The sequence below is a fragment of the Bacillus sp. JJ1532 genome (genome assembly GCF_036965085.1).
Taxonomy (GTDB): Bacteria; Bacillota; Bacilli; order Bacillales; family Cytobacillaceae; genus Cytobacillus.
On record NZ_JBALOW010000043.1, the window covers coordinates 1 to 57,671 of the forward strand.

Annotated in this window: 51 protein-coding genes and 2 pseudogenes (1 of these 53 running past the window's edge); 39 read left to right on the top strand and 14 right to left on the bottom strand. The window is 37.6% G+C overall.

Going from position 1 to position 57,671, the window contains the following annotated elements:
* The first annotated feature begins 308 nt into the window (after positions 1 to 308).
* The 15 genes from V7122_RS14450 to V7122_RS14520 all read left to right on the top strand — a co-directional run bounded on the left by V7122_RS14450 (position 309) and on the right by V7122_RS14520 (position 19,191).
* On the top strand, positions 309 to 1,394 hold the full coding sequence (locus tag V7122_RS14450) for a CotH kinase family protein (protein WP_335347158.1): 1,086 nt from the start codon (positions 309 to 311) through the stop codon (positions 1,392 to 1,394).
* Between the two features lie 11 nt (positions 1,395 to 1,405).
* The gene (locus tag V7122_RS14455; protein WP_335347159.1) at positions 1,406 to 1,774 is read left to right on the top strand and encodes an SET domain-containing protein; all 369 of its coding nucleotides are present in this window, start codon (positions 1,406 to 1,408) and stop codon (positions 1,772 to 1,774) included.
* 297 nt (positions 1,775 to 2,071) lie between these two features.
* Positions 2,072 to 3,517, top strand: coding sequence for an HD-GYP domain-containing protein (locus tag V7122_RS14460; RefSeq protein WP_335347160.1), 1,446 nt, complete (start codon positions 2,072 to 2,074; stop codon positions 3,515 to 3,517).
* A gap of 421 nt (positions 3,518 to 3,938) precedes the next feature.
* The gene (locus V7122_RS14465) at positions 3,939 to 4,076 is read left to right on the top strand and encodes a hypothetical protein (RefSeq protein WP_335347161.1); all 138 of its coding nucleotides are present in this window, start codon (positions 3,939 to 3,941) and stop codon (positions 4,074 to 4,076) included.
* A gap of 87 nt (positions 4,077 to 4,163) precedes the next feature.
* A complete protein-coding gene (locus V7122_RS14470; RefSeq protein ID WP_335347162.1) occupies positions 4,164 to 4,979 on the top strand; it encodes an alpha/beta fold hydrolase in 816 nt (271 codons plus the stop codon).
* Between the two features lie 113 nt (positions 4,980 to 5,092).
* Positions 5,093 to 6,229, top strand: coding sequence for an MGDG synthase family glycosyltransferase (locus tag V7122_RS14475; protein ID WP_335347163.1), 1,137 nt, complete (start codon positions 5,093 to 5,095; stop codon positions 6,227 to 6,229).
* A gap of 243 nt (positions 6,230 to 6,472) precedes the next feature.
* Positions 6,473 to 7,000 (top strand): phosphatase PAP2 family protein, encoded by a 528-nt coding sequence (locus V7122_RS14480; protein ID WP_335354109.1) that lies wholly within the window; start codon positions 6,473 to 6,475, stop codon positions 6,998 to 7,000.
* 388 nt (positions 7,001 to 7,388) lie between these two features.
* On the top strand, positions 7,389 to 9,533 hold the full coding sequence (locus V7122_RS14485; RefSeq protein WP_335347165.1) for a bifunctional metallophosphatase/5'-nucleotidase: 2,145 nt from the start codon (positions 7,389 to 7,391) through the stop codon (positions 9,531 to 9,533).
* A gap of 379 nt (positions 9,534 to 9,912) precedes the next feature.
* The gene (locus V7122_RS14490; protein WP_335527344.1) at positions 9,913 to 11,877 is read left to right on the top strand and encodes a helix-turn-helix domain-containing protein; all 1,965 of its coding nucleotides are present in this window, start codon (positions 9,913 to 9,915) and stop codon (positions 11,875 to 11,877) included.
* Positions 11,878 to 11,976: 99 nt separating this feature from the next.
* Positions 11,977 to 13,197, top strand: coding sequence for an MFS transporter (locus V7122_RS14495; protein WP_335345739.1), 1,221 nt, complete (start codon positions 11,977 to 11,979; stop codon positions 13,195 to 13,197).
* Between the two features lie 16 nt (positions 13,198 to 13,213).
* Positions 13,214 to 14,653, top strand: a complete 1,440-nt coding sequence (locus V7122_RS14500) for a M20 family metallopeptidase (RefSeq protein WP_335345738.1) — start codon at positions 13,214 to 13,216, stop codon at positions 14,651 to 14,653.
* Between the two features lie 118 nt (positions 14,654 to 14,771).
* Positions 14,772 to 15,779 carry an asparaginase gene (locus V7122_RS14505; protein ID WP_335345737.1) on the top strand — a complete coding sequence of 336 codons (1,008 nt, stop codon included), beginning with the start codon at positions 14,772 to 14,774 and terminating at the stop codon, positions 15,777 to 15,779.
* A gap of 299 nt (positions 15,780 to 16,078) precedes the next feature.
* Positions 16,079 to 16,957 carry a radical SAM/SPASM domain-containing protein gene (locus tag V7122_RS14510; protein ID WP_335345741.1) on the top strand — a complete coding sequence of 293 codons (879 nt, stop codon included), beginning with the start codon at positions 16,079 to 16,081 and terminating at the stop codon, positions 16,955 to 16,957.
* Positions 16,958 to 17,404: 447 nt separating this feature from the next.
* Positions 17,405 to 17,950: a histidine phosphatase family protein gene (locus V7122_RS14515; protein WP_335527346.1), complete on the top strand. Its 546-nt coding sequence runs from the start codon at positions 17,405 to 17,407 to the stop codon at positions 17,948 to 17,950.
* A 452-nt stretch (positions 17,951 to 18,402) separates the two neighbouring features.
* On the top strand, positions 18,403 to 19,191 hold the full coding sequence (locus V7122_RS14520) for a nitroreductase family protein (protein WP_335527349.1): 789 nt from the start codon (positions 18,403 to 18,405) through the stop codon (positions 19,189 to 19,191).
* 291 nt (positions 19,192 to 19,482) lie between these two features.
* Here V7122_RS14520 and V7122_RS14525 read toward each other — a convergent pair whose 3' ends face one another.
* Both V7122_RS14525 and V7122_RS14530 read right to left on the bottom strand, forming a co-directional pair.
* Positions 19,483 to 19,947, bottom strand: coding sequence for a hypothetical protein (locus V7122_RS14525; protein WP_335345813.1), 465 nt, complete (start codon positions 19,945 to 19,947; stop codon positions 19,483 to 19,485).
* Between the two features lie 213 nt (positions 19,948 to 20,160).
* Positions 20,161 to 20,520, bottom strand: coding sequence for a winged helix-turn-helix transcriptional regulator (locus V7122_RS14530; protein ID WP_335527350.1), 360 nt, complete (start codon positions 20,518 to 20,520; stop codon positions 20,161 to 20,163).
* A 126-nt stretch (positions 20,521 to 20,646) separates the two neighbouring features.
* On the opposite strand from V7122_RS14530, the gene V7122_RS14535 reads away from it, so the two are divergent.
* From V7122_RS14535 to V7122_RS14550, 4 genes and pseudogenes are all read left to right on the top strand, one after another.
* Positions 20,647 to 21,027 carry a DoxX family protein gene (locus V7122_RS14535; protein WP_335345811.1) on the top strand — a complete coding sequence of 127 codons (381 nt, stop codon included), beginning with the start codon at positions 20,647 to 20,649 and terminating at the stop codon, positions 21,025 to 21,027.
* Positions 21,024 to 21,377 carry a DoxX family protein gene (locus V7122_RS14540; protein ID WP_335345810.1) on the top strand — a complete coding sequence of 118 codons (354 nt, stop codon included), beginning with the start codon at positions 21,024 to 21,026 and terminating at the stop codon, positions 21,375 to 21,377. The genes V7122_RS14535 and V7122_RS14540 overlap by 4 nt, the downstream gene beginning before the upstream one ends.
* 14 nt (positions 21,378 to 21,391) lie before the next feature.
* The gene (locus tag V7122_RS14545) at positions 21,392 to 22,159 is read left to right on the top strand and encodes a DODA-type extradiol aromatic ring-opening family dioxygenase (RefSeq protein ID WP_335354118.1); all 768 of its coding nucleotides are present in this window, start codon (positions 21,392 to 21,394) and stop codon (positions 22,157 to 22,159) included.
* A 206-nt stretch (positions 22,160 to 22,365) separates the two neighbouring features.
* Positions 22,366 to 22,440, top strand: a pseudogene (locus V7122_RS14550) (23S rRNA (pseudouridine(1915)-N(3))-methyltransferase RlmH); the annotation flags it as partial.
* 125 nt (positions 22,441 to 22,565) lie between these two features.
* Here V7122_RS14550 and V7122_RS14555 read toward each other — a convergent pair.
* Positions 22,566 to 23,204 carry a hypothetical protein gene (locus tag V7122_RS14555; protein ID WP_335483515.1) on the bottom strand — a complete coding sequence of 213 codons (639 nt, stop codon included), beginning with the start codon at positions 23,202 to 23,204 and terminating at the stop codon, positions 22,566 to 22,568.
* A 482-nt stretch (positions 23,205 to 23,686) separates the two neighbouring features.
* Here V7122_RS14555 and V7122_RS14560 point away from each other — a divergent pair, with 482 nt between their 5' ends.
* Positions 23,687 to 24,505, top strand: coding sequence for a chemotaxis protein (locus tag V7122_RS14560; RefSeq protein ID WP_335527353.1), 819 nt, complete (start codon positions 23,687 to 23,689; stop codon positions 24,503 to 24,505).
* 584 nt (positions 24,506 to 25,089) lie between these two features.
* On the opposite strand, the gene V7122_RS14565 is transcribed toward V7122_RS14560, so the two are convergent.
* Positions 25,090 to 25,887, bottom strand: a complete 798-nt coding sequence (locus V7122_RS14565) for an SDR family NAD(P)-dependent oxidoreductase (RefSeq protein WP_335354120.1) — start codon at positions 25,885 to 25,887, stop codon at positions 25,090 to 25,092.
* 427 nt (positions 25,888 to 26,314) lie between these two features.
* Between V7122_RS14565 and V7122_RS25790 the strand changes: the two are divergent.
* The 4 genes and pseudogenes from V7122_RS25790 to V7122_RS14580 form a co-directional block, all read left to right on the top strand.
* Positions 26,315 to 26,683: pseudogene (locus V7122_RS25790) on the top strand (ATP-binding protein); the annotation flags it as partial.
* A gap of 291 nt (positions 26,684 to 26,974) precedes the next feature.
* Positions 26,975 to 28,306 (top strand): hypothetical protein, encoded by a 1,332-nt coding sequence (locus V7122_RS14570; protein ID WP_335344734.1) that lies wholly within the window; start codon positions 26,975 to 26,977, stop codon positions 28,304 to 28,306.
* A 305-nt stretch (positions 28,307 to 28,611) separates the two neighbouring features.
* The gene (locus V7122_RS14575) at positions 28,612 to 30,852 is read left to right on the top strand and encodes a patatin-like phospholipase family protein (protein ID WP_335527354.1); all 2,241 of its coding nucleotides are present in this window, start codon (positions 28,612 to 28,614) and stop codon (positions 30,850 to 30,852) included.
* 287 nt (positions 30,853 to 31,139) lie between these two features.
* A complete protein-coding gene (locus V7122_RS14580; protein WP_310196776.1) occupies positions 31,140 to 31,553 on the top strand; it encodes an ester cyclase in 414 nt (137 codons plus the stop codon).
* Between the two features lie 520 nt (positions 31,554 to 32,073).
* On the opposite strand, the gene V7122_RS14585 is transcribed toward V7122_RS14580, so the two are convergent.
* Positions 32,074 to 34,002, bottom strand: a complete 1,929-nt coding sequence (locus V7122_RS14585) for an electron transport protein (protein ID WP_438824790.1) — start codon at positions 34,000 to 34,002, stop codon at positions 32,074 to 32,076.
* 220 nt (positions 34,003 to 34,222) lie between these two features.
* On the opposite strand from V7122_RS14585, the gene V7122_RS14590 reads away from it, so the two are divergent.
* From V7122_RS14590 to V7122_RS14605, 4 genes are all read left to right on the top strand, one after another.
* Positions 34,223 to 35,113 (top strand): SDR family oxidoreductase, encoded by an 891-nt coding sequence (locus V7122_RS14590; protein ID WP_335344738.1) that lies wholly within the window; start codon positions 34,223 to 34,225, stop codon positions 35,111 to 35,113.
* Positions 35,114 to 35,361: 248 nt separating this feature from the next.
* Positions 35,362 to 35,676 carry a helix-turn-helix transcriptional regulator gene (locus tag V7122_RS14595; RefSeq protein WP_335527395.1) on the top strand — a complete coding sequence of 105 codons (315 nt, stop codon included), beginning with the start codon at positions 35,362 to 35,364 and terminating at the stop codon, positions 35,674 to 35,676.
* 77 nt (positions 35,677 to 35,753) lie between these two features.
* Positions 35,754 to 36,380: a hypothetical protein gene (locus V7122_RS14600; RefSeq protein WP_335344739.1), complete on the top strand. Its 627-nt coding sequence runs from the start codon at positions 35,754 to 35,756 to the stop codon at positions 36,378 to 36,380.
* Positions 36,381 to 36,405: 25 nt separating this feature from the next.
* A complete protein-coding gene (locus V7122_RS14605; protein WP_335344740.1) occupies positions 36,406 to 36,660 on the top strand; it encodes a zinc ribbon domain-containing protein in 255 nt (84 codons plus the stop codon).
* Between the two features lie 232 nt (positions 36,661 to 36,892).
* Here V7122_RS14605 and rluF read toward each other — a convergent pair whose 3' ends face one another.
* Both rluF and V7122_RS14615 read right to left on the bottom strand, forming a co-directional pair.
* The gene (gene rluF / locus V7122_RS14610; protein WP_335344741.1) at positions 36,893 to 37,600 is read right to left on the bottom strand and encodes a 23S rRNA pseudouridine(2604) synthase RluF; all 708 of its coding nucleotides are present in this window, start codon (positions 37,598 to 37,600) and stop codon (positions 36,893 to 36,895) included.
* Between the two features lie 510 nt (positions 37,601 to 38,110).
* Positions 38,111 to 38,548, bottom strand: coding sequence for an Rrf2 family transcriptional regulator (locus V7122_RS14615; protein ID WP_335344742.1), 438 nt, complete (start codon positions 38,546 to 38,548; stop codon positions 38,111 to 38,113).
* A gap of 260 nt (positions 38,549 to 38,808) precedes the next feature.
* Here V7122_RS14615 and V7122_RS14620 point away from each other — a divergent pair, with 260 nt between their 5' ends.
* The 8 genes from V7122_RS14620 (at position 38,809) to V7122_RS14655 (ending at position 49,353) form a co-directional block, all read left to right on the top strand.
* A complete protein-coding gene (locus tag V7122_RS14620) occupies positions 38,809 to 39,765 on the top strand; it encodes a VOC family protein (RefSeq protein ID WP_335527359.1) in 957 nt (318 codons plus the stop codon).
* A gap of 580 nt (positions 39,766 to 40,345) precedes the next feature.
* The gene (locus tag V7122_RS14625) at positions 40,346 to 41,533 is read left to right on the top strand and encodes a M20 family metallopeptidase (protein ID WP_335527361.1); all 1,188 of its coding nucleotides are present in this window, start codon (positions 40,346 to 40,348) and stop codon (positions 41,531 to 41,533) included.
* A gap of 432 nt (positions 41,534 to 41,965) precedes the next feature.
* Positions 41,966 to 42,118, top strand: a complete 153-nt coding sequence (locus V7122_RS14630; RefSeq protein WP_335527362.1) for a hypothetical protein — start codon at positions 41,966 to 41,968, stop codon at positions 42,116 to 42,118.
* Between the two features lie 131 nt (positions 42,119 to 42,249).
* Positions 42,250 to 42,636, top strand: a complete 387-nt coding sequence (locus tag V7122_RS14635) for a nuclear transport factor 2 family protein (protein ID WP_438824789.1) — start codon at positions 42,250 to 42,252, stop codon at positions 42,634 to 42,636.
* Between the two features lie 108 nt (positions 42,637 to 42,744).
* Positions 42,745 to 43,629, top strand: coding sequence for a VOC family protein (locus tag V7122_RS14640; RefSeq protein ID WP_335483533.1), 885 nt, complete (start codon positions 42,745 to 42,747; stop codon positions 43,627 to 43,629).
* 328 nt (positions 43,630 to 43,957) lie between these two features.
* The gene (locus tag V7122_RS14645) at positions 43,958 to 44,794 is read left to right on the top strand and encodes an EamA family transporter (RefSeq protein WP_335344747.1); all 837 of its coding nucleotides are present in this window, start codon (positions 43,958 to 43,960) and stop codon (positions 44,792 to 44,794) included.
* 458 nt (positions 44,795 to 45,252) lie between these two features.
* On the top strand, positions 45,253 to 47,589 hold the full coding sequence (locus V7122_RS14650) for a helix-turn-helix domain-containing protein (protein WP_335527363.1): 2,337 nt from the start codon (positions 45,253 to 45,255) through the stop codon (positions 47,587 to 47,589).
* Between the two features lie 336 nt (positions 47,590 to 47,925).
* A complete protein-coding gene (locus V7122_RS14655) occupies positions 47,926 to 49,353 on the top strand; it encodes an MFS transporter (protein WP_335527365.1) in 1,428 nt (475 codons plus the stop codon).
* On the opposite strand, the gene V7122_RS14660 is transcribed toward V7122_RS14655, so the two are convergent.
* Entirely contained in the window at positions 49,350 to 49,508 is a 159-nt protein-coding gene (locus V7122_RS14660) for a hypothetical protein (protein ID WP_335527368.1), read from the bottom strand. The two genes, V7122_RS14655 and V7122_RS14660, sit on opposite strands and share 4 nt — an antisense overlap.
* A 140-nt stretch (positions 49,509 to 49,648) precedes the next feature.
* Between V7122_RS14660 and V7122_RS14665 the strand changes: the two genes are divergently transcribed.
* Positions 49,649 to 50,836: an amidohydrolase gene (locus V7122_RS14665; RefSeq protein WP_335527370.1), complete on the top strand. Its 1,188-nt coding sequence runs from the start codon at positions 49,649 to 49,651 to the stop codon at positions 50,834 to 50,836.
* Between the two features lie 226 nt (positions 50,837 to 51,062).
* Here V7122_RS14665 and V7122_RS14670 read toward each other — a convergent pair whose 3' ends face one another.
* The 3 genes from V7122_RS14670 to V7122_RS14680 form a co-directional block, all read right to left on the bottom strand.
* Entirely contained in the window at positions 51,063 to 51,926 is an 864-nt protein-coding gene (locus V7122_RS14670) for an RNA polymerase sigma-70 factor (protein ID WP_335527371.1), read from the bottom strand.
* A 273-nt stretch (positions 51,927 to 52,199) separates the two neighbouring features.
* Complete coding sequence (locus V7122_RS14675; protein ID WP_335527372.1) at positions 52,200 to 52,643, bottom strand: carboxymuconolactone decarboxylase family protein; 444 nt, start codon at positions 52,641 to 52,643, stop codon at positions 52,200 to 52,202.
* Positions 52,644 to 52,671: 28 nt separating this feature from the next.
* Entirely contained in the window at positions 52,672 to 53,325 is a 654-nt protein-coding gene (locus V7122_RS14680; RefSeq protein WP_335527374.1) for an FMN-dependent NADH-azoreductase, read from the bottom strand.
* A gap of 200 nt (positions 53,326 to 53,525) precedes the next feature.
* On the opposite strand from V7122_RS14680, the gene V7122_RS14685 reads away from it, so the two are divergent.
* Both V7122_RS14685 and V7122_RS14690 read left to right on the top strand, forming a co-directional pair.
* Positions 53,526 to 54,014: an RrF2 family transcriptional regulator gene (locus V7122_RS14685; protein ID WP_335354133.1), complete on the top strand. Its 489-nt coding sequence runs from the start codon at positions 53,526 to 53,528 to the stop codon at positions 54,012 to 54,014.
* Between the two features lie 168 nt (positions 54,015 to 54,182).
* The gene (locus tag V7122_RS14690; protein ID WP_335348384.1) at positions 54,183 to 55,523 is read left to right on the top strand and encodes a cyclic 2,3-diphosphoglycerate synthase; all 1,341 of its coding nucleotides are present in this window, start codon (positions 54,183 to 54,185) and stop codon (positions 55,521 to 55,523) included.
* 151 nt (positions 55,524 to 55,674) lie between these two features.
* On the opposite strand, the gene V7122_RS14695 is transcribed toward V7122_RS14690, so the two are convergent.
* The 3 genes from V7122_RS14695 to V7122_RS14705 all read right to left on the bottom strand — a co-directional run.
* Positions 55,675 to 56,817 carry a glycosyltransferase family 4 protein gene (locus tag V7122_RS14695; protein ID WP_335354134.1) on the bottom strand — a complete coding sequence of 381 codons (1,143 nt, stop codon included), beginning with the start codon at positions 56,815 to 56,817 and terminating at the stop codon, positions 55,675 to 55,677.
* A gap of 11 nt (positions 56,818 to 56,828) precedes the next feature.
* Positions 56,829 to 57,026: a phosphatase PAP2 family protein gene (locus V7122_RS14700; RefSeq protein WP_438824714.1), complete on the bottom strand. Its 198-nt coding sequence runs from the start codon at positions 57,024 to 57,026 to the stop codon at positions 56,829 to 56,831.
* Between the two features lie 62 nt (positions 57,027 to 57,088).
* A protein-coding gene (locus tag V7122_RS14705) for a UDP-glucose dehydrogenase family protein (RefSeq protein WP_335527375.1) crosses the window boundary here: on the bottom strand, positions 57,089 to 57,671 show its 3' end. 755 nt of this gene lie beyond the right edge of the window; only the last 583 of its 1,338 coding nucleotides appear in the window; its start codon lies beyond the right edge, outside the window — the gene reads right to left on this strand; it ends in the stop codon at positions 57,089 to 57,091.

Here is a 57,671-nt window from a genome sequence, read left to right on the forward strand (position 1 = left end):
CTTTCTTACCAGTCCCTTTCTTACCAGTCCCTTTCTTGCCAGTTCCTTCACCAGTTCCTGCAGCAAAAGGGTTTTGCATTAAAAAATCCTCAAGTCCATTAGATTCCGCTTGGTTAATTAAATCTAAAACATCGATTCTCTCCAATTAGAGAACCTCCTTTCTAATAAAGTTCCTTTAATGTAAGGTACTGTATTGTATGAAACTTTATTGAAGTTGTCCTAGATTCCTGTCCAATTCTAATCCCTTTATGATCAAATATTTTCTTACCCTCATAAGATGGAATATCAAATCATAGAGGAATGATTGAATGACACAAAATATACCTGTCATCGGTATTATGATTAAGCCTCGGCATTATAAAAAACTGATGAACGATGTATGGAACGAAAGGCTGTTACCTTCCAAACTGGTGATAGACGGTAATGAGTATGAAAGCGGTATTGCCTATCGGGGAGATCACGTACGTACATTTCCTAAAAAATCGTATCGAATTAACTTTGAAACATATAATCAAGAGTTTAGCGGGAATGAAATTCATCTTAATGCAGAATATCGTGATCCGTCATTGATTCGCAACAAACTATCATTTGATTTTTTCCAAACGATTGGCTGTCTTGCTCCAAATTCTAGACATGTTTTCCTTGAGCTCAATGGAAAGCCTGAAGGTATCTATTTGCAGCTTGAATCCGTAGATCAATGTTTTCTACAAAAAAGACAGCTTCCAAATGGGCCAATTTTTTATGCAACTACCTATCACGCAAATTTTTCATTATTAACGCCGGAAAATGGACCAAAATCTTCCCTTTTCTCTGGATATGATCAGAAGGATGGTAGTGAAAAGGATATTCATGACTTAGAAACATTCATAGCCAAAATAAATACGATTCCTCGGGAAAATTTCAGTGAAGAAATAACGAAGTACCTGGATGTGAAAAAGTATCTGATATGGCTTTGCGGGGCAGTTTGTACACAGAACTTTGATGGTTTCATTCATAATTATGCCTTGTATCGTAATAGCGAAACGGGATTGTTCGAAATGATTCCTTGGGATTATGATGCAACCTGGGGGAGAGACTGGGATGGAGAAATAATGGAATACGATTACGTCCCCGTCCGAGGCTATAATACGCTTACAGCACGCCTGCTTGATCATAAGGAATTCCGTGATCAATATCGCCTTATGCTTGAAGAAATTCTGAATACGTCATTTACTATCAGTGCATTGGAACTGAAAGTGACAAATATGTATAACCAATTGCGAACGTATATAACTTTAGATCGGTATAAAAGCAGAAAATCTATCAATCTATTTGAAAGTGAGCCAGAACTGATCCTTCAATTTATTTCAAATCGGAATCGTTATCTTCTAGAACAGCTTAAGAATTTGAAATAGGAGGCCATAAAGTGGGACCAATTATAGTAAAAAATGCAGGAAAGTATGGCAGGGGGATATTTGCGGATCGTTATATTAAGAAAGGGGAATTGCTGGAGAAAGCCCCGGTAATTATTATTCCTGACCAAGAATGGAAGCAAATGAGAAAAAGTGTGCTACAAAACTATGTATTTCGTTGGGGAGAAGATAAAGCCATCGCTTTAGGATATGGTTCTTTATATAATCACTCCTATACTCCTAACGCAAAGTATATTACCAATATTGAAAACCAAACTTTAGACTTTTATGCCAGGAAAGATATTCAAAGAGGAGAGCAAATTTTTGTAAATTATAATGGAGATCCAAGTGATCAGTCGCTATTATGGTTTGACGTTTTCTAGGGTGCCTTTCATCACCTTGGTCAGTCCTTGCTGTATTCACGCAGTGATGGACTGACCCTAATACTTGGCTTTTTTATTCTTTGCTTTCGGCAATTTGGGCATTTTCCGATATATCCTCGAATGGGATCGATAAAAAGGACGAGCCAGTTAAAAGTTTAATTAGTTACATATATAGAACCCTAAGGAGGTCTATCCGTTTTTAATAAAGTTGATAGAATATACGAGTTATCTAAAAATTTAGTATAATATGATAGTATAGAAGTACTACAAACTCATATAAAACTTGGAGGAAATAAATTGAAAAACTATAGTTTTATTGGACCTTTAGTAGCAGTTGCCCTACCGTTTGCCATATTTGAATTTTTAAGAGGTGGGCTTTGGGATGATCCTTTATTTATAATGCCCAGAGGACACTTTTATATTGTAAGTGCAGTTTCTATATTATCTACCATACTTGCTATAGCTGTTGGGGTTGTTGGGAAAAGACTAAGGAATATTAAGGTTAGCTTTTTAGCTTTATCCTTCATTTCTCTAGCTCTTGTGTTTGCTTTACATGGTTTATCTACACCACACTTTTTGCTCCCTGAAACACATTTACCAGGTGTTGCATCACAGTTAAGTATGTTATTAGCCACTATATGGTTATGGTTATCTTCTTTACCCTCTGATCATAAACTTGTTGAAAAACTATCACAGCGACAAAGTATGCTTGTTCCAGGTTGGATATTAGCCTTAAGTATTTTTGGCATAGTATCAATGAGTTTTCCAAACATAATGCATTTCATTCCATTAAATGTAAAGCCTCTTAATTGGTTTGTTACTGCTATCGTCTTACTGCTAAATATAATTACTATTATTCGATATTATCAAACTTATAGATTTTCACGGTTCCCCCTCCAGATATCGATTGTCTATAGTGCAGGCTGGTTTATTGTATCCCAGCTTATCATGATTTTGGGAGAGATATGGAGGCTAAGTTGGTGGATGTATCATTTTCTATTATTAGCATCAATGATTGTTATGCTTATTGGATTAATTAAGCAGTATGTAGTGAGGGGGAGTTTTGTAGGTGCTATCCGTGCATTATTTACTAACGATCCATTTGAAAGAATTACAAATAGTGCTTCGCCAAGTGTTAAAGCTCTAGTAGTTACTACAGAAAAAAAAGATACATATACAATGGGCCATACTTTTAGAGTAACCATGTATGCATTGAAACTAGGAGAAGAACTCAAGTTAAAACCAGAACAATTAAGGGCAATAGCTCAAGGAACTCTAGTTCATGATGTAGGGAAAATAAGTATCCCAGATTCGATTATCAACAAGCCTGGTAAACTATCTAGTGAGGAAAGAGAAATTATAGAGACGCATCCAGTGAATGGTTACGAAATGTGTAGAGACCTTGGTTTTATGAAAGAAGAGCTCAGTATCATACGTTCTCATCATGAAAAATGGGATGGCAGCGGTTATCCTGACAAGCTTCAAGGGGGAGAAATAGCGCTTTTAGCTAGAATAGTAGCTGTTGCGGATGTTTACGATGCTCTTACTTCTGAAAGATCCTATCGAAAAGCATGGACCCATAACGAAGCCGTAAAGTATTTAATTGAGCAAAAAGGCATTCACTTTGACCCTAAATGTGTAGATGCATGGGTTAACTTGTGTGAACGAAACCCGACAGTTTATCAATATCCATCTAGTACAATAAATAATGATACTACTGGTACATTGATTTCTTCATTTTAGATTTTTTGTGCTATTTGCAAAAAAAATCTAGAATAAATTGTTCCAAAATCCGCATGTAATATTAATATAGAACATAAGCCAAATACCGATAAATGTTTTACTTTTTAACACCTTATTCTTGAAAAGACACAATCCTATGACATGGTGTTATATGTCATTAGGGCTTTCTTCACGATTGCGACTTTAATTAGAATATTCGTTGTTAAACCTGATAAAGTATACTAGGAAAGTGAAGAATCAAATAGGAAAGAATAAATGGCAGCAGGTTAATCATTTAAAAACAAAAGTAAAAAAGGATGCCTTGATATTGAAGGCATCCTTTTTTGTGCCCTAATAAATGTGATTTTTATGTAAAGCCAAATTCTTTGCTTTATTACAAAACCATTTCTCCATTTATATTTATTTAGAGGATGACACATTATTGCAAGCAGATGATATGGAGTTGTCTAACCTTCAAGATCTTGTTGGTACAACCTATTTGCATACAGATTTTATTTTAATCGCAGGGAAAGAGGTTTTGGATATGAAGGATCTTTTTAAGCAAGTGAAGTATATTTAAAGGGAGCAGAGTCTCATACCATTAATACATGTTGGAACAGTGATATGTACAAAATATCTCTAACAAACAATGTTGGAGATGTGAAGTATGCAATTAAATCAAACGTATATCAAACTTTGTAATGTGAAAATCTATTGTGAATACTGGTTAGATGAAAAGCCTCCACTTCTTTTAATTCATGGATTTGCTTCTTCTATTTATACATTTAATCTTCTGATCCCTTTATTAAAAGAATATTTCTCAATCATCGCCATTGATTTACCTGGATTTGGCCGCAGTGAAAAATCGGCCTCCTTTGTGTATTCCTTTCAAAATTATGCCCAGATCGTTGCCGATTGTATCGATTACTTTAAATTAAAAGAGGTGAATATTGCAGGACACTCGATGGGTGGCCAAATTGCATTATATACAGCGAAAATCATTCCTGAAAAAATAAAGAACTTGGTGTTATTATCGAGTTCCGGCTATTTAAAAAGAGCAAACAAAGCGTTAATTTTATGTACCTATCTCCCTTTTTTTCACTATTACATAAGAAGAAAGGTCCAAAGTAAGGAAGTGCGGGAACATTTGAAAAACGTATTTTATAAGCAATCTCTCATAACGGAAGACTATATTGAGGAATATGGAAAACCGTTGCAGGAAGATGGGTTTTACATATCCCTGATGAGATTATTAAGATACCGTGAAGGTGATTTACCAAGTAAGGAATTAAAAAATATTACGATCCCAACATTATTACTTTGGGGAGAAGAGGATCAAGTCGTTCCAGTTCATATTGGTCATCAATTAGCTAATGACTTGCCTAACGCAAAGCTCATTACATATGAAAAAACGGGCCATTTAATTACGGAAGAACGTTCAAATGAAGTTTTTAAACAAATTTTAGCACATACATCAATATAAAAAAATTCAGTCATCTTAACTTTATCTTAACAGAAACCTAATAAACTCTTGGTAAAATGATTGTGGTAATTAATGATTTCCAGTTTCGGTGATAGAGGAGTGAGTTCCGCATAATGAAAAAGCCAAAAGTATTAATTTTGACAACAAGTTATGGCAATGGACACATACAAGTAGCTAGAGCGCTCGAAGAACAATTTACTCTTAAAAAAACCGCTGAAGTTGTTATTAGGGATATCTATCAAGATACAAATCCACGTTTACATGAATTTACGAAAAAACTATATTTGAAAAGCTACACAAAGGGGGGCGGGCAACTATATCGCTTATTTTATTATGGCAGTCAAAAGATTTCTAAACGAAAATTAACTCCTCATTTTCCATATGGTTATTCGGAATTAAGTAAAATCATTACGGAGGAGCAACCTGATGCCATAATTAATACATTCCCTACTCAAACGGTTCCATATTTTCTATTAAAGACAAAAAAGACGATCCCCACATACAACGTTGTCACAGATTATTGTCTTCATTATTCATGGATTCATCCTAGAATTGATAAATATTATGTAGCGACTCCACAGTTAAAATTACAGCTCATAGAAAATGAAATGAACGAAGGAAAAATTGTTGTTTCAGGGATACCTGTACTAGATCAATTTCAACAAACATGTTCCCTACCCTATCTTTTTAAAAAATATCAAATCACCCCCAATTTAAAAACAATCTTATTGATTGCAGGGGCCCATGGAGTATCAAAAGAAATCAAATATATTTGTGAGAATTTAATAAGAGACAAAAAAACTCAGATCCTAATTGTTTGCGGAAAAAACAAAAAACTGTATGAACAGTTGCAAAATAAAGTTCAACGAGAAAAGTATATTCGCGTGTTTGGCTATGTTTCTGAAATGGCTGAATTGCTGCAGCTAGCAACATGTGTAGTAACAAAACCTGGGGGAATAACGTTAACAGAGGCGATGGTAAAAAACGTCCCAATCGTTTTATTACCAGCAACACCAGGTCAAGAAAACGAAAATGCTATGTTTTTTCAAAAAAACAGTGCAGCGGTCTCATTTGACAAGTTGGAACATTTGGTTAAAGGAATTCACAAGCTAACTTTAGACAAAGTGAAATTACAACAAATGAAATCATCATTAGGAAAGATTCATATGCCTCATGCAGCCGAAACGATTGTCAACGATGTTCTGCAAGAGTATTGGCAGCAAGCAAAAAACATCAAAAGTGCGAACTGAGACAGGAATTGGCTCGGAGATGTTCGGGTTATTCGGAGTGCGTGTCACAACTGAAAGAACGGCATCTCGTCCTTTTCTTTTGGATTGAGATGCCTTTTTTGTTTTTCATTAATTTCTTATTAAGATTTTTGTGAAAATTAAGCTATTTATTAAAAATGATCAACACTAAATTTATACTCCGTTCATATTTCCCTTACATCCCTCGGGTACAATCAAAGTAATTCATAGGAGGGGGGATAACAAATGATAACGAAATGGGTTCATCATTTACATCAATTTGAATGTAATGTCTTTTCACTTATTAACAATCGTTTCGACCAAAAAGGCCTAAATTTATTCTTCCGTCAAATCACTCATTTCGGTGGAGCAACGGCAACCATTAGTCTTACCATCTTCCTCATTTTATACCTTGATTTTCCAACTAAAAAATGGGGCTTTGAAAGTGCCATCTCTCTTCTGATAAGTCATCTCTTCGTGGTTTTCATGAAAAAAATATACCCTCGAACACGTCCATATCTATCTCTAACCAATGCTCGAGTGGGCGAAAATCCGCTGATGGACCATTCCTTCCCATCAGGCCATACGACAGCTATTTTCTCAATAATTACTCCTTTAATCTATCATTTACCAATACTTGGATTTTTTCTTTATCCACTTGCATGTTGCGTGGGAATATCGCGAGTTTTTTTAGGCTTACATTATCCCTCAGATGTACTTGCTGGTGCCATTGTAGGAACAGCTTTTGGGTTACTCGCCATTTATATCATTTAATGGAAGAGGGGGGAATCAAGTTTGCATTAGGTCGATCATGGGATGCGATCTTCTCTGATTTATTGTTTCAATATGATGAGGTGATTGCACGAAATAGGCACAGGAAGGTAGCTAATCTATAAAACTACTGTAAAGGGTATGATAGATGAGGAAGTTAACGTCATTGGAATAGGATATGTTTGGTTAGTTTCTGGTGTATGTCTTGCTGAAGCATGAAACCGTGTCATCTCTTTTGATTGAATCTGAAACGGGACTATGAGACTAATCGTAAATCATGGAAATAGGAAAAAATGATTATTTTCCGTGGATTTACATGAAATTAACATGGAATTAACCTCCTATATAAATAACCAGATTATTATGGGGTCATATTAGGAGGAGTAAAATTATGAGAAAACTATTTTGTAAAAGATTTATTAATTTACTAGTTATTGCTCTACTAGTTCTACCAATCTTCTCAAGTCTCGCCATTCGTGCGCATGCAGAAGATACAATGTCGGTTAAATTACTTTCTGTGAACGATTTACATGGCAAGATTGATGTTACAGGAACTATTAATAATGTGAATTATGGACGTGCAGACTATTTGGCCACTTATTTAAAAGCCCATAAAGCAACCAATCCAAATAACACGCTAATTATCCATTCTGGAGATATGATTGGTGGCAGTTCTCCGGTTTCAGCCTTACTTCGAGATGAGCCTACAGTTGAAATCATGGAAGCTATCGGATTTGATGTAGGAACTGTAGGTAACCACGAATTTGATAAAGGTACACAAGAATTCCTTCGGATGGTATATGGCGGTGATCATCCAAACGGCACAAAAGGATATAAAGGGATGAACTTTCCGGTTGTTGCCGCTAATGTGGAATACAAAGATACTGGAAAGCTCATATTAGATCCCTACGCCATTAAAGAAGTAGATGGTGTAAAAATTGGATTTATTGGTGTAGCTACGGTTGAAACACCTAATATGGTGATGGCCTCTGGTATACAGGATATTCGTTTCACGGACGAAGCAGCAGCTGTTAATAAATATACGGAGGAGCTAAAAGCACAAGGAATTAAGGCAATTGTCGTTTTAGCTCACGTTCCTGGAAATCAAAGCGATGAAACGGCCACTGGTCAAATTGCAAATTTAGCGAAGAACGTAGATGACGAGGTAGATGTCATTATTGCTGCTCATAACCATGTGAAACTTAATGCGATTGTAGACAACAAACTTATTGTCCAAGCTTGGGAATATGGAAAATCCTTTGCGGATATTGATTTGAAAATTGATCGTGTTACAGGTGACATTGTTGAAAAACATGCGGAAATCGTTGATGTTATTCAAGAAGGTGTAACTCCTGATCCAGAGGTTAGTGCAATTTTAGCCAAATATAAAGAAATGGTTGGACCAAAATTGAAAGAAGTAGTGGGTTTTGCTGCTACTCCAATGAATGGCGGATACCCTATCAAAGGCATCATTGGTGACAATGCTCTTGGAAACTTGATTGCAGACGGAATGAATTATGAAATGAAGTCTGATTTTGCCTTAATGAACGGCGGGGGAATCCGTGACGTTTTGGCCCAAGGCGAAATGACTTGGGAGAATCTTTTCAATATCCAGCCATTTAATAACACACTGGTTACGGTCACCATTCCAGGATCAGCATTGGAACCTATATTAAATGCTCAGTTTTCATCCTATGGACCGGATGTCTCTATTGGTGGATTCTCATATACGTGGGATAGTGCGACAAGGAAAGTAGTAAATATCTATCTTCCTGATGGATCACCAATTGATAATTATGGGACCTATACGCTTACTGTCAACAATTATATGTATGAACATGGGACTGATAAATATAAAATTCGCCAATATGGCAATGACCCAGTTCAAGGGCCTGAAGATATACAAGCCACTGTAAATTTCGTGAAAAGCTTTAATAGACCAGTCCATTATGTAGCGGAAGGAAGAATCTCGGAAGACTTCAAGGCACCCGAACTGGCGGATGCAGTATTACATGGGGCTGACTGTAGAGATGGATCGTATCTTCATGAAGTCAAAGTATCCTTGGCAGCAACAGATGCAGGTATCGGGGTTTCGCATATTGAGTATAGCTTAGATAACGGTGTCACTTGGCAACGTTATGATGAGGGGTTAACGATCAATAAAGAAGGTAAAAACTCTATTCAATACCGTGCGATCGATAAAGTGCATAATGTTTCAGAGACGAAAACTCTTGAGGTATTCATTACATCTGCATCAATCGAAAATACGATTTCTTTAGTGAAACAAGCAGATGGGAATAATGGAATTAAAACATCGCTTATTGCTCAGTTGGAAAATGCAATCAAAACTTTTGAAAAAGATAAAGAAGATGAAGCTTATCTATCTTTAGAAAAAACTTACTTGCATATTAGCAAGCTTCCAAATAAGCATTTAGGGGAAATGGATAAAAACGAAATCATGTTCATGCTTCAATACATCATTGAACATCGAACAGAAATTAGCTGGAATGAGTTACCAGCCTTGTTAGCGAGTTAATTTTTGATTCGAGTCTTTTAAAATAAACAAGGTGGAGCGATACCAGAATATAGGGATTGAAAAAAACAGATAGAGGGCTAAACTGCACCCCAATTGTTAGATACACACATCTAACAGTTGGAGGTGCAGTTTTTTGTTTCGGTGAATCGTATCATAAGTAAATGAGGTTTTTTAATTCAAAATGACTTTAATAATAAAAATCATCCATTATATAATAAAAAGGGATAGACTAAATAATAGATCCTGTTCTCTGACATTGTGCAAGATCCTTATGGGATCTTGATTTTTTTCGTACAAGTTAAGAGATATTCCACAATTTGATGAGATTCTACTTGAATATATTAGAAAATTTACACTTTAAAAATGGGGGGTGAAGATGATGGATTTACAACTATTTTTTCGTAGGACGCTAAAGAAGTTTCAGATTTCATTGTTTTCACTTGGTTTCAAGGAAGAGTGGCAGCCGTCCATTGAGTGGATTGTTCAGGAGGAAATACAAGGAAAACGCTATTCATTTTACTATGCCGATACATTGACAGTATTGTTTGAAGTGAATAAATCTCTAACGGAAGAGGAACTTGCCTATTTTCAGGATTTATTTGAAATTATATTTATCCAAAAGAGTATTTATTATAAAGAAAATGAAATTCAAAAACTTCAAGAAGGGCTACAAGCCATTGTGACAAATGTGCAAGTGGAGTCGTTGCTTGAGAATATTCTACAAAATGCAGTTGATGCTATTCCGGCAGCTTCCACAGGCATTTTAACGCTCTATAATGAGCAAACCAAGATACTCGAAAATATCGCAACAGTCGGTTTGAATAAAGAGATTCGTCATGCTAAATTTCAAATTGGTGAAGCCATTGTGGGAAAGATCTTTGCTGAAGGAAAATCGAAGTTATTTACGAACCGTGCAGAAATCGATACATACTTTCATGATGTTTCTGAAAAAAACTTAGCATTGCTGGCACCGGAAAAAAAACTTAACCAGTCTAGTGGACTCATTGCTGTACCGATTAAGTTGTCTGAAAAAACGGTTGGTGTTATTTTACTCCACCAGCAAAAAAATCAATGGTCCTTTTCCGAGTTAGATGTGAAAACAATGGAGCACTTTGCCTCGCAAATGGCACTGGCCATTTTTAATGCACGTATATACTATCAACTCCAGGAACGCGAAAATTATTTATCCATTCGCAATCAAATTCACGATACGTTAATTTCTCTTTCTTTATCGAACAAAGGCATCCCAGCCATTGTAAAAGAAATTCAGTCGATCCTTCAAATGACTCTGATCTATTATGATTTCATATATAAAGAGGAAATTCAGACCCATCCTAATAAAAGGGCAGCTGCATTTCTCGATGAGCTGTTAAAGAAATTTCAAGTTTGTCCAGAAGGAAATTATGTTGAAATGGAAGGGGAAGCTTTTTACGCACAACCAATTATCCTTGATCATTTAATTGTAGCAGTCCTAGTTGTCGATTCAAAGCAGGAGATTTCCGAGACAGATCGTATGGTGCTTGAACAATGTGCAATGATGATTTCCAACGAGATTCTGAAAAAACAGTCGTTGATGGATCGCTATTTGGAACATAATCAAGAACTCTTTCATCGTATTTCCTCTGTTTCAAGCACTGAGGCCATTCAGCTATTAAATCAAAAAATAGACTATCATTTTAATCAATCCTTCTGTATGATCGTTGTCAGGATCATCCAGGCTAAACATTCTATTTCTTCTGAGTTGGAGCTTCATAAGCTCATTGTTGCTATCGAAAAGCAGCTAAAGGATTATGGAATATTTTTATTCGGGACAAATAATCAAATTACCATTTTTGTACCATATCATGATCAGGTGGATTATAAAACGATTAAAAAGGAAATATCAATCCTGATTAACAACTTTTCGACATTTTCCCATGTACCTCTATATGCTGGTATTAGCACTGGTCAACAGGATTTGGCGTATATAAAAAAACTAACAGATGAAGCACAAAAGGCATGTGATTATGGAGCCCGTAATCAAAATACTCGTGTGATTTCTTATGATAGTCTCGGAATCAATACATTATTTTTGACACAATCAAAGGAATATATGGAGGGCTTTGTGAATGAAATATTTGATCCTCTTCGTCAGGAAAGAAACGATTTGGCAAATACGCTAAGGGCATATGTTGCCTGTAATGCCTCTCCAAAGAAAACAGCGGATCAATTATTTATTCATATTAATACGCTTTATCAGCGACTAGATAAAATGGAAAAAATTTTAAACCTTTCATTTGATAATCGCGAGCATTTATTAAGAATACAACTGGCATGCTATTTATATGATAATTATCTTAATTGATATAGAAGAAGCTCCATAGTTTTTTTATAAACTGTGGAGCTTCTTCTATATTTATATCTTTTATACTAAATTAAATATTCGAAATATTGGAGGGATTGGATGAAGAACAAGTCCGTAATTTTAGCACTTTTATTTTTTGGATGGGCCTTAGGTAATTTCGATCGTTTTGTTATTAACTATGCGATTGTTGATATTTCTAAAGATTTATCACTTAATGCAACACATACAGGAATTGTATTGAGCACATTTTTCTTAGGGTATGCCATTATGCAAATACCAGGAGGCTTGTTGGCAGATAAATTTGGCTCACGTAAAATAGTTACAATTTCGGTTCTGTTACTTTCACTATTTACAGGGTTAACAGGGGTTGCCAATTCTTTATTTATGCTTTTAGCCATACGTTTCCTATTTGGCTTAGGTGAAGGAGGCTTTATGCCCGCTTCTACGAAAGCGATTTCAGAAACCTTCCCACGTAAAGAACGTGGTCGTGCACAGTCCATATTATTGTCAAGCGGTGGTGTTATGGCGATATTAACACCCGTTATTTCAGCCTATTTATTGACCTCTATTGGATGGCGGCCGCTATTTATAGGCGTTGCCTTTATCGGTGCCCTAATTGTAGCACTCTATCTCTTTTTCTTAAAAATACCACATGCAACAACAAGTCAAGATTCATCCAGTGTGCAAGTACAACAAGGTAAAAGTCCCTTAAAGACAGTATTAAAAATGCCATTGCTTTGGAGTATTTTTGTCTCCTTCTTTGCCATTTATACGATTCAGTGGGGGCTTACAAGCTGGATCCCTAGCTATTTGTCAAAAGTGCGCGGACTAGACTTAGTATCGATTGGCTGGGCTCAAACCATTCCAGGTGTTGCTATGCTTATAGGAATGTTACTGGCTGGCGTTATTATGGATAAAATTCCGCAGGGAAAAGAAAAGTTGCCTGGTATTATCGGTACGGTTCTAATCGCTGTTTTAATGTACTTTATGTTTACAGCGACATCTATTACAAGCTTTATTATTTTCCAAACAATCGTCACTTTTTTTATTGCTGTCGTCATTATTCTACTAAACGCCTTCCTTCTTAAAAATACACCAACTTCAGTGGCAGGATCTGCAATGGGATTTGTAAATGTAGGAGGACAGCTAGCTGGCTTTTTTGCACCTACAATAATCGGCTTTATTGTTGATGCATCAGGAAGCTTTGACATGGCATTTTGGATGCTGATTGGTTTTGCTATTGTCTGCTTGATTGCAATCTGCACATTCCGTACAACAGAGCAGCCTGAGCAAGAGAAACCATTATCAAGCGTATCTTAATAAGGAGGTTTTTCATATGTCAACTTCAACTTCACTATCATTTTCTCAATTTGTTAAAAATGAGATTAATAAAAAAAGACAACAATTTATTGAGGTCAGTGATTTTATTTGGGCACATCCTGAAATCCGCTTCGAGGAGAAGCAATCCTCTAATGCCATGAAAGAAGCGTTAATGAAGGAAGGGTTCGAAGTTCAATCACCTGTTGCCGGGCTTGATACAGGTTTTGTTGCCACGTACGGTTCAGGACACCCGATTGTTGCCATTTTAGGTGAGTTCGATGCACTAGAAGCGTTAAGCCAGCAAAAAGGGGCTTCAAAGCACGCTCCAATTGTCGAAGGCGGGCATGGTCATGGATGTGGTCATAATTTATTAGGAACAGGATCACTTGCTGCTGTCGTGGCCATTAAAGAATATTTACATCAGCACAAAATGAGTGGAACGGTTCGTTATTATGGATGTCCGGCAGAGGAAAGCGGCGGAGGCAAAGTATTTATGGTACGAGAAGGATTATTTAATGATGTAGACTTCGCTCTTAGCTGGCATCCTGGCAATTATGCTGCCCCTTTAAATATGTCCTTTCTTGCTACTTATACAGTTAAATTTTCCTTTGAAGGTCGAAGTGCTCATGCAGCAGCTGCGCCTCATCTTGGACGAAGCGCATTAGATGCTGTTGAATTAATGAATGTTGGTGTTAACTTTTTGCGCGAGCATATAATCCCGGAAGCACGTATCCATTATGCCATTACCAATGCAGGCGGCGATGCACCAAATGTTGTACAAGCTCATGCTGATGTTGTGTACTCCATTCGTGCACCAAAACGGGCGCAGCTTGATGAGATTTTTGAACGAGTCATTGATGTTGCAAAAGGCGCTGCGTTAATGACTAGTGTAAGCATGAGCTATAAATTGGAAGGAGGCTATTCAGAAGTCATTCCAAACTCAACTATGGCTAATGTCATGTATGAGAAAATACAGGAAATTGGACTGCCGGCGTATACACAGGATGAAATGGATTTTGCACGGGAAATTCAGCAGACTTTAAGTGATAAGGATATTCAACAAAATGTGATGCAGTTTGACTTTGAAACAAAGGAAAAACTTCTTGCGTCACCGATTGCTACGGTGATCCCGCCTCTGTCTAAAACTGAAGAGCTTATGGCTGCTTCGACTGATGTAGGAGATGTTAGTTGGATTGTTCCAACCATGCAATGTAATACAGCGACATGGGCGATTGGAACCGCGCCGCATACTTGGCAGGTTGTATCACAAGGTGCAGTTTCCTATGCACAAAAGGCCATGCTCCAAGCCGGAGAAATTATGGCAGCAACGGCACTTGAGATCATGCAATCCTCCGATATACTTGCTGCGGCCAAGGCTGAGCATAACAAACGGCTTGGGGGTCAAACCTATTCAGCACCAATCCCAGCAGATCTCCAACCACCAAAGCTAAAATAATTCATTGTGCGAGTGGCTTTTACATAAGCCGTTCATATTTTTAAGTAAAAGCGATTGTTTTTGGAACCTTTAAACGGTTCATAAATACACCTTTCGGACTACTTTGGAGATGTTGCTTATGAAAAAAATCTTAATGCTTGCTACCGGTGGAACCATTGCATGTGTGGAAGGAAATGAGGGGCTTACTCCGGAATTATCCGTTGAAGATTTGCTGCATTTCCTTCCTGAAACATTCGATAACATAAAAATCGACGGTAAAATCTTAATGAATATAGACAGTACAAATTTGCAGCCTGAGCATTGGGTGAAAATTGCGGAATCAGTTTATAAAAATTATGATGAATACGATGGATTTGTCATTACACACGGAACTGATACGTTAGCCTATACATCCTCAGCACTGTCATATATGCTTCAGGGTCTGGACAAACCAGTTGTGCTAACCGGATCTCAAGTTCCAATTAGTTTTAAAAAAACCGATGCCAAGAAAAATGTAGCAGACGCCTTACGATTTGCCTGCGAGGATATTGGCGGCGTATTTATCGTTTTTGATGGCAGAGTGATTCTAGGAACTCGTGCGGTTAAAATGCGGACAAAAAGCTATGATGCGTTTGAAAGTATCAATCATCCATATGTTGCTTCTATAAATAAAAGTGATGTGGACTATCACTGGAAACCCGCACCCAGTGAAAATAAGGTTGTATTCAATGCGAATTTATGTACGGACGTCTTTTTAATGAAATTATATCCTGGCGCTAAGCCTGAGATTTTTGATTGCTTAAAAGACTTATATAAAGGAATTATTATTGAAAGTTTCGGAAACGGCGGGCTTCCTTTTGAAGGAAGAAACCTGCTTGCGAAAGTCGAGGAGCTAACGGATAAAGGAATCGCTGTAGTCATTACGACTCAGTGCCTGGAAGAAGGGGAGGACTTGCTCCTGTATGAAGTGGGACGCAAGGCAGCACAGCATCAAGTTATATTTTCCGGAGATATGAACACGGAGGCAATCGTTGCCAAATTAATGTGGGCGCTTGGGCAAGCTGATTCTTTAGCTAAGGTTAAGGAAATCATTGAGACGCCATTGGCAGGAGATTTAACCGTAAAATCAGAAAAAGTGGAACAATAATATGGTTAATTCTCCATTTATATGTTAGTTACCTAATCGTTCGCAAAATGTGAAGACCATTGGAGATAATTCTCTGATGGTTTTTTATTTTTATATAAAAAGTACAAGTGAAGGAGATCTTGTGCAGATAGTAGTAGAATCAATAATAGGTAAAAGACAAGTGCATTTTTTAAAGCTAAAAATCGGTAACGGTAGTTTCCTTAAATAAGCAATGATCCAATAATGAAAAATATGCTGTAATAGTGATAGAATAATAGTTCATCCTGTTCTAAGTAGTCAAAAAAAGTGAGGAATTGATGGTGAAAAAATTTAAAAAGTTTTACTTAGAGATTACAAGTGTATGTAATCTTGCATGCAGCTTTTGTCCGCCAACAGAACGACAGAAGCAATTCATTTCCGTGGACGATTTTTCTAAGAGATTAGACCAAATTAAGCCACACACAGATTACATTTATTTACATGTTAAAGGTGAGCCACTGCTCCATCCTAAAATAGACGAATTGTTAGACTTAAGTCATGAGAAAGGATTTAAAGTCAATATCACAACCAATGGAACATTAATTAATAAAAAGAGGGAAAAATTATTAAATAAACCTGCGTTAAGACAAATGAATTTTTCACTCCATAGCTTTGATGGCCATATTGGTTCTAAAGATAAGGAAGGGTATGTGAGAAGTATCCTTTCTTTTATTAAAGAAGCAACGAGCCAATCAGAAATGATTGTTTCCCTGAGGTTATGGAACCTTACACAAGACAATACAACGAATTTGGAAAGAAAACGAAACAGAGAGTTATTAGAGATAATTGAGAAAGAATTTGATTTAGACTACAAAATTGAAGAGAAGGTCGAACCAGGAAGCGGCGTGAAAATTGCGGAACGTATCTTCATCAATCAAGATTACGAGTTTCAGTGGCCTGCTTTACATGAAGAAGAAGATGATGGGAAGGGCTTCTGCTATGGCCTGCGAAATCAAGCAGGTATTTTAGCAAACGGAACGGTTATTCCTTGTTGTCTAGATGGTGAGGGAGTGATCAACCTTGGAAATATTAATGATCATTCATTTTCTGATATTATCGAGATGGATAGAGCAAAAAACCTTGTAGATGGTTTTTCACGAAGAGTGGCAGTGGAGGAACTATGTAGAAAATGCGGATATCGCAAAAGGTTTGGAAAATAGATTTGCAAATCGCTTGGTTAGTAAGTTAGGTAGGGTCATTTCCACTTATTATCTCATTTAGATATAACGAGGTGAACCGTATCACAAATAATGGTAAAGCAGAGAGTGGAAATTCAAATAAATAAAGAAACTTTATCAAGACTGGCTTTTTAATAAAATGAATCTGGTGGAAGAGTTAGTTTTCCAATTACACGTGGCTTTGCACAGTGTGTTTAGTATTATTTTTGGGATTACTCATTCTTCTTCCAGACTAAGATAAGTTACTTCCATTCATTTGATTGCTATGACAATCAGTTAATTATTTAAAATAATTTTATGGTAAAAACAAACGGGAAAAGGTATTTATTATTCCTGTTTGTTTTTTTTTAACTGATTAATTACCCATGTTAAATAATATACATACATTAGCAGTAAACCAGGATGTATACATGAGAGGAGAAGATTGCTTTGAATGGATCGTTACTTAATTCCTTTAGAAAAGGTGGATATATTTTCTATGCAAGGCATGGGGAAGCGACCATTGGAAGTGATTTACCCTATTTAAACTTTCAAGACTGTTTAACCCAAAGAAATCTTTCTGAAAAGGGACGTAGGCAGGCTATTTATTATGGAGAAATTCTTCGATACTTACAAATACCAATTAAATACCCTGTTTCCGCAAGTCCTTTTTGCAGGACAATAGAAACAGCACAGTTAGCATTTGGAAGTGGCAATGTTCAAGTTAATCCTTTTTGGTTTGAGATATATAGGTTGGGTGGAAATTTACCTAGTAGTGATAGACAAAGAATTTTAAATAATTTTAAGTCTGTTTTGGAAATAGTTCCAGAAGAGGGAAGGAATAAGGTTATTGTTGCTCACAGTTTCCCAGAAGGGGTAGGTTTAGGTCAAATACCTAATATGGGGACAGTTATTATAAAGCCTAAAGGGGAAGGTAATGGTTATGAAGTTGTTGGTCAATTATCTTTAGAAGATTTGAGTAAATTAGATAGTTAGAAGAAGGTTCTTTACCAGAAAAGCATAGGTGAAAGTAACTCTAGATAAGAAGTGTTAAAGAGGCTAACTTAAAATAGAGAAGACCGTCCATGTTGTTTAGACGGTCTCCTTTTGGTTTTCTTAAACTTGAACTTCACTCATTAATGCATGAGTGTTATCTTCTGTATCTTTAAAAAGTGCCTGGTGTACACCAGAATTCTTTCGGACTTTTCGACATTATTCGGGGTGTGCCATTTTCAAGACCACTTTATATAACACTTCCAAATACAATCTGTATTTACCCTTTCTCAGATAATTTCGAATATCTGTTATAATAGTAGTTAAAGTCTATTCATATCTCTATATCAAGAGTAGGAGAAAAGACGCCTATCTTACGGTATTAACCAAATGAATAGATTGAACTTTATATATGCAAATGATTCTTCAAACTCTTATATAGAGATAAATAAGGAGTGATTGCTTTGGAATTAAATGATGTTATATTCGGTCATAGATCCATACGGGAATATGAAGATAGGGAAGTAAGCCAAGAACTTTTAGAGCAAATAATAGATGCTGGCATTCGTGCTTCATCAAGTGGCAATATGCAAACTTATTCGATTATCGTCACAAAAGACAAAGAGCTTAAGCAGAAACTTTACACTGCACATATGGAACAATCGATGGTTGTTGATGCACCTATACTATTAACCTTTTGTGCTGATTTTAATAGAATGAGAAAATGGCTTTCGCTCAATGATGCACCTGTCCATTTTGATAATTTTATGAGCTTTATGATTGGGGCTATTGATGCTAGTTTAGTAGCACAGAACTGTGCTTTAGCAGCAGAGAATGCTGGGCTGGGCATTTGTTATATGGGCTCAACGCTAGCAAATTGTGATCAAATTGGTGAACTGCTAAACTTACCGCCCAATGTCGTACCAGTTGTTGGTTATTCATTAGGATATCCCGCAGAAAACCCTGCCCCGCTTGATCGATTGCCAAGGCATGGAATTGTACACTATGACCAGTATCGTGATTATTCAGATGAGGAAATTCTAGAAATCTACAAAGAAAGAAATGAAAAAGGATGGAAACGCTACATGGACATTCCTAGGCTAAAAGAAATGACGGAACGACTGGGATTAAAGAATCTAGCTCAAGTCTATACCATTGCCAAATATACGCAAGAATCTCATATCGAGTTTTCGCAGACAGTGCTGAATTACTTGGAGAAGCAGAACTTTATGAAAAATGATTGAGGTTTTTTAAGTTGATGCTAATTCAAAGGAGGCATAGTTGTGAAACACCTTTATATAAAACAAAAGGTATTCAGTCTCGGTGGCAAATTTACGGTAAAGGATCAGCAGCAACGGATTAACACAGGGACGTACATAAAAAATGCTGACGGATTTTTTTAGAAATTCAATAAAAAAGCTAGACAAGATATTATTACATGGTGTTATTTCATGTCTAGCTTACCTTACTCAATTATCCCTAAAATCTCATCAATTGAAAAAATATCTTGGATAAGATGATCCTTTGCTTATTCTTTAATTTCTCTCGCAGCCGAAGAAGGTCAAGTCTGGTTGGAGATCTGCAGCTCCCAGAACGGGGCCGGAAGCAAAATCAGCGATACTAAGATTAAACAAAGTATCACTAGAAGAAGGTGGGCCAGTTGTAAAAGAAACCTCAAATTCTCTTGGAGTTGTTTCACCAGTTACAAGTCCCTCACCTTTTATGTCTACTATACATACATCGGCATCCAAAAAACCGCAACTAACGGATTCAGTACTTGCTGGGGTTGCAGAAAACGTAAAACTCCTATCATCGCCTCCATTGCTTTGGTCGAAAAATGTTGCGGTGAAGGTAGTTGATTCTAGTCTATCTGCACAGGCATTAACAGAAAGAGTTATTGATCCAGGCCTAGTAGAACGATCTTCAAAGAAAAACATGTCAAGATTTTCTGTTGCTGCATCAGGGTTTGTACGCACCCCACACGAACATCTTAGTCCCATGATTACACATCCTTTCTTCGTAAATTACTACCAAAATATGTCCAAATGGACAAGCCGGTCTGTATGATACACCTGTGTCTCTTAAAAAAGGTGCTTGTCCGAGTGAACGAGCCTAGGTCGTAAATTTCATCCCATTTACATAGCAGTGGATTCGCAATCGAAATCACACTGCTTTTTAATGATTGTACAGGTGGAAATTATTTTTTATTTTTGTTACTCCTTTTCTTCTTCCCCATAAAGTTCATTTAAATGTGTTATATGTCCTAATCCCCATTCATGCATTGACACCAATAGAGGTATTAGTCCTTTTCCATATTCGGTTATTGAATATTCAACTTTTGGAGGAATTTGTGCATAAATCTTACGGTTTAGAATATCATGATATTCCAATTCCCTTAGTTGAGTAGTAAGCATTTTTTTCGTTACATCTGGAATTAAGCGGTGAAGTTCACTAAAGCGTAGTGTTCCGTTTTGAATTAAATGAAAAAGAATAACAGGCTTCCATTTTCCAACAAGAATATCAAGAGCTGTTTCAATCGTTCCAGCTCCATTTCCTTTACATTCGTCAGCCATTTAGCTTCCTCCCTCTAAGGTATCTTTTTGTATACTATGGCACATTAATGTACCTACTTCCAGAAATTTCCCTTAGGTATTATTCTAACCTTAGAAGTTAAATTGAAACAAGGGGGGATTGTTTCAATGAAGTTGACAGTTCGTATTATACAAGGCTTATTAGCTATCGGATTCTTATTATTTGGTTATATAAAATTAAGGGCAGATCCCATGCAGGTTGATGCATTTAACAATGTGTATGGATATGGCACAGGTTTTATGTATGTAGTAGGGGCAATCGAAGTTGTTTTAGGAATTGGATTAATCGTTGGTTATTGGAAGGAAAATTTAGTTCTTATTTTTAGTGGGTTATTAGCAATGGTTATGACTGGAGCAGTTTTTACCCATTTACAAGCAGGCCAAGGATTTGGAGTTGCCATGATGCCGTTTATTCTTCTTATTTTAGCCGTTATCGTGTTTTGGGGTCAGAGAAAAATAAATTCAATTAAAGAGGAGATTATTGTATGAATATAGCACTATGGGCTGTTCAAGTTTTATTAGGGCTAATGTTTTTAATGGCAGGGTCTACGAAAGCTTTGACTTATGAAAAAGCAAAAGCTAGCATGCCTTGGGTAAAGGATTCTTCAAAAGGATTGGTGATATTTATCGGGGTAGCAGAGCTGCTTGGAGCTATTGGTTTAATTGTACCTTATGCAACTGGAATCGTACCTGTATTGACACCGATTGCAGCTTTAGCACTTGGAGTCGTTATGATTCTTGCGGCCGGATTTCATATTAAAAGGAATGAAAATAAGGCTATTGGGATGAATCTTATTTTATTAGCGTTAGCCATATTTGTGGCAATTGGACGTTGGTAGAAGGAGTAAAAAAGATGATGCCTTCATTATTTATCGGTCATGGCTCCCCATATTTAGCTGTTCAACAAAATGAATATTCCCAGTTTTTATCTGAATTAGGAAAACAATATAAACCAAAAGCCATTGCCATATTTAGTGCTCACTGGGAAAGTGAGATTGTCTCATTAACCTATACAGATGATATTCTTGATACTGTCTATGACTATTACGGTTTTCCCGATGTAATGTATCAAATCAAATATCCGGTCAAGGGTTCTACTAAAGTCGCCCAAATTCTTGAGAAACGGTTTAAGAATGCAGGAATCAAAACCCAAAGGGAAGAAAGACGCGGATTGGACCACGGTTCATGGGTAGCACTTCGCCACATGTATCCAGACGCAGACATCCCAGTAATACAATTATCTGTTCATCCTTTCTTATCTCCTAAAGAACAATATAACATTGGGAAGGCGTTACAAGGGATAGGAGAGGAAGATATTTTGGTTATTGGAAGCGGTACAACGGTCCACAATTTTCAATGGTTTTTCCCTGACGCAACCGAACCGACTAAAGAAGCAGTTGAATTTGATAATTGGGTCATTGAAATGGTCCAAAAAAGGGATCTAAACGCCTTGGATCATTATCTTCAATTAGCTCCCCATGCACGTTTAGCCGTACCGAGACCTGAGCACTTTGTTCCCCTCTTTATTGCAATGGGGAGCGGAGACGAAAGGAAGACTCCAAAAGTTATCAATCAAACTTATGAATTTGGAGCAATGAGTAATTTGTGTATGGAATTTTAAAGAATGCATGATGGTAAAAGTTTTAATTTTCGAATTAAATATTGGAGAAACTAGCACAGTTTTTGACTGTGCTTTTTCTACGTTGTCATTTAAAAACTAAGCTAGATGAGATATTTCATTGATAACGTATCTTGTTTAGCTTACTTTTTTTTGTTTGGATTGATTACCATTAATAATATAGCATCAATAGCTGTGAAGAACAGTGCCTGTCACTGTTGGTTTTGGTGGAGCAGGTTCATCGGGCTTTTAGGATAAATCGAGGTGAACCTTACCATAAATAGAGGCGGTTTTTTGATAGTTAACCGAATATGAAAAGGGGGCGATTCTGTACAAAAGTAAGAATTGCCCCCTGTAATATTGAATAATAGAATGTCCGTAAAAGTACCCAAATTCCTATTCGCTTACATTATTTCTTTAAATAGAACCCTGTTATGATCCAAGCTAACCCATACAATCCTCCGGATAATAATCCACTAACAAGGGCATTTATGCTGTATATAAAAATCAAGGAGACGGCAACCATGGGTACAGTTAGAAGGAACAAAATAGCTGCGGTTTGAGGAAGTTCTTTCCGGCGGTGTAGCACTAGGCCAAGTGGAAGTGCGCCAAGATACATTACTATAATGCTAATACCGGCGACTAAATGGACCAAATCCATGAAAGATTTAAAGTCAAAGAAGCCGTGTAAAATAAAAGCTAATGCCACAATTGCAAAAATCCCCTGTCCGAGTCCTGAAAGAAAGACCCCTGTTCGCCACATAAAACCTGCTTTTGTAACTGTAACTCGATTATTGAGTCCATGCAGACCAAGTAGTAAACCACACATTGCCACAAACAGCATGGTATCATTAAGGTAATAGACATAATGAGTAACATCTTGCGGAATTCCGTCATTTCCGGGTGTCACCTCAAGGTACCCTTGCCAAATGTTACTGATGGCCAAAAGTGAACCGCCTGTTATTGCGCCTAAGGCAGCCAGACCAAGCCGTCCATTACTTGGGCCCCCTAATGTGGAAGAAATCTCCCCATGTTTGCCATTTTCCATCCTCGCATCCCCCTCTAGAGTGTTCTGAGTTGCAGTATTAAGATATTCTTGTTCTCTGGTTTTGAGTACGTAAAAATGAATTTGGTGACAAATCATTTTTAAATGCGAATTTTGGAAAATGAAGTTATTTTACCCTATCCAACGTTACAGTGAATCGTATGGCAAGTTTACAAAAGCCAAATAAAAAGGGATACAGTCTTAAAAATAGTTTCCGAGAGAAAACTTCTCCCGATTGTTAGACACAACTAGCAATTGGGGGGTGTTTTTTAATGGTGCATCCTTGGATAATTTCCCTTTTGTTACTTAGAGCTCATCTCTTCCTCTGTACTTTTATGCTCGGCAGAGGGGAAATTTTACAAGAGTAGTGAAAGTGTCCTTTCGAATCTACCAATTTTGAATATATTGTCATATAACGAATAGCATATTTTATAATAGAGGAAGATGACAATGTAAAAAAAAAAGCTGTAGCAATTATTCATGGAATGGGAAATCAAACAGAGGGTTTTGCTAAGGAAACAATAGCCAAGATTCATAAAAAATTCACTGAAAAAATGAAGCATCTAGTTGAAGATCCTGCTTCCCAGCTAGTCATCCAACCGGTCCTATGGGCAACTGTTTTTAAAGACAGAAAGGAAAATCTGTTTAAAAAATTGGTTCTGGACAATAAATTAAATTATCAAGGACTAAGGAATTTCCTTATCAATTATTTAGGCGATGCCGTTGCCTATCAACCGGTGGAGACTGCAAGGCAAAATTATGAGAAAGTACATGAGAAAATACGGGAAGGTCTTAACTTACTTTCTGAAAAGGCTGGAGATGATGCACCTTTATGTATCATTTCACATAGTCTGGGTTCTGTAATGGCGAGTAATTACTTTTATGATTTACAATTTAAACAAGATGATGTCACTTCGATTATCAACGAATCCTCTCCTTTGGAAACAGGCGATACGTTAACCTTATTTTATACAATGGGTACAACTCTCCCACTATGGAGTTTACGTTATTTTAATTTTAACCGTCCAATTAATATTCCTTCTAAAAACCTCCAAAGCTACTATTCTGGATTACAAGGTGAATGGATCAACTTTTACTACAAAAATGATGTTTTAGGTTTTCCATTAAAGCCTGTAGATGAAAATTATGATATCGCTGTTAACGAAGATAGGGAAGTAAATGTAGGTAATATACTAACAAGTTGGAATCCATTAAGCCATTTAAGCTATGATACCGATAAGCTTGTTATTGAACCAATTGTGGATGGATTGGTCCGTACGTGGAGACAGATTAATCATATTTAATTGTTTAATTTTTTTTAGCCTGAAGAAAGAACGACTAAAAAGAGCGAAATAAAATAAAAAAAACCGCACTTAAAATAGATACGGTGAACCGTATCATAAGTAAATGAGGTTTTTGTATTGACTGAACAAATTCCCTTGAGATGGGGATGTTAGAATTTTTTTTATTCAAGTTCTTTCCGATACGAACGACAAGAGAGGGGCCGGAGGTAGACCTAGCATCGACGACAGCAAGAGGTGCCCAAACCGGCGAGGTGGAAGGTATAACGGGTGAGAATGTTCGACTGGCTTTGTTAAGCCAGTATTTTAACTGATCAATGGAGCATTAGGGAGCGGAGCACCAAGCAGCCATCGTCATTCCGCTGGCGCGAAACTCGACAATACGCTCGGCCCATAGTTGGCGGGGTTGTTCTTTCGTTGACATAGAGGCAACCTCCTCAATTCGATTACCTCTACGTTCTCATGGTGAAGGTGCCGTTGACGGTGGGTTGGATTTGACGCTTACCTATTAATCAGAAAAAAAATTAGGTTCTCAAAGGTTTTCACCAAAAATTTACACACTCTATTTGACAAGCCTAGCTGGAGGGTCATTCTTTTTTCTCAAGTATTTTTATCTTTTTAGCAATGATGTCCACAGCTTTTTTTGGATTTAAACGATATAAAAAGTCCATTATTTTTGCATCATTTCCGGCTAATACTCGGAATTTTTTACTTTCCATGCCTTTAATAATGATTGCAGCTGCTTTATTTGGGCTGAGCAACTTATATGAATGGTTGCCAGCACTTTCTATTTGAATTCCAGCATTTTGGACGATGTTAGTGTCGACTCCACCAGGAAAGACGACTGTTACGCCTACATTGGTATCTCTTAGTTCTAAATGAAGACCTTCTGTTAACATTTTGACAGCTGCTTTTGAAGCTGTGTAAATCGATTGATGTGGCACAGGAAGAAATCCACCCATGCTCGAAACATTTGTAATGTGAGCCTCTGGTCGTTTTAAAAGGTGTGGTAAGAACGATTTACACATAAAGAGCGTACCGTAAAAGTTTACATCCATAACCCTTTGAATTTGTTCATAGTCAAGATCATTCACACTATGGAATTGCTGAATTATTCCCGCATTATTAATAATCCCATCTATGCATCCGTGAACGGCGATGATTTCCTCTGGAAGCCTTTCCACATCATCTCTGTTGGTTAAATTAGCAATGTGTATTGAAATCTTGCCATCATAGACTGTAGCTAATGATTTTATTTCCTCTAGCCCGGATTTGTTGAGGATGGCCGCGACTTTAGCTCCCCTTTCCAAGAGTTGGAAAACAAGCTCTCTCCCAATCCCTCCACCAGCCCCTGTTACGACCATGACTTTATTTAATACTTTCATACCATTCCTCCATACTTTTAATTAATAATGAACCCATCAAATATACATATGTAAGGGTATATGAAATTCTACTTATTTAGATTTCTAGGGTAGTAAAAACCTCAATTTAATACATGTTGGAGAACCGTATCATAAGTGAAACGCCCCCCAAAAGTTAGACCCAAAACTCTTACTCTCGGGGGTGTTTTCTATAGCTACATATGATGATGAATGTAAAATAGGAATTGTTAGAGCTTACCTAAATAATGAAGGTGTTTATAATAGAATTGCGTCTCAACATACTCTCAATCTACTCTCAATAATATGATGAGATTTCAGACTAGATTGTATATACTGAAAATAATTAGTAGTCTATAGGGGGGATCAAATGTCATATGGGGAAACATTTCAATTGGGGTGGGCATGTTTTGTCGGCCGTGTACATGAAATGGATCTGTTGCGGCAACACGTGAAAGGAGATTGGTTGTGGCGCTGGCTTCATATATATGGACAAAGCGGCATTGGAAAATCTACGCTTCTTCGGCGATTCATGACGGAAACAGAAGGATATCATTTCTATTACGTAGACGGAAGTAAAGTGATCCAACAGAAGGAGGATGTTCTGGTACAGTTAGCTGCACAACTTCGTAACGCTGGCGAATCCTACTTTACTGAGGATTCGGAAGGGATTGCCCGCTGTATGAACCGGCGTTCGCGTTCTTTAGGCAACCACGCAGTTATCGTTATTGATGAATTCGACCATTGTCATTCTATCTCCTATTGGTTTTTGAATTGGCTTAACTCGTTGGATGCGTCGTTTCAGATCGTTACGGCTGGCCGTAATTTGCTCACTGGTAGCTGGCTGCGTTCTGAATGGACCGGCCGAATTCATATGACTCAGCTTCAAGCGCTAACCCTTACCGAGGTGGGGTCATACGCAAAGGAGTGTGGACTTACCGATATTGACAGTCACACTGAGCTTTTTCGTTTTTCCAGGGGCGTACCGCTCGCAATGGTTCTTGCCGCAGAAACGATACTAATGGGCAATGACCTCAGGCGGTTGGAACGCGACAAACAATTCCAACTCATATCCGTCCTGATGAGTGAAATGCTACTTGGGCAACCTCCCTTTGTGCATCGGATGCTCGAGGCTGCATCTGTTTATTGGAGATTCAATGAAGAAAGACTTGAAGCGATCATGGACACGGGGCTGGAGGCAGATGCGTTTCGTCAGTTCGTCGGAATGCCATTCGTAATCATGAAGGAAGATGGCTGGATGCTTCATGACGCTGTCAGAGCATGGACGCTGGAAGATTTCATGCTTCGTAAGCCAAATACCTACGAACAAATGCGATCCAAAGCGCTGCAGTATATTCGTATGGAAGAAAGTTTGAATCCGCTTCTGGGTCAGAGGCCGCCTTTGGATAAACTAAATTTACACGAGCACCCGCTCGTTCGTACGCTTTGTTTTTATGGACATATGGACGATATGGAAGTTCGCCAATGTCGAGAATGCGACCTACCGGTTATCCGAGATTTATACATCAAATCACACCAATTTACTTCTACTTCTCGTGTCGACTTGCTGCCGCTAGTAAATCGGATAAGCAAACTATGGGAAGTTGCACCTTCCGCCTTTATTACGATATGGAGAAACGATAACATTGTAGCTTTTTTCGGCAAAATCCCCCTACACGATGAACAAGTCATAAAGGAAATAAAAAGTGACCCCCTGTTACAACCGTTCATCAACGGATGGGAGCCCATCCCGAATGCCTATTTAATAGCGTTAGTAGGAATCGATCCCCAGCTTGAGTGGCGGTATCGATCTTATTTCATCCACACTTTACTCAATCATTACTGCAGCCCCGAGTGGATCTTGGCCTTAACTTCCTGGAGAGAGTGGTTTCCCGTATTTGAGCTTTGCGGATTTGAACGTGCAGCCTGGGCGGATACAACCATTGAACTCGGTACTGATTATCAGGCTTACGTGCTCGATTTAAGAAAAGAGGACTTCATCACAAAGCTGGATAGATCCGTTAACCAGCGTTCTACGGCAGTAGCTTCCACTTTAATGAAAGCGGAGCCATACATTCAGGAGCTCAAAGACATCTTGAAGCATTGGGCTGTTCTTCCCAGCAAACCTTTATTAATCCAGACTTACGGTAGATTGTTTCCGCATCGATTGGCACCAGACATTTCAGGCGAGAAAGCAGGTTATAATGCAAAGAATGATTTAGGTGAAGCGATCCGTTGCTTAACCGAAGGCAACGAGCAAGAAGAAATGTTGGGTAAGTTGTTAACCACTACTTATATAGAAGGAGTTCGACCGCTTGAACGAGCAGCTAAAAGCTTAAATTTATCAACGGCCACTTATTATCGGCATTTGAATAAAGCATTAGAGCTCCTATATCAAGTATTAGTCCGTGAAGGATCGTGATTAAGTAACTAAATGTGCAGCACACCAACATGTTTCTTTCTTGGAAAAAGTGAAACCGCTAATCCATCCAGTATGGAAACATCTGGATTGTTTGGTGAGCTTATTTAAATACCTACTGACTTTTATCTCTCGCCAGAATGACAGGCTATGGCTTAATGAAGTGTCGCTTCTCAATTTGATAACGTATATTTCGTTAGTTCATTAAATACCTTTTGTATAAGCCTTGTCATAAGGCTCAAGAAAATCTTGTTCGATCTACCTCGGCCAATGCCAGGAGGCTAATAAATTGATATGGAGGAGAGATTATGACTGTTGGAATTGTGTTTAGTGGTGGAGGGGCACGAGGTAACTTCCAGGTTGGCGCAGTCCGTTATCTTTACGAGGAAAAAAAAATTAAGCCTGCTATCTTAGCTGGATGTTCAGTTGGTTCAATCAACGCGATTAAGCTGGCTGAGGGGGAAGAATACTCCGCTCGAGAAGGGGAGCCCATTCTAAAAGGGGGCACCCCTCGAAAAGAGTACTTCGCTCCAATAGGGGACCCCAATCGAGGTCTTAATGGGCTGATCAAACTCTGGCGTGATATGCAAAACAACTCTGATATGTGGAGAGAGGCAGACTGGTTGGCGAATATCCAGAACTCGAAGCTCGCCGCTTTTTTGAAAAAGAAACCGAACAACTTCTTCGATCATATTGTATACACCTGGGAAATGCTAGAGGCTATCGGAGATATAGGATATGTTAAAGATGAACTCGGTAAAGTAGTGAAAGGCAGTTCACGTTCGCTCTATAATCTTGGGCCTATTATTGCCAAGCTGAGCGACCGGTCCAAGCTCGATTTGGAAAAGGTGCAAAAGAGTGGTATTAAGTTGCGCCTAGCGACAGTAGCATTAGAGAGTGGGGCTCTGCGCTATGTGACTGAAACAGGAGAAATGTTAGAACGCGACAACACCACGCCAGTTCTGGCACCGTTGGCCGCCCTTTCTCCACAATGCCAAAGCATCGCTCTGAAGATTGAGGAACTGAAGAAAGAGGCCGACAACTTTCAGGCTCTACTGCAAGAGTCAGTGAACGGAAAACCAGCAATTGTCAAAAAAATGCGTGAACTCAACTCAGAAATTCCTAGACTGACCAGCGAACTGAGTAATTGCAAAGTCACCTATCCGCCGCCGACAAAGCCCAGCCCGTTACGTGTCAGTCTAATAACAGGCACGATTGCTTCTGCTTCGATTCCTTTAGCCTTTCCGCCAATTTTGCTCGGCAAAGAGAACTACGTAGACGGTGGTGTGCGGGAAATCGTTCCTATCCAAGTCGCTATTCAGTCAGGAGCCACCGACGTTTACGCGATTTTAGCCTCCAATAGCAAGGTGGACAGAGCTCGTAGTGCTGCGACTGGTAAGCTTCTTTCGTCATTTAATGTGGGGGAGGCTAATATCCTCGATGTGGCGAACCGTGCTGCTAGTGACATTATGACGGACGAGACTGTTCTGAACGAGATAGACCCACCGCGTGGCTGGGGTGTGAATGTGACCATTATTCAGCCTAACTTCGACATCCACGACATCATGACCATTGACCCTGGCCTAATTGATATCCGGATGGCGCATGGTTACATGCGGGCGGATGATACTTTGCAGGCTAAGGAGCGAAAACCGATGGAGTATCGACAGCTTACAGAGGAGTACGCCGATCAACGTCGCACTAGCTTGATTGTTCGGACCCGATTGGCCATTTGGGAGCTGGAATACGCAGCCAATGGTTTCCTCCTGAAATATGATGACAGTGGTTGCCCAGTGCATCCCGCGCCGACTATGAAACCTGATTTGCAGGCATTGCTAGAGGTCCGTGCCCTCAAGAATACGCTTAAGGACATCGTGCAGGAACGGAAGCAGGCGGGTGGATTAGTCCCTTCTGAGGCAGAAAGCTGGTGGAGTGATTGGGAACGACATCCATGGAAGCCTATTCATGGGCTTTGGCTGCTCCAGTCAGGTCCCGCTGCAGAAGGGAATGATATGCTGGCAGGGGAGGTACTTGCGATTGATCGGCCTATACAATCAGCAAACGGAATGTATACTTTCGTCTTTCAGAGTGATGGGAATCTAGTGCTCTATAAAAACAATAAAGTTATAGTTGCCCTCGCTCCGCAGTGCAAGCTCATAGATAACAAGATAAAGGAACTAGAGATGGAGCTAAAAGATCTTCAGGGTGAACTAGGAGGAATCAGAGGTCCTGCTCTAGCGGTCATAATTCGTAATCTGAACACACAGATTAGTCAGGCCAACGCCGAACTACGCGCCTGCAACATTGCGAATCCGCCACAAACTATCAATGGAAAGCCGGAGGCAATCTGGTCTTCAAGAACAGGTGGTCCTGGTGGAGTATGCATCATGCAAGGGGACGGCAATCTGGTAATCTATGATGCAGCCAATAAAGCTATCTGGTCATCTGATACATGGACGTACCCTGGCAGCCGGCTGGTTGTCCAGGACGATGGTATTGTGGTGATAATCCGACCTGACGGCAGACGCGTTTGGGCAACCAAAAGTTAAATTTTGAACTCATAAATTAAAAGGATTTATCGCATTGCTTTTTAAAATCTCTTATATCCAACCTAAAAATATGGGAGTCAAAGCTTGAGTAGTTAATCTGGAATGGGATGACGGGGCTTCGCGCAAGCAGGTTAAGCAATGATTACAATCCAGAAACTATGAAAAGATTGCTTAATGTAGAGGAAGTAATTACATTACTAGATGTTTCTTTAATGTTTGCAGCGAGGCCCCGTGATAAAAATAAGTGGTTGTAATCTGTTGGTTACGGTGAAGAGGGAGGAATTCTAATGTCAACAAGTCATACGGAACTCATACGTATTTATTTTGATGAAGTTCACAACAACGCGAACTTTGATCAGATAGGAGAGATTATTCATCCGAAATTTGTGATACATCATGCAGGTGGAGAGGAGTATATGACGTTAGAGCAGGCAATCGAAATGACGAAAATGTATCTTTCCGCTTTCCCAGATTTGCATTTCCAGTTGGGGCAAGTTATTGAGGAAGCCGATAAAGTAGTAGTCCAGACTACCTTTACCGGGACGCACAAAGGCCAGATGCTGAACATCCCTGCAACAGGGAAGTCAGTGGTTATACAAAACGTTCATATTTTTCGCTTGGAGAACGGGAAGATTGCCGAAGTATGGCTGCATAGGGATGATCTGGGCTTAATGAAGCAGCTCGGCGTCATTTCAGTTTAATAATTGGCAAATAGCGGCTTAATCATTGGAAGATCTACGACCTGCCTAACCTGAAAGTCTTCCCTATTGGTTGGGGATCAGGTTAAGCACCCGGTCAGATAAATAGTCGGAAAAAATCCTCTTAATTAGTAATTAAAATCAAAAATAGCTTAAATAGACGGAGAGATTCAGCCTATTGACTCGAAAAACGTGAAAATGGGGGGGGTTGCTTTGTATAGTTGGAAAACCTTCCCTTATTTACGCCGAAACGAGCTCCGTTCTGTATTTAACCGGAGAATCTCGCTTATATTACTTTCGTTGGTTACTTAATTAAGGATAAGAGTTCTTATTGAAAAAGATGTGAGATGGGTCTTGGGTGCTTTGATCTTAGCATTCTTTTTGTTGGAACCTCAATTAGATGCGTTACGGGGAACCGTATCATAAGTAAATGAGGTTTTTTGGGAGAACCTTAATTATCCAATAAAATAATTACATCATCTTAAAGACAGGCGTTGATTATAACTGCCTGTCTTTAAGAGGGTTATTTCAATGTTAGCAAATACTTTATCAAAGCATCTTGTTCTTGTTGAGAAAAACCTGTTGAAGCATCTACCCAATATTCATGCCCTTCCCCTGTTACATTTGATTTCCTTAGGCTTTCTGCAGATTGATTGGCTTTTATGACTTGAGTTCTCAAGTTTTTGTCAACTAATGCGCGCAAACTGTTATACGGATCAGGTAAAATACTATTATTTAATGTACCTTCTATTCCTAATTGACTTTTAGTGTTTGCTCCAACTGCGACACCACCGTCATGGAGATATGGCGCAGACCAATAAAGGCCAATAAGACTAGGGACCTTGTAGCCCCCCATTGTATTTCCAATTCCAAATGCAAGATTAATTTGCCCAGGGTCTAATCCTTGAGTCGGAACTTTTATCAATAGTGCGCTTTTTGGTACAGGCACAGGTGTATCAGGTGAATATATAACGGGGTCTGTCAAAAACTCGCCAACTTTTCTTAGACCAATCGCTCGCGTTGGTTCCGTACCGATTTTTTCCACCGCTATAATTTGATTATTGGTATAAAAACTTCCTGCATGACACGATATACAGGACCCGCGTGCAAATACCTGTTTGCCTAATTGCTTTTCCTCATCTGTTATCTTAATCGGTGTTTTCGGAGGAACCAGGGTATTTTGAAACGCTGACATTCCGTTGTTTTGTTCCCCGACATTCGTTCCTGGCGAGCTGACGATCAGCCCATTCGGTGATATAAGTGAAGACCTCGGATAGGTTGGTAATTTAATCGCTTTGTTTACGCCAGGAGCATCTGGGTTAGGATCGACTTGTGCAAAAAATTCTGAAGGCTTTTTCCCTTTAGCCGGATCAAACCGATATTTAGGATTCGCCGCATTCTGCAAAATAGTTCCTAAATATACCTCTTTGTCGATTCCAAAAAGAGCTCGACTGGCTTCGGCAATTGTCGTCAAATCAGAACCTTGGGCATGAACAGCATTATTTAACGTACTTAACCCTTTAAACGGTCCAGCCATTGCAAAGCCACTCCAGCTGTAAGGATGATCCCCTAAAGTGAACGAATCCGGAATCTGAGTGGGATTACTAACAAAATCACTGGTAATATCAAAGTTTCCCTTTGGCCATTTGATTACACTTTCGTCAACAGCCGCCTCCAACGCTTTGGAATCCGGTAAGGGTTCCTTTTTCCCTTCACTCGTTACAACCGTTTTCTCTAAGTTTTTTATATAATCCTTTAAAGATGCAATTTCAGTACGTGCAAAATAAGCTGTTGTGTTAGTACCTAAAGCAAGAAGAAGCCCGAAATTAGCATCCGTATTAACAGCCCCTTCGATTACTTTGTGATTAATAGGATCAACAGTGGCATGGCATGCTGCACAGCTAAGTCCTACTTTTAACTTTTTCTCTGATCTTACAATCGGCAAACCAAGAACTTTGTTAGAACCTTTTACCACATCAAATCCGGTATCCACTTTTGTTCCTTTTTTGTATGTTTTCCCCCCGATTGTTACTGTTTCTGCTAATTCGACCTGTAAATTCGTTGTTCCCTTACCGTTTAACTCTTTTATTGCTTTCTGAAAATTTTCAATTGTGAGCGGTCCGTTAAAAGCACCAAGAATATCAGATAAAAAAACTTCATTTCCAAATGTTTCTTCGTAAAATGACTTTCTACCTAAATCTAATAGAGCTTGATCAATTTTTACAGCACCATTCTTAGGAGATAATAGTTCTCTTCCCTTTGCTGTTTGCATTAAATCATGGGCCTCTTTACGTGAGAAGGTTTTTCCCCAGAGGTCAAAAGCAGGTTGATCTTGGTCCTTCTGCCATGTTACCTTATCAGGTTTTACAATTTGATCTTTAGAAGGAATAAAAGCATATACCGGTTTATTTAAAGCTAAAATGAACGCTAGAATGGCACCTAAACATAACATCCATTTTTTTGTTTTCACCCCAACTGCCTCCTCTATGGAAATTAATTGCTAAAAGCCATCTTTAATTTCCACCTATTCAAGAAAAATATACCTTATCGAATCACTGTTTCTTTTCAACCTTAGTATTGAATCAAAAGTTCAAAAACAGTAAGACTTAGGCAATCACCTATAATCTTTTTAAGAATATGCTAAATAACACATAACCAAAGGAGGCTTAATTATGTATCAGCATTTTGGGTATGTAAAAAAGTGCGAAACAGTACCTGTTACATTTCCCCCACAATTCCAGCCCCAGCAGCCAGGTATTGAATCTTTGATGATTCCAAGACCTATCTCCGAAAATCCTTATTATACTGGAAGTAACAAACTATTGAATAAAGCTGCCATCATAACTGGAGGAGACAGCGGTATCGGCCGGGCTGTCGCCATTGCTTTTGCAAAAGAGGGTGCGGATGTTGTTATTGTTTATTTAAATGAGCATGGGGATGCATTCGAAACAAAAGACAGAGTTAACCAATTGGGAAGACAATGCTTGACAATCGCAGGAGATATTGGGGATGAGGAGTTTTGTCATTATGTCGTTCAGAAGACAATTGAAGCATTTGGCCATCTTGAAATCCTGGTCAATAATGCAGGGGAAGCACATTCACAAGCAAGCATCAGCGACATATCAGTAATGCAGCTTAAACGTACTTTTCAAACAAACATTTTTTCATATTTTTATCTTACACAAGCAGCTATTCCCTATCTTAAAAAAGGAAGCTCCGTTATCAATACAACCTCAATCGCTGCATACACCGGACTTGGATACGCTATCGATTATGCTGCTTCCAAGGGAGCAATCGTTTCATTCACCCGCTCGTTAGCATTATCCGCCATTAATCAAGGAATCCGGGTCAATGGCGTTGCTCCAGGACCTGTATGGACCCCCCTTATCCCTTCAAGTGGTCCACCAGAAACTTATGCAACATTTGGAAGTGACACTCCAATGAAACGTGCTGCACAACCTTTTGAACTGGCACCTGCTTATGTTTATTTGGCGTCAGACGACTCCTCATATGTAACAGGACAAATTCTTCATGTAAACGGTGGAATTATTATAAATGGATAAAAAGTGAAACCTCCATCTAATGATTTTAGCCCCTTGTTTTAATTACTGAAAGATGTTAAATATAAAAGGATTCTCATTTTTTACAATTTTCTAATTTTAGTTCGTCTGGGGTTAGCATTTTTACGCAAATTGTTAATGATAGCTTTGGATTAGATGATTTATACGCAGCTTATATAATAAGTAAAGAAGAAAATAAGTTCAAATTTGGACGAGGAGCAGAAAAGCCATCTAGAGGTCAAATAAGACACATAAAACTCACAAACCAAGATATTGAACAAAGAGAACATGCTAGGGAGTATAACTTTTATCAGCACGATTGTGAAATGGTCCCTGTGAGTCTGAAGTTCACTCAACATGCCTTAAATGAGTTAGAGGATTATTTTGAATTTGATAATTTGGAATTCAGTGATGACGGGTGGATTTATTTGACTGAAACATTGCCAGAAGATGAATGGGTTTATCGTATGATTTTAAGTCTAGGGGATCAGGTTGAAGTACTTAATCCACAACATATCAGGGGAATTATAAAAGAAAGAGCAAAGGAAATTTGCGATAAATATTAGCATATACGACATAATGGTGTCAGATTAAATGTGATAATGTATGTACAAAAGAATTAAATTTGAAATGAGGGATAATGATGTCAGTAGTGAACCTGTTAGCTTCTCAACTCAGTCGAGATGATGAAGTACCAAATATTGAGCTGGCACATGAATTAGCTAATGAAGAAAATCATGCAGGCATAGAAGAAATAATTGAAAACTTATCTAGCAAAGATAAAAAGATTCAATACGATTGTATTAAAGTAGCGTACGAAATTGGACAAGTTAAACCAGAACTCATTAGTAAATATGCTCTAACTTTTATAGAGTTGTTAAAAAGCCGTAATAATCGTTTGGTGTGGGGTGGAATGACGGCATTAGCAACGATTGCTGAGGTAGCATCAGAAACTATTATGGCTCATCTTGACACATTAAATAGTGCGATGGAAATCGGTTCGGTTATTACAATTGATAAGGGTGTCCTAACTCTTGCGAAGCTAGCAGCCGTCAGTAAGGAAAACAATGATGTGATTTTTCCTTTCTTACTCCATCACCTTGAGAATTGCAGACCAAAGGAAATTCCTCAACACTCGGAAAGCACGCTTTTAGCCGTAACAGATGAAAATAAAGAGGAATTATTGAATGTGTTACGAAAAAGAGAAAAATACCTAACAGCTCCTCAACTAAAAAGAGTCAAAAAAATTTATAAAACATTAGAAGCTTAATTGAAGTACAATTTGAGGTGATAGAATGAAAGAATATAAAAAGTGCCAAAGCTGTGCTATGCCATTAAAAAAAATTGAAGATCGTGGTACGGAGAAGAATTTAGATAAAAGTTCTATGTACTGTATGCATTGTTATCAAGAAGGGGAATTCACGCAAAAGGACATTTCTGTAGATGAAATGAAACAATTTGTAAAAGATAAATGCATCGAAATGGGTTTTCCGAAGTTATTGGCAGGAATGTTTGTAAAAAATCTTCATAAATTGGAGAGGTGGAAATAGACATTACAATCTAAGTTGAAAGAGGATTATGTAATGCTTACCTCATTTTTTTATATTACGGTGAATCGTATCATAAGTAAATGAGGTTCTTAAGGGGATAGATTGACCGCTTGCATATCTTCTTAGTGCTTCTTTCTGGGAAAGAAGCACTAAGATTTATTATTTTTGATTGTCCATTTGGCTATACAATAAACCAATTATGATTCTATCTAAATTTTATCTTCCGCAGTTTTTACCATTCTCTTGGCTCATAGTTTAATTCTCTAAATAATTGAGTTCGCTCTTTTTTGGATAAGTCTCTCCATTGTCCAGGAGGAAGATTGCCTAAATGAATATTCATGATTCGGATTCTTTGCAACCTGTAAACATCGTATCCCAATTCAGCACACATGCGGCGAATTTGACGATTAAGGCCCTGTGTTAAAATGATTTGAAAATCAAATTTAGATAATTGGGTTACTTTACAAGGAAGTGTTTTTGTCCCTAATATTTTGACTCCCTCTGACATCTTCTTCAAGAACTCAGGAGTAATGGGCTTGTCCACAGAAACAATATATTCCTTCTCATGCTTACCTTCTGAACGCAGAATTTCGTTAACAATGTCGCCATCGTTCGTAAGAAGTATTAAGCCCTCTGAATCTTTATCCAGGCGCCCAATATTAAATATTCTTAATGGATGGTTGACCAAATCAACAATATTTCCCTTTACACCTTTTTCGGTTGTACTCGTAATGCCGACAGGTTTATTTAAGGCAATATAGACATTGTTCCTTGCTACTCGGATTAGATTACCATTTACAAGAACGTCATCCCCGGGATTAACTTGGCTGCCTATTGTTGCACGTTTACCATTTATCATAACTCTTCCATCGGTAATTAATTTATCTGCTCCCCGCCTAGATGCTACTCCAGAATCGCTTATAAATTTATTAATACGCATGTTGACACATCCTTAATCAGAGGCTTATCTTATTAGACAATTAACTATACTTTATTTTAAGAATAAATTACACCCTTATTCAGATAAACAAATAAAAGTTTGTTTCAAAAAGGCTACTACTTAATGCGGACATTGATTTCAGTGGAGAAGAGGTTCAAGAAGTCCGCCTTCAAACGAACAAAATTAAAGAAATTAGAGGCGCTGAACGTGTGAAATCATGGACGATTCCAAATGGTGTGGATCTCTCTGAAATTCATTCTAATGGAGAAGTGATTACGATTGAAGTAGAGTAGAATATTATAAGAAATGATGAATGAAATCTGAGTTTGCTTTTTCGAAAACTCTGTAGAAAAACTACAGGGCTTTTTTAAACATTATTGGGAACCGTATTATAAGTAAATAAGGATTTTAGATTTCAATCATCTCTCTCAAATGAGAGACACACTAATTTTTGTTTTGGCCATTATCTTGAACAACATATTAAAGACATTCCTTTTAGAATGCCTTTTATCAACAGTTTATATTCTCTTTATTGACAATATCCCTCACAACACTCTCTAAGTTTACATTCTCCAAAACTTTCTCCATAGCTAATTGCGCAGCTGAAAATAATGGTTCTATTGTATTTTGGATGTTCCTGCCTACGGGACATTCTGGATTTGGATTTTCATGTAAGCTGAATAACTCTTTATCTTGCACAACATTAACTGCCTTATAGACGTCAAGCATTGTTATGTCAGATAGTTCCTTTGCTAGTTTAGCTCCCGCGATACCAGGATGTACTTCTATTAACCCGGCTTTTTTTAGCATCCCCATAATTTTTCTAATCACTGCTGGGTTCGTGTTAACACTCTCCGCTAAAAATTGAGATGAGCTCACTCCATTTTTATTTATTTCAATTAGAGCCATTATATGAATTCCAACGGATAATCGGCTACTGATGGACATTTTAAGTCACCTTCCTTCTTTATTTTAAAACAAATAACTTAAGGATTCCATCATGTAATTAATTTGATTACAAGCTTATTATATCCTAAAAAACGTATAGATTAAAACTGCTTTTGTTGACAGCAGAAAATCATGTAAATATAATAGTTACATGTAATTAATTCAATTACAGGCTGATTAATTCTTATAGAAGAGCAATAAAATAAGGGTTTTCATAGAATTTCTAACGGAATGGAAAGAGATATAGAGAGGGTTAAGAAATGCTTATTAAAAAGAATATTATTTGGTTATCCATTGTTGTACTAACAGTGATAGTTTTAGTACTTGTAACACTTAAGCCTTGGGAAAGGGATGCTAAACAATTAAATTATACCGGAGAAATGGAGCCTAGACTTGGTTACGTGGAATTATCGGTTTCTGATTTAGATAACTCATTACGCTTTTATCAAGAGATAATTGGTTTCAAATTGTTAGAAAGGAACGAAAGGACTGCTGAATTAACAACAGATGGAACAACGCCAATTTTAACATTAATTGAAGAGAACTCGTTTGTGGAGCGTCCATTTAGAACAACTGGTTTGTTTCATTTTGCTATTTTAGTGCCAAATAGGGAAGAACTGGCTTTGGTATTAAAATATTTAATAGAATCTGAATATCCACTTCAAGGGGTTTCCGATCATCAATACAGTGAAGCCATTTACCTTGCAGATCCTGATAATAATGGAATAGAAATTTATGTGGATACAGATCCGGACCTTTGGTTAGAAGATGAAAAAGGTGGATATGTCGGAGGAACTTATCCGCTAGATATTAATAACTTACTGTCTGAAATAAAAGCAGACAAATGGGAAGGATTACCTAGTGAAACAAGACTAGGTCATATGCATTTACAAGTATCTAATATAGAGGACTCAGAAAAATTCTATGTGGATGCATTAGGATTTGATGTGGTATCTAAGGATTCTCAGATGTTATTTGTTTCCAAAGATGACTATCATCATCATATCGGGATGAACACTTGGGCTGGGAAGGGATTACCTAGTCCACCAGAAAATGCCTTAGGTTTAAAGTATTATACGACACATTTTACGGAAGATGAATTTAACAATGCAAAATCAGAATTAAAGCGGTTAGGATTTCCATTTACAGAAGAAGATAATGTCATATCGACTGAAGATCCTTCAGGAAATCAAATAAAAATTGTGTTAACTAAATAATATTATATTCATCTACTATTTATATAAGATATTACTTTTTTGCGCTTGTTGATGCTGTAAATTATTTTTACCGGGAAAATCCGGTCCATCACTCTAAGCATTGGGAATCCTCCCACACAAAATTACTTTCAACTCGCTCCTAATACAAGGAGCGAGTTTTTTGATTTGTATCAGGAATAAAAAAACTTGCCCCACATAGCTTCCGGAAGTAGGTTCAAAAGCTATGGAGATATCATTTGGTAGATTTAACCCTTTCCAACGTAAATTTGCTTGTTCAGCTGTTAATTAAACAATTGGCAAGTGAAATTCTGTAGCACTCTTAATGACATTTCCATATACGGATCATCTTTTAGTGTGAAATTCAAAATGGAATGAACTTATCCTACGATGGGCTCTGTTATATCAACTGATTTTACTATTATGTGGACAGAATCCATAAAAGTGATGAACCTTGTCATATCATTTAAAAATTAGGGTATTATAAATATGATTTTTTGCAGAATAATGAAATAGCTGTTGTCGCTAAATGCTTCGAGCTGAGGCACTTAAATCATTATATAAAAACTTTGTGAGGGATGAAATGAGAGAACAATTAATGAGCATGTTAGAAGCCCGCAAAGATGAAATGGTTCAAATTCGCCGTTATTTACACGAAAATCCGGAAGTTTCTTTTAAAGAGGAGAAAACCGCTCAATATATTGCCGATTTTTATAAAGGAAAAGATGTTGACATCCTTAGGAATGCAGGAAACGGCTATGGGATTATCGTGACAATTAAAGGGGGTAATCCGGGAAAAACGATTGCTCTTCGGGCAGATTTCGATGCACTTCCGATTTTGGAGGAAACAGATGTACCCTTTAAATCGAAAAATGAAGGGGTAATGCACGCTTGTGGCCATGATGCCCATACTGCCTACTTGCTTGTTTTGGCGGATTGTTTGATCCAATTAAAGGATTCACTCGCCGGAACAATTAAAATTATTCATCAGCATGCGGAGGAAGCACCTCCTGGGGGAGCGAAAAGCATTGTGGAAGCCGGTGTGCTGGACGATGTAGACAATATTTATGGTATTCACATATTCCCTACCCATCCAGCGGGCTTTGTTGGCTACAGAAGCGGATATGCGTTAGCAGGCAGGTCATTTTTCAAATTAATCATTCAAGGTAAAGGTGGCCATGGGTCATCTCCACATTTGGCAAATGATGCAATTGTTGCTGGAGCCCATTTTGTAACAGCGGTACAAACAGTAATCAGCCGCCGGATCAATCCTTTTGAGATGGGTGTCATTACGATAGGCTCATTCGATGGCAAAGGCACCTTCAATGTGATTAAAGATTGTGTCGAGCTTGAAGGGGACGTCCGCTATATGACGGTTGAAACGCAGCAGATTATCGAGAAAGAAGTACATCGAATAGTAAAAGGCATTGAGGCGGAATTTGGCGTACAATGTAAGCTTACGTATACGGCTGATTATCCGCCGCTGTACAATGATCCGGAAGTGACAGAAAAGGTGATCACCAGCATAAAAAACATAACCGACCCGGACATTAAAGAGGTTGGGGAATACCCGATGCTCTCCGGTTCTGAGGATTTTGCTTATTATCTTGAAAAAATCCCTGGTTGTTTCTTTTACATTGGCTGTAAACCAAAAGGCAAGGAGACCGCCTATTTTAATCACCATCCAAAATTTGATATTGATGAAGACTGCCTTCTTGTTGCGGCCAAATCAGTCGGGTATGTAGTCTGCGGGTATTATGGTTTTGAATAATGGAAAAGCATGAATAATAAAAGAGTGAGCTAGACGAGATTTCTTGGTCTAGCTTTTTGAATTGATAATAAATTTTATGTCCAGAAACAAACTTTTTTTAAATAAAGTGTCCTTTCTTTAACCTAATCTATATATAAAAGATGAGTCGATTTTTGGGAAAGATTCAAGAAAGGGAGAGAAACTTTTGATTTGTCTAATATATTGGGAGGCAGACGTTACGTCAACGATACGGGGCCAAAAAGAAAAAGAAAAATAAAAAGAAAAAGAAAACAACTACTAAGTTATCGGTGTAGTCAGGTATTGATTATTTCGCATTTACCACCATCATCCTTCAGTACGGGAGAATCTCTTTGATGAAGTATTGTTCGATGAAATTCAGTATAATGAACAGGTAAATGATTCATGTATTATTTTTCAGTGGAGGGAAACCTTTTGAAGCGGCTATCTAAAAAGCTTAAGAAACCTATCGTTATTTTAATTATTTTCCTTTTTGTTCTAGCTGGTCTACTTGATATTAAATACGAAGGATTGCTCTTTCAACTATTACCTAATTCGATTCAAACCTACTTGGCTGATATTTTGTAAAATCCCCCAGAATATACAAAAGGGATAGCCCATAGTGCGTTTTTTGTCCAGAACCCAATTATTGACAATTTATTATGTTCAACATAACATTATTCTAGAACTTTAAATTCCTTAAAGAAAGGATGTTTGTGATGAATATGAAAGCAAACCTCTCCCATAAAGACCAAGCAGTGTCGTTCCTGCAACTTGTAGCTTCTGGGAATGTAGACGAAGCATATCAGAAATACATAGGTCCAGGCTTTCGCCACCATAATCCCTATTTCCGTGGCGATGCCAATTCCCTTATGCTCGCGATGAAAGAGAATGCCGACCTGAACCCTAACAAGACACTTGAGGTCAAACATGCTATTGAAGAGGGAGAGATGGTTACGGTTCACTCTCATGTGAGACAAAATCCTGAGGATCTTGGAGGAGTTGTGGTCCATATCTTCCGGTTTCAGAATGATCAAATTGTGGAATTATGGGATGTAGGTCAGCCAATACCCGAGGATTCTCCTAACGAGAATGGCATGTTTTAATGTTCCTGCGGAAAATAATTTAATCTGAAAAACTATACCCAATTATACATAATGGGAATTTTCGTCAGCGAAGAGGGCACTAAATAAAATCTTATTGAGGAGGTCCTTATGCAAAAAATCATTCCACATTTATGGTATGACAAAGAAGCAAGAGAAGCCGCTTTGTTTTATATTAGTTTATTTGAGGACTCTAAACTATTAAATGAAACAGTTATAGAAAACACTCCTTCTGGAGATTCAGAATTAGTCAGCTTTGAATTGGCTGGGCAAGAATTCATGGCCATCAGTGCAGGTCCTTACTTCAAATTTAATCCATCTGTTTCATTGATGGTCGCTTGCGAATCGATAGAAGAGGTTAATACCAAATGGGAAGCTTTAGTAGAAGGCGGTACTGAACTCATGCCATTAGGTGAGTATCCCTTCAGTAAGCGGTATGCCTGGGTGCAGGATCGCTTTGGCTTGTCATGGCAGTTGATGCTTAAAGACAATGGTAAAGCTGTTCAAAAGATTACACCAAACTTGCTCTTCTCAAGTGATTCATGTGGGAAAGCGGATGAGGCAATCCAGTATTACACAGACATATTTGAGGATTCAAAAATAGAAGTAATAAGTAAATATGAAGCAGGAGAATCCAGTTCATCAAAGGCAAAGGTGAAATATGCTGCTTTCAACTTATCCGGATATCATTTATCAGCGATGGATCATGGATATGATGTAGATTTCAATTTTAATGAAGCATTTTCACTCATGATCAACTGTAAAGATCAGCAGGAGATTGATTACTTCTGGAATAAGCTTTCTGCCGTACCCGAGGCAGAACAATGCGGATGGGTAAAGGATCAATTCGGCCTTTCATGGCAGATCGTTCCGGGCAATATGAATGAGGTCTTGTATAAAGGATCAAAAGACGAAAACCGCAGAGTGTTTCAGGCCCTCTTAAAGATGAAGAAAATTGATTTAAATGCTTTGGAAAATGCCCGTTTTGAAAAATGATAAAGTTTAAGTAGTGAAACCTGCATTAGCTTTGTTTAGAGCTAATGCAGGTTTCACCTATTCCATATAGCTACTAGATAAAAATAAATACGTTCCTTCCGAACTGAACTGCCCAATGCCCTTTAATTCATCGTCAAAATGTCGACTACAGATTCTTTCTTTCGTTCTTCAGACTACTTTACCTTAAACATCCAAATACATGTTTTTTTTTACATTTTATCAGATAATGAATCGATATTAATACTCTAGTTTAAAAATTATAAAAACCATTTGAAATATTAGAAATCTATATTAAAATGATTCTATCAAAGAGAGAGAAGGATTTTTAATGTGGATTGTAGCAGCAGTTCTGACGATGTTGTGCTTTGGAATCAATAATATGATTTTTAAGGTCACGTCAGGCAAAGGACTATCAAAGGTGCATTTGCAGTTTTTCTTTTATCTGATTGCGTTTTTAATCATGTTTGGCTATGGAACAGTCGTAGGGTTTGCTTCATTTAATGGATTAACGATTGTGCTAGGGGCGGTCATCGGCATATTGAATGCTAATGGGAATATTCAAATGTCAAAGGCGTTTGAAAAAGGACCTGCTAGTTTAACATCACCGCTTATTAGCACAAATACGATCATTCCTATCCTAAGCGCAGCGCTTATTTTTCAAGAGCACATTACACTCATTCAGTGGATTGGCATTATTGTTATTCTTGCTTCTGCAGCGGTCATCCAATATGTGCCAGGCAGTGGCATTAAGATGGATTATAAGCCGTGGATGTACCGCGTCTTACTATCGATTGGATCGTTTGGTGTACTCGGTGTGCTTATGAAGACGTCCTCGCATTTACATATTGATTCCATCAATACACTTGTTTGTATGTATGGCGGCGGTGCGACTTATTTACTGATAAATAGCTTTATGATGAAGGAAAAATGGCAGCGTACAGAGCTGAAATTTGGTGTCATTATTGGATGTATTAGTGTCGTAGGTTATAGCAGCTACTTTTTTGCTCTGAATATTGGAGTAGCCAGCATTGTATTCCCGATTGTTAGTTTAAATTGTTTAGTTGTCGTTCTCAGCAGCTGTTGGCTATATAAAGAAAGGCTTAAAATGTACCAGGTCATCGGGGTTATTTCCGCACTAGCCGGCATTGTACTAACAAAAATTTAACAGACATACAAAAAGTTAATCAGGGCTTAAGGCTCTGATTTTTTTTATGGATATAAATCTAATCCTTCATTTAAGTACATTGTTGGTATTTATTCTATTTTTGTATATATTTAAATCCTTTGATGGCAGAAACCATAATCAAAAACTTAACGGTGAAATATACCATAAAATTAAATGAGTTTTTTATAACCTAGGGTGCCGGAATATGGATTTTTCTATTTACGGAAGCCTATAACGAACCTCTAATGAAATGCCCACTTGAGTGGGTATTTTTTTATATGATAATGTAAACCTAGAGGTTAATGATAAGAAGAGTGGGCAGGTATTGTAAAAATAGTAAGTAACACTCGCTTTTTAAATCTTTGAGATAGAATTATGATAATTTTGGTATGAAAGTGTGAGGTCATGCTTTTTGGAGCATGCTCATTATCGATCAAAAGTAGTTAGGAGTGATTGGATTGAACGATCCTTTGTTAGATTTTCAGATATCATTTCAACATATTGAGTTGTTAGTTCCAAGAATAAATAAAGGGGTTCAATTTATTCTGGTCATTAGTGGTGAATTAAAAATAGAGACATCCAGTCGCTTTTATCATATGGCAGAAAACGATTTGCTTGTTATTAATCGTAATCAGCTTTACCAGATTCAAGGAAATGAACAGAATAGGGTAATGATATTATCCATTTCAGACAGCTTCATGGACCGTCATTATGCTGATTATCGCAATCAGCGCTTTGAATGCTATTCAAGAGAAATTGATCTTGGAAGAGAAGAGATGATTCATGCCATTCGCAAGCTATTGGCAAATGTGATGATTAGTTATTATAGACAAGATGAATGCTATCGAATTGAAGTTAAAAGCTACATCTGTCAAATGCTGCTTATATTGATCCGCAGTTTTAAAGAAGAAGGCAGTGTCATCCAGAAAATAGATACAGAGGATCGGCGCCTATTGCAAATTATTGACTATATGGAGAGAAATTATGATCAGCTGATTACATTAGAGGAGGTTGCAAAGAAATACTTTCTTTCAACAAGCTATCTATCCCGATATTTTAAACAGAAAATGGGGATGGGGTTTAGTCGTTATTTAATGAATATCAGGCTTAAGCATAGTTTGAAGGATTTACTTTACACAACTGACTCCATATCACAAATCGCGATGAATAATGGCTTCCCAAACACAAAGTCTTTTTCAGCCTTTTTTAAAGAAGTGTATGGAATGACGCCACATCTATATCGTGATAGCCATACTGTCCAAAAGGAGGATTCAGTTCGAAGCTATAGCAAGGTAGATGCTTCAAATCTTATCCAATCATCAGAGATTATCGCAAAATTAAGCAGCATGAATTTAGATGATCAAAAATCTTATAACCATACAGAGACTAGGTATGAAAAGCTGCCAATCACCTTGTCCTCCCTAGAACCGATGGGCTTACATCATCCTAATCATATCCTGATTATTGGAGAAATTTTTGAGCTATTAAAAGAAGATGTTCGCTCTCAAATATTAGATGTCAAAAGGGATTTGCAGTTAAAGTATATCGGAGTTCGTAATCTCATTAGTAATACGGCCATTCCGCCTGAGGTAGAGACAGATGAAGAGATTCCGACAACATCACCATATTTTAATATTGATAGTGCTTTGGCATTCATGAAAAAGCATGATTTATCTTTGTTTATACGGGCAGATTATATAGATATTTCGAGAGATGAAGAACAATATTTTACAAAACTCATTCAATTTATCAGACATTGCTTACAGCTTTACGGAGAGTCGTTTGTTAAGCAATGGCATGTGATGTTTCACGAGCCATATTATACAGGAGTTGAAGCAAAAGATCTTCAGAGGATTTATTTAAAACTGCATGATGTATTAAAAACGATTCTTCCATCGATTCAGGTAGGCTTGTATATGCCTTTTTCTTTTCGTAAAGAAAAAACGAACAATCATCATGAATGGCAGTTAGACAAGGGGGAGTTTATTGATTTTATCGGTTATAACGCAAATCAAAATGAGGTAATTGATTTTAAAGAAATGGCGGAAATGAATTTCGATTTAGCAAAAGATTTCATAAAAGAAAAAACAAATAAGCTGAAGCACTACTTAAAGAGGAACCATATAGAAAAACCACTTCATCTCGTTTCATGGAACACGTTATCAGGCAATACTCGGTATACGAATGGCACTTTTTTTCGCGGAGCATTGCACTTGAAAAATGTATTGGATATATCCAATGATGTGAAAACAGTTGCTCTCTGGATTAATACAATCGTACATGAGGACACAGGGAAAGATCAGCGTTATCGAATGGACGGTGTCGAATTATTCCATTATCTAAGGGGAAAACGTCCAGCTTATTTTGCATTGATGTTTCTAAAACGTCTACATGGTGAAATTGTTGCACAGGATAAGGATTACGTGATGACAAGAAATGAGCGGGGATATCAGTTGATCCTGATGAATTGTAATATTATCAATCCTTATTTATCCATTGAAGAGACATTTCTGCAAAAACTCAATAAAGAAATTCACGTAACGATTTCTGGAATTCCTAAAGGAGAATATCAAATACGCAAGCATGTGTTTGATAAAAATCATGGAGCGTTATATACAAAGTGGTGGAATTTGAACAGTAAGTATGGCATGGATACTGAAATTATTAATTATATTATCAATTCCACCAGGCCTTCTTTAGAAATCTTCGATGAAACGATTGAAGAGGATTGGTCATTTTATTCCTATTTAACAAGCAATGCCATTCACTTTTTTGATATTCGAAAAGCCTACTGACAAAAGTGTTGCAAATCATGTTATAAGGCTAGCCCCAAAACGTCTGGGTCTGCTGCCTTCTATCCTTTGAATGGTATAGAAGGCAGTGAAGCCATCCCCTTTACTTGTATAAATGACAAAAATCTACCCCACAATTTTCCCTTAGCAAAATGATAGGTTAATTATTTCGAGCTTTAGTCTGTGAATTACACAAAAATTGACTCTCTTAATACAGCTGAAATTTTTATAATTATTGTATAGAAACGCAACAAGTGCTCCTGTTACTCCTTATTTGTTGCAGTAATGTTTCTTATTAGACATATTAAAAAATTTAGTTAAGGTGTGGGAGGTTCAATCATGGAGACAAGTTATAAAGGTACGGATAAGTTGATCACAGGGATTGTGTTCGGGGTTATCACGTTCTGGCTTTTTGCACAGGCAATGGTCAATGTCGTCCCAGCTGTTCAATCAGATTTAGGGGTTTCATATGGAACGATCAATATAGCCATCAGTTTAACAGCCTTATTCTCAGGTATGTTTATTGTAGCTGCTGGTGGGATTGCAGATAAAATTGGACGTAAAAAAATTACGTATATTGGGTTAATTTTAAGTGTTATCGGTTCCTTATGTCTTGTATTAGCACAAGGATCTGTCTTACTAATTATTGGACGTATTATTCAGGGGATTTCCGCCGCTTGTATTATGCCGGCAACGATTGCTTTAATGAAAGCTTATTTTGATGGAAAAGACAGACAGCGAGCTCTTAGTTATTGGTCAATTGGATCTTGGGGCGGTTCAGGTGTCTGTTCGTTTGCAGGTGGCGCCATTGCTACGTATATGGGATGGAAGTGGATTTTTATCTTCTCCATTATTTTTGCCCTCCTTGCTATGTGGCTAATTAAAGATACACCTGAAAGCAAAGCTGAAGGAAATGGTTCTTTTAAATTTGATTATAGTGGTTTAGCTATCTTTATCGTTACGATGATTGCATTAAACGTCTTTATTACATTCGGTGCAGACTTAGGCTGGACAAGTCCAATCACTATTATTCTTGCCGTCGTTACTATTATCGGAGCTATTGTCTTCTTCAATGTTGAAAAGAGGAAAGATATTGCACTTATTGATTTCTCTTTATTTAAAAATAAACCATACGCAGGTGCTACTTATTCAAACTTTTTATTAAATGCAATTGCCGGGACACTTGTTGTTGCAAATACGTATGTTCAAGTAGGCCGAGGATTCACTGCATTTCAGTCAGGAATGCTATCAATTGGATATTTAATCGTTGTTCTTGCAATGATTCGTGTCGGAGAAAAAATCCTGCAAAAAGTAGGAGCAAAATTACCAATGGTCTGGGGTGCTATTATCACGACAGTTGGTGTAGCGATGATGGGTCTAACCTTCTTGCCCGGTTTTACTTATACAGTTGTCGTATTTATTGGGTTTGTTTTATTCGGGCTTGGACTTGGCATATATGCAACACCATCTACAGACACATCTGTTTCCAATGCGCCATCGAACAAAGTAGGTGAAGCTGCAGGGGTTTACAAAATGGCAAGCTCATTAGGAAGTGCAATCGGTGTTGCTATCTCTGCAACGGTTTATAGTTCAGTTGCAGCGGCTGGAAGTGTCGAGACCGCAGCATCGGTAGGGATTATCGTAAACGTAATATTCGGTATACTGTCGATTCTTTCGATTGTGATCATGGTTCCAAAAAATGCTGGTAAAACATCAGATGCTATATCGAAAAAAACATTTCAAGCACCAAATAAAATAGCTAATTAACTTAATAGACGATAGATAGAAGTCGGTTTCAGCTCATTTTTATAAATAGGAACAGAATGGAGGCTTATGTCATTCTGTTCCGTTAAAGAAAACTCGCCGATTGGCGAGCCTTGGAAAGGCGAAGACAGAGGCGTAGTTGCACTTATCGCGCTCATGAATGCCACGTCCTGTGGCATTTGCCCGACTAGGACATCCTGTCCGTCGTACTTAATTCCTAAAATTGGCACCCGCGTCGAATCAACTTCTGCGCTGACAATTAATAATTTCTTAACGTGCAAAAAAGGAGACGAAAATGATGAAATGTGAATTGATGAGCATGTTAGAATCACGTAAAGATGAAATAATTGCCATCCGTCGCCATTTACATGAAAATCCAGAGATCTCATTTAAAGAGGAGAAAACAGCTCAATATATTGCGGATTTTTATAAGGGAAAAGATGTGGACATTCAAACGAATGTTGGGAATGGTTACGGCATTGTCGTCACCATTAAAGGTGGAAAGCCTGGAAAAACAATTGGTCTGCGTGCAGATTTTGATGCCCTTCCAATTGTAGAAGAAACAGATGTACCGTTTAAATCAAAGAATGAAGGGTTAATGCATGCATGTGGGCATGATGGACATACTGCTTACTTGTTAGTTTTAGCTGATTGCTTAATTCGATTAAAAGACTCTATTCCAGGTACTATAAAAATCATTCACCAACATGCAGAAGAGGTTCCGCCAGGTGGGGCGAAAAGTATCGTAGAGTCTGGTTTGATTGATGACTTAGATGCTATTTATGGCATTCATTTGTTACCTATGGGACCTGCGGGCACAGTAGGATATCATGCTGGATATTCCTTCAATGGAAGAGCATACATGAAATTAAAAGTCCAAGGAAGAGGTGGGCATGGTTCCTCTCCTCATCTAGCTAATGATGCAATCGTAGCTGCTGCTCATTTTGTTACAGCTGCACAAACCATTGTCAGTCGCAGATTAAGCCCTTTCGATATCGGTGTGATCACAATTGGATCTTTTGATGGAAAAGGGACATTTAACGTGATCAAGGATAGCGTAGAACTTGAAGGTGATATTCGCTATATGACTGTAGAAACAAAAGAAACGATTGAGAGAGAAGTAAAACGGATTGTAAGAGGAATTGAAGAAGAGTTTGGCGTAACATGTGAGCTTACTTATACTCCTGATTATCCGCCTTTATACAATGACCCTGAGCTTACAGCTAAGGTGGCAGAAAGTTTACGAAGCATGGATGATAAAGACATTAAAGAAGTGAAGGAATTTCCGGCAATGTCTCCATCTGAGGACTTTGCTTATTATGCTGAAAAATTCCCAGCCTGCTTTTTCTACATTGCATGTACACCAAAAGGGGTAGAAAATCCTTACTTCAATCATCATCCAAAATTTGATATCGATGAAGATGCACTCCTCATAGCTGCGAAAGCTGTCGGACAAGTTGTTTGCAGTTATTATGAATTAGACTAAATGAAATATGAAAAACCACATAAAAAAATAAGCTAGACAAGATAGTTCATTGATAACGTATCTAGTCTAGCTTACTTTTTTGTCTGGATTGCTTACCATTAATTATATAGCATCAATTTTGGAGTACACTCGCCATTTATCGCAGACGAGTAGATCAGATTATTTTAGTCCCCCGATAAAAAAACACTGCCAAGAATAACTTTTCCTCACCCTATCTCTATAGTTTTTAGTGAACAGGTAACTTCTCAGGATTCATTGTTATATACATTTCGTTTATTTTTTCATTACAAATATAAAAACTTAGGATACTATGAATCTTACCATTCATGTATATCACGATTGCTGGTTGATAATTGATATTTTTCATTTCAAAATTAAAGTCTTCAGAGGCTTTTTTCATGATTCCGTATAATAAGGCTAAAACGTTGGATACGGATACGATTGGACGTACAGCAGCCTTGGCTTTTCCACCGCCATCAGAAAATAGTGTAACATTTTCTGATATAAGTTCTAATAGGGCTGCTGTATTTTGCATTTGAAACGCTTCTACAAAGCGATTAATGATTGATTTATTTTCCTCATAGTTTAAACTTTCACCTTCCACACGTGAGATCTTTTGCTTGGCCCTGCTAAAAATTTTTCTACAGTTTTCTTCTTTTTTTCCAATAATATGTGCAATCTCTGAGTATGGGAAATCCAGTACCTCTCTTAAAAGGAGAACTGCCCGTTCATCTGATGCTAAATGCTCCATCATGCGTAAATAGGCAATACTCAATCCTTCTTTTTGTATAATCATTTCAGATGGATCATAGGCATGTAATTTCTCTAGTAATAGCGGCTCAGGGTTCCATGGTCCCACATAATGTTCTCGTTTGTATCGTGCAGACTTTAATGAATCAAGACAGAGGTTTGTCATCATTTTACAGAGATAGGCTTTCTTATTCTTTATATCTTCCTCACTTATTTGGTAAACTTTTAGAAATGTTTCGTGAACCATGTCTTCTGCTTCCGCAACTGATCCTAACATCCGATAACCTAATGAAAACAACAATGGTTTATATAGCTGGTAATCTTCTTTCGAAATTTGCACGATTTCTCCCCTTTTCGTTTAAAATGATTCCTTCAGCTGCTTATTTTTCACTGCTCACTGCTCATCTGCCAAAATTGAGTTGGGCGATGTCCAGTCTCCAGCTATATATAATTCTAAAATTCCTGTTTTAGAACGCAGCAGCCCTTTGCACACCAATTGCCCTAGGTACCCTTTTCCTTTTATGCTCTAAGTAACGGAAAGGCATCCAAATATGCATTTGGATGCCTTTTCTATACAATCTGAGACAAATATTTAGATGTTCACCGAAAGTAATTATTTTTCAGTTGCCGTATTCCCCATAGCAATGGAAATCCTATTCCAACTGTTGATTTGGTTAATTATTAAAATAAGGTCAACATACTGTCTCTCGTCATAATGTTCACGTACTCGTTGATAAAGCTCATCTGGCACACGTTTTGTCGGGATTAACGTCACGTATTCTGTTAACTCAAGAGCTACTTTTTCTGCATCTGTGTAAAATGTGCACTCTCTCCAAGCACTAATACAATATAAACGTTGTTCCGTTTCTCCCATTTTTCTAGCATCAGCTGTATGCATGTTAATACAATATGCACAACCATTTATTTGCGAGGCCCGAATTTTTATTAGTTCACGCAGTTTACGGTCTATACCTGTAGTTTTCGTATACTTCTCCATTTCCATCATTATTTTAAGTGCTTCTGGCGCTACATTGTAATAATCAATTCGTTGTTCCAATTTAATTCCTCCTTATATTTCTTTTTATTTAAGACAGTATTAATTCAGGTGCTAATCTTGAAGCAGCTTCTTCCGCTTCTTTATATGCTTTTTGTAATACTTCAATTGGGTCTAGTAAAGCAGTTCCTTGTGCGCGAATGATTTGATAATCTTCAATGCCAAGAAAATTGAACATTGAATTCAGGTATTTATTAGAGTAATCAACTTCTGTATACCAATCATTGTTAGTATATATTGATCCACTTGCTTGTATGACAAGCATTCTTCGCCCGTCTTTAAGAAGCCCCACTGACCCATTTTCAGTATATTTAAAGGTTTCACGTGCAATCATGATATTGTCCATATAATCTTTTAACTTTGATGGAATATTAAAATTATGCAAAGGTAATACGATGATATACGTATTTGCACTTTTAAATTGTTGTAAGATTCCGGACATACGCTCCGTTACTTTTTGTTCTTGGCTAGTTAGTTCCTGTTCTTTTCGTTGTTTTTCCCATGCACTTAAAACCGTTTTATCTATCATAGGCACTACATCACTGTACAAGTTAATCTGTTCAATTAATTCGCTATCAGGAATTAATTCTTTATAAGCCTCCAAAAAGTGGTTAAAAACCTGCAAGCTAACTGAAGAAGTATCATCTATATTTGGATGTGCATTAATGATCAGTGTTTTGTTCATTTGTATTTCTCCTTTAAAATGAATTTTAGGCGCCAATTAAAGACTAACTTAATCGTCGATTAACATTATCTATAATATGTGCTATAATTATTTTTGTCAAATGAATAAAATTTACCAACAGAGATTTCTTTATTTGACTAGAACTCTAAATACTCCTAAGATACAATTTGATAATCCATAAACAAAAGTAGGTGAGTTTTATGCAATACAGTGTCGGAGTTGAATATGCTTTACATTGTCTTGTTTATTTAATTGATGTTCCTTCTAAGGAAAGTGTTGGGATCAAGGATTTGGCAGAATTCCAAGGACTTTCTGAGACATTTCTTTCAAAAGTTTTCGGTAAATTGTCTAAGGCTGGTATTGTAAGTTCTGTCCCCGGTGTAAAGGGAGGATATAGGTTATCTAAGTCCCCAGAAGACATTTCCTTTTGGGATGTAGTTGAAGCAGTTGAAGGTCCAAAGCCTATTTTTCAATGTAAAAATATTAAAGATAATGGTTATTTGTATAGAGAAAGCTGCTGTTCAGCTCCCTCCTTTTGCACCATCAATTTAGTTATGCTCTCTGCGGAAGAAAAAATGCGTGATGACTTGCGTAGTAAAACACTATCATGGTTAAATGAAGAGCTTGATCGTGTATTACCCAAACAAATACGTGAAGATACTCGAAAATATTTTTCGAAAAACGACTAATAAAACGAACCTCTTGTGAAATTCCTTAATTAAAATATTCTAAAGAGCTTATTCATAAAAGCAACATCCTTATCTTTTAATTTCTAGCAATTTTGAAAATGCTATTGTATTAATATACATTCCTAGTTATTATTATAATAATTGATTGAAAGTATAGGAGAGAGTGCTATGAGTAGAAAAAATATTATTATTATTGGTGCAGCAGGAAGGGATTTTCATAATTTTAATACGTATTATCGTAATAATGAAATGTATAATGTTGTTGCTTTTACAGCAACGCAAATTCCAGATATCGATGGACGAAAATATCCAAGTGAATTAGCGGGCGAATTGTACCCTGAAGGTATTCCTATTTATTCACAAGATCAATTACCAGAATTGATTAAAGACTTGCAAGTGGATGAATGTGTGTTTGCGTATAGTGATGTTAATTACGAAGACGTGATGGGCGTGGGTGCGATTGTGAATGCAGCAGGTGCTAACTTCACATTACTAGGGCCAAAAAGCACGATGTTAAAAAGTAATAAGCCAGTTATTTCCGTTTGCGCTGTGCGAACTGGAACTGGAAAAAGCCAAACATCGCGTAAAATTATCGAAACACTGCTGGAGCATGATTTAAAAGTCATTGCAGTGAGACATCCGATGCCTTACGGCGATTTGAATGCACAGCGTGTTCAGCGCTTTGCGACAGTAGAGGACTTAAAAGAGCATAATTGCACAATCGAAGAAATGGAAGAATATGAACCACATGTGGCGCGTGGAAATATTGTGTATGCTGGCGTTGATTATGCAGATATTTTGGCAGCAGCTGAAAATGATCCAGATGGCTGTGACGTTATTTTATGGGACGGAGGAAATAACGATTTCTCTTTCTTCGAGCCTGATTTAGCTGTTACTGTCCTAGACCCGCATCGTCCAGGTCATGAGCTGAAATACTATCCTGGTGAAGTATGCTTAAGAACAACAGATGTGGCTATCATTAACAAAGTGGATAGTGCGCCAGAAGAAGCTGTTCAAATCGTAGAAAATAATATCAAATTCGCAAATCCAAATAGCACGATTATTAAAGCAGAATCAACGATTACAGTGGATCAACCGGAGAGTATTGTTGGAAAACGTGTATTAGTCGTAGAAGATGGCCCGACATTGACACATGGAGAAATGAAACTTGGCGCAGGTACAGTTGCAGCTGAACGTTTAGGTGCGAAGGAAATAATTGATCCACGTCCATTTGCAGTTGGTACATTAAGCGAAACGTTTAACAAATACAAACATATTGGCAACGTCCTTCCGGCGATGGGATACGGCGAACAGCAATTGAAAGATCTGGAAGAAACAATTAATAGTGCTGACTGTGATGCAGTAATCATTGGCACACCAATCGATTTATCACGCGTCATTTCGATTAATAAGCCATGTACACGTGTACATTATGATTTAGCTGAAATTGGCAGCCCGAATTTAAGCGATATTTTAAAAGATTTTATCCAAAAGCATAAGCTTGTGTGATGAACTTAAACAATTAGAAAAAGACTAGCGACACATTATTAGTGTCGCTAGTCTTTTTCCTTTCTTCCTACATTTTAACTTCCTTCATAAAAGCTTCCATGTGTTTTTCCATTTTACCATTTAACCGCAAGTGGCTTAAGATTATCAATGGCTAAGCAAGTTCCTGCTTATTTTCCTTGTCAATCGTAGTAGAATACGATTTAAGCAACTTTTCAAAAATAGTATCCCATTTTTGTTCGAAAGCATATTTTCTTCCTTCAATCCCCATCTGACTCCGTAATGAATGATCGTACAATAACTCTATGACCGCTTTTGTAAATTGAGGCACATTTCCAGGTGGACATAGGCGGCCAGTTACCCCTTCCTGAATAATACATTTGACACCACCTGAATTTGCACCGATAACAGGTGTGCCACTTGCAAATGATTCAAGAACAACATTGCCAAATGTTTCAGTTGGAGATGGAAAAACAAATAAATCTGCAGCCGAATATATTTCAGCTAATTCTTTCCCTTGGAGAAATCCTGTGAAATCCATATTTTCTAGTGCCGCGTTTTGAAGCTGAGCCCTACTTGGACCGTCTCCTACAATTAGCCAATGTAAATTTTCATTTATGTGCGGAGGCAAGGCTTTTGCTATTTCTAGAAGTGTGTTGACATCCTTCTCAGGTGCTAGTCTTCCTACATAAATGAGAAGATACTTTTTGCGTATTTGATATTTTTTGCGAACAACTAGCTTATCATAGTAAGGATGAAATAGTTGGCAATCTACCCCTCTTGACCACACTTCCATATTTGTAAATCCCCTTCTCCTCAACTTTCCAATCGATTCAGACGATGGAACATAGATTTTCTGTAACGGACGATGAAACCAATTCATATATTTCCAAAGATATTTTGATAGATTTGGTAAATCATAGTATTGTAAATAATAATCGAAATCCGTATGATAAGAGCCCACTAGTGGAATATTTAACTTTTTTGCATAATATGCCCCGCAAACCCCCAAATTAAACGGAGTGGCAACATGAATGATATCCGGTGCAAAATGAATGAGCTCTTCTCTCATTTGAAATGGGTTAGGAAAAGCGAAACGGCATTCAGGATATAAGAAAAAGGGCAGACTTTTAAAGCGGTGAATATAGGGTGTCAAATATTCACTAGATAAAGTGCTCGGTGCAAAAACCTTGAATGAAATATTTTCTCTAGTTAAATAATCAGTAAACTGCTTTAATGTTCGTGCAACCCCATTAATTTCCGGATAAAAGGTATCTGTGAAAAATGCAATTTTCATTTGCCCCTCCTTCAAAATGTCCATATAAAATAAAAGCTAATAAAGCCACAAATAATTCCGAGCATTCCACCTGCTAGTACATCAAATGGATAATGTAGCCCAAGATAAATTCTTGATAGTCCGACAAATAAAGCAAGAGGAAGCAGGATGACAACTAAACTTATTGAAGTGACAATTAATTTTATGAAATAGGCGACATTCAAACTCATATAGGTCATATATCCGCTTCGTCTTCAGATGTCCCCTCTCATCCTTTTGCTATCATTGGACATTAATGTGTTATAGCAGTATTTAATAAAATGTTCTTTTTTACGCTTGGTCTACCGATGGATACGTAGGTAATGTCGTGGTTTTGAGTTTTTTCAAGAGAATAGCAATTTCGTCCGTCAACAATGACTGCATCCTTCATATAAATTTCGAACAATTCTAAAGGAAACTGCTTAATTTCATCCCATTCCGTTGCGATAATGGCTACTTCAGCATTAAACAAAGCACTTATCAAATCTGATGTATACTCAATCGCATCCCCAACTAGCTTTTCTGCATTTTGAATGGCAATTGGATCATAGCCAACCACATTTGCACCTTCATTAAGCAAGTCATTGATAATGGTTAAGGAGGCTGCTTCGCGAATATCATCTGTTCCTGGTTTAAATGCAAGACCTAAAAGTGCGACTTTTTTTCCAGCTAATGAGCCGACCAATTCTTTTGCTTTTATAACTGGGAGTGAACGTTGGCGATTATTTACATTAATAACAGCCTCAAGCAATTCAAATGAATGTTCAACATCCCCCGCTATTTGTACAAGTGCATTTGCGTCTTTAGGAAAACAAGAGCCCCCATACCCAATACCT

Bases quoted from the DNA above. Each gene is read 5' to 3' on its own strand.
- V7122_RS14665 (WP_335527370.1), top strand. From the start codon at position 49,649: ATGAAATGTGAATTGATGAGCATGTTAGAATCACGTAAAGATGAAATA.
- V7122_RS14640 (WP_335483533.1), top strand. From the start codon at position 42,745: ATGCAAAAAATCATTCCACATTTATGGTATGACAAAGAAGCAAGAGAA.
- V7122_RS14530 (WP_335527350.1), bottom strand. From the start codon at position 20,520: ATGGCTGACGAATGTAAAGGAAATGGAGCTGGAACGATTGAAACAGCT.
- V7122_RS14700 (WP_438824714.1), bottom strand. From the start codon at position 57,026: ATGAGTTTGAATGTCGCCTATTTCATAAAATTAATTGTCACTTCAATA.
- V7122_RS14450 (WP_335347158.1), top strand. From the start codon at position 309: ATGACACAAAATATACCTGTCATCGGTATTATGATTAAGCCTCGGCAT.
- V7122_RS14605 (WP_335344740.1), top strand. From the start codon at position 36,406: ATGAAAGAATATAAAAAGTGCCAAAGCTGTGCTATGCCATTAAAAAAA.
- V7122_RS14600 (WP_335344739.1), top strand. From the start codon at position 35,754: ATGTCAGTAGTGAACCTGTTAGCTTCTCAACTCAGTCGAGATGATGAA.
- V7122_RS14470 (WP_335347162.1), top strand. From the start codon at position 4,164: ATGCAATTAAATCAAACGTATATCAAACTTTGTAATGTGAAAATCTAT.
- V7122_RS14570 (WP_335344734.1), top strand. From the start codon at position 26,975: ATGCTACTTGGGCAACCTCCCTTTGTGCATCGGATGCTCGAGGCTGCA.
- V7122_RS14505 (WP_335345737.1), top strand. From the start codon at position 14,772: ATGAAAAAAATCTTAATGCTTGCTACCGGTGGAACCATTGCATGTGTG.
- V7122_RS14655 (WP_335527365.1), top strand. From the start codon at position 47,926: ATGGAGACAAGTTATAAAGGTACGGATAAGTTGATCACAGGGATTGTG.
- V7122_RS14585 (WP_438824790.1), bottom strand. From the start codon at position 34,002: ATGTTATGTTTAGGTGCCATTCTAGCGTTCATTTTAGCTTTAAATAAA.
- V7122_RS14540 (WP_335345810.1), top strand. From the start codon at position 21,024: ATGAATATAGCACTATGGGCTGTTCAAGTTTTATTAGGGCTAATGTTT.
- V7122_RS14615 (WP_335344742.1), bottom strand. From the start codon at position 38,548: ATGTCCATCAGTAGCCGATTATCCGTTGGAATTCATATAATGGCTCTA.
- V7122_RS14645 (WP_335344747.1), top strand. From the start codon at position 43,958: ATGTGGATTGTAGCAGCAGTTCTGACGATGTTGTGCTTTGGAATCAAT.
- V7122_RS14490 (WP_335527344.1), top strand. From the start codon at position 9,913: ATGGATTTACAACTATTTTTTCGTAGGACGCTAAAGAAGTTTCAGATT.
- V7122_RS14685 (WP_335354133.1), top strand. From the start codon at position 53,526: ATGCAATACAGTGTCGGAGTTGAATATGCTTTACATTGTCTTGTTTAT.
- V7122_RS14555 (WP_335483515.1), bottom strand. From the start codon at position 23,204: ATGGAAAATGGCAAACATGGGGAGATTTCTTCCACATTAGGGGGCCCA.
- V7122_RS14535 (WP_335345811.1), top strand. From the start codon at position 20,647: ATGAAGTTGACAGTTCGTATTATACAAGGCTTATTAGCTATCGGATTC.
- V7122_RS14580 (WP_310196776.1), top strand. From the start codon at position 31,140: ATGTCAACAAGTCATACGGAACTCATACGTATTTATTTTGATGAAGTT.
- V7122_RS14660 (WP_335527368.1), bottom strand. From the start codon at position 49,508: ATGAGCGCGATAAGTGCAACTACGCCTCTGTCTTCGCCTTTCCAAGGC.
- V7122_RS14495 (WP_335345739.1), top strand. From the start codon at position 11,977: ATGAAGAACAAGTCCGTAATTTTAGCACTTTTATTTTTTGGATGGGCC.
- V7122_RS14575 (WP_335527354.1), top strand. From the start codon at position 28,612: ATGACTGTTGGAATTGTGTTTAGTGGTGGAGGGGCACGAGGTAACTTC.
- V7122_RS14480 (WP_335354109.1), top strand. From the start codon at position 6,473: ATGATAACGAAATGGGTTCATCATTTACATCAATTTGAATGTAATGTC.
- V7122_RS14565 (WP_335354120.1), bottom strand. From the start codon at position 25,887: ATGAAAGTATTAAATAAAGTCATGGTCGTAACAGGGGCTGGTGGAGGG.
- V7122_RS14625 (WP_335527361.1), top strand. From the start codon at position 40,346: ATGAGAGAACAATTAATGAGCATGTTAGAAGCCCGCAAAGATGAAATG.
- V7122_RS14560 (WP_335527353.1), top strand. From the start codon at position 23,687: ATGGGAAATCAAACAGAGGGTTTTGCTAAGGAAACAATAGCCAAGATT.
- V7122_RS14590 (WP_335344738.1), top strand. From the start codon at position 34,223: ATGTATCAGCATTTTGGGTATGTAAAAAAGTGCGAAACAGTACCTGTT.
- V7122_RS14690 (WP_335348384.1), top strand. From the start codon at position 54,183: ATGAGTAGAAAAAATATTATTATTATTGGTGCAGCAGGAAGGGATTTT.
- V7122_RS14525 (WP_335345813.1), bottom strand. From the start codon at position 19,947: ATGGGACTAAGATGTTCGTGTGGGGTGCGTACAAACCCTGATGCAGCA.
- V7122_RS14680 (WP_335527374.1), bottom strand. From the start codon at position 53,325: ATGAACAAAACACTGATCATTAATGCACATCCAAATATAGATGATACT.
- V7122_RS14695 (WP_335354134.1), bottom strand. From the start codon at position 56,817: ATGAAAATTGCATTTTTCACAGATACCTTTTATCCGGAAATTAATGGG.
- rluF (WP_335344741.1), bottom strand. From the start codon at position 37,600: ATGCGTATTAATAAATTTATAAGCGATTCTGGAGTAGCATCTAGGCGG.
- V7122_RS14545 (WP_335354118.1), top strand. From the start codon at position 21,392: ATGATGCCTTCATTATTTATCGGTCATGGCTCCCCATATTTAGCTGTT.
- V7122_RS14475 (WP_335347163.1), top strand. From the start codon at position 5,093: ATGAAAAAGCCAAAAGTATTAATTTTGACAACAAGTTATGGCAATGGA.
- V7122_RS14620 (WP_335527359.1), top strand. From the start codon at position 38,809: ATGCTTATTAAAAAGAATATTATTTGGTTATCCATTGTTGTACTAACA.
- V7122_RS14485 (WP_335347165.1), top strand. From the start codon at position 7,389: ATGAGAAAACTATTTTGTAAAAGATTTATTAATTTACTAGTTATTGCT.
- V7122_RS14635 (WP_438824789.1), top strand. From the start codon at position 42,250: ATGAATATGAAAGCAAACCTCTCCCATAAAGACCAAGCAGTGTCGTTC.
- V7122_RS14500 (WP_335345738.1), top strand. From the start codon at position 13,214: ATGTCAACTTCAACTTCACTATCATTTTCTCAATTTGTTAAAAATGAG.